The sequence below is a fragment of the Streptomyces sp. SYSU D01066-1 genome, from assembly GCF_054956795.1.
Window position 1 is genome coordinate 187,138 of record NZ_JBUDHV010000004.1, and the last position, 56,071, is coordinate 243,208.

53 protein-coding genes, 2 tRNA genes and 1 pseudogene (2 of these 56 running past the window's edge) are annotated in these 56,071 nt (G+C 72.3%); 25 read left to right on the forward strand and 31 right to left on the reverse strand.

All coding sequences use genetic code 11. From position 1 onward, the window contains the following. Positions 1–48, forward strand: partial view of a MerR family transcriptional regulator gene (locus ACY1JF_RS06210; protein WP_462703960.1) — the 3' end only. Its footprint begins 606 nt before the window's first position; the window shows 48 of its 654 coding nt (coding positions 607–654); its start codon lies beyond the left edge, outside the window; it ends in the stop codon at positions 46–48. Here ACY1JF_RS06210 and ACY1JF_RS06215 read toward each other — a convergent pair. Then, complete coding sequence (locus ACY1JF_RS06215; RefSeq protein ID WP_462703961.1) at positions 45–848, reverse strand: exodeoxyribonuclease III; 804 nt, start codon at positions 846–848, stop codon at positions 45–47. The genes ACY1JF_RS06210 and ACY1JF_RS06215 overlap by 4 nt on opposite strands. Positions 849–894: 46 nt before the next feature. Further along, positions 895–1,152 carry a GntR family transcriptional regulator gene (locus ACY1JF_RS06220; RefSeq protein ID WP_462703962.1) on the reverse strand — a complete coding sequence of 86 codons (258 nt, stop codon included), beginning with the start codon at positions 1,150–1,152 and terminating at the stop codon, positions 895–897. Positions 1,153–1,328: 176 nt separating this feature from the next. On the opposite strand from ACY1JF_RS06220, the gene ACY1JF_RS06225 reads away from it, so the two are divergent. The 3 genes from ACY1JF_RS06225 to ACY1JF_RS06235 are packed head-to-tail and all read left to right on the forward strand — an operon-like array spanning position 1,329 to position 2,244. After that, positions 1,329–1,511, forward strand: coding sequence for a hypothetical protein (locus tag ACY1JF_RS06225; RefSeq protein WP_462703963.1), 183 nt, complete (start codon positions 1,329–1,331; stop codon positions 1,509–1,511). Then, a complete protein-coding gene (locus tag ACY1JF_RS06230) occupies positions 1,508–1,714 on the forward strand; it encodes a hypothetical protein (RefSeq protein ID WP_462703964.1) in 207 nt (68 codons plus the stop codon). The genes ACY1JF_RS06225 and ACY1JF_RS06230 overlap by 4 nt, the downstream gene beginning before the upstream one ends. Positions 1,715–1,767: 53 nt before the next feature. Further along, the gene (locus ACY1JF_RS06235; RefSeq protein ID WP_462703965.1) at positions 1,768–2,244 is read left to right on the forward strand and encodes a GNAT family N-acetyltransferase; all 477 of its coding nucleotides are present in this window, start codon (positions 1,768–1,770) and stop codon (positions 2,242–2,244) included. Positions 2,245–2,303: 59 nt separating this feature from the next. On the opposite strand, the pseudogene ACY1JF_RS06240 reads toward ACY1JF_RS06235, so the two are convergent. The 3 genes and pseudogenes from ACY1JF_RS06240 to ACY1JF_RS06250 form a co-directional block, all read right to left on the reverse strand. Then, positions 2,304–2,567 (reverse strand): annotated as a pseudogene (locus ACY1JF_RS06240) (response regulator transcription factor); the annotation flags it as partial. 41 nt (positions 2,568–2,608) lie between these two features. Continuing rightward, complete coding sequence (locus tag ACY1JF_RS06245; RefSeq protein ID WP_462703966.1) at positions 2,609–2,851, reverse strand: DUF5133 domain-containing protein; 243 nt, start codon at positions 2,849–2,851, stop codon at positions 2,609–2,611. A 136-nt stretch (positions 2,852–2,987) separates the two neighbouring features. Then, positions 2,988–3,371: an STAS domain-containing protein gene (locus ACY1JF_RS06250; protein ID WP_462703967.1), complete on the reverse strand. Its 384-nt coding sequence runs from the start codon at positions 3,369–3,371 to the stop codon at positions 2,988–2,990. 110 nt (positions 3,372–3,481) lie between these two features. Here ACY1JF_RS06250 and ACY1JF_RS06255 point away from each other — a divergent pair, with 110 nt between their 5' ends. After that, a complete protein-coding gene (locus ACY1JF_RS06255) occupies positions 3,482–3,844 on the forward strand; it encodes a helix-turn-helix transcriptional regulator (protein WP_462703968.1) in 363 nt (120 codons plus the stop codon). A 298-nt stretch (positions 3,845–4,142) separates the two neighbouring features. On the opposite strand, the gene ACY1JF_RS06260 is transcribed toward ACY1JF_RS06255, so the two are convergent. The 10 genes from ACY1JF_RS06260 to galU all read right to left on the reverse strand — a co-directional run bounded on the left by ACY1JF_RS06260 (position 4,143) and on the right by galU (position 12,387). After that, the gene (locus tag ACY1JF_RS06260) at positions 4,143–4,511 is read right to left on the reverse strand and encodes an STAS domain-containing protein (RefSeq protein ID WP_462703969.1); all 369 of its coding nucleotides are present in this window, start codon (positions 4,509–4,511) and stop codon (positions 4,143–4,145) included. Between the two features lie 8 nt (positions 4,512–4,519). Then, entirely contained in the window at positions 4,520–5,800 is a 1,281-nt protein-coding gene (locus tag ACY1JF_RS06265; RefSeq protein WP_462703970.1) for a PP2C family protein-serine/threonine phosphatase, read from the reverse strand. After that, positions 5,800–6,603: an alpha/beta fold hydrolase gene (locus ACY1JF_RS06270; RefSeq protein WP_462703971.1), complete on the reverse strand. Its 804-nt coding sequence runs from the start codon at positions 6,601–6,603 to the stop codon at positions 5,800–5,802. Before ACY1JF_RS06270 ends, ACY1JF_RS06265 begins: the two co-directional genes overlap by 1 nt. A 255-nt stretch (positions 6,604–6,858) precedes the next feature. Beyond that, positions 6,859–6,932 (reverse strand) — tRNA-Ala (locus ACY1JF_RS06275). Positions 6,933–7,009: 77 nt separating this feature from the next. Next, positions 7,010–8,212 carry a divisome protein SepX/GlpR gene (gene sepX, locus ACY1JF_RS06280; RefSeq protein ID WP_462703972.1) on the reverse strand — a complete coding sequence of 401 codons (1,203 nt, stop codon included), beginning with the start codon at positions 8,210–8,212 and terminating at the stop codon, positions 7,010–7,012. Between the two features lie 134 nt (positions 8,213–8,346). Beyond that, positions 8,347–8,952, reverse strand: coding sequence for a GNAT family N-acetyltransferase (locus tag ACY1JF_RS06285; RefSeq protein WP_462703973.1), 606 nt, complete (start codon positions 8,950–8,952; stop codon positions 8,347–8,349). A gap of 26 nt (positions 8,953–8,978) precedes the next feature. Next, entirely contained in the window at positions 8,979–9,503 is a 525-nt protein-coding gene (locus ACY1JF_RS06290) for a MogA/MoaB family molybdenum cofactor biosynthesis protein (protein WP_462703974.1), read from the reverse strand. Beyond that, a complete protein-coding gene (gene moaC / locus ACY1JF_RS06295; protein ID WP_462703975.1) occupies positions 9,500–9,979 on the reverse strand; it encodes a cyclic pyranopterin monophosphate synthase MoaC in 480 nt (159 codons plus the stop codon). Before moaC ends, ACY1JF_RS06290 begins: the two co-directional genes overlap by 4 nt. Before the next feature lie 117 nt (positions 9,980–10,096). Continuing rightward, positions 10,097–11,371, reverse strand: a complete 1,275-nt coding sequence (gene glp, locus ACY1JF_RS06300; RefSeq protein WP_462704055.1) for a molybdotransferase-like divisome protein Glp — start codon at positions 11,369–11,371, stop codon at positions 10,097–10,099. Positions 11,372–11,484: 113 nt separating this feature from the next. Continuing rightward, positions 11,485–12,387 carry a UTP--glucose-1-phosphate uridylyltransferase GalU gene (gene galU / locus ACY1JF_RS06305; RefSeq protein WP_462703976.1) on the reverse strand — a complete coding sequence of 301 codons (903 nt, stop codon included), beginning with the start codon at positions 12,385–12,387 and terminating at the stop codon, positions 11,485–11,487. A gap of 91 nt (positions 12,388–12,478) precedes the next feature. Between galU and ACY1JF_RS06310 the strand changes: the two genes are divergently transcribed. Then, the gene (locus ACY1JF_RS06310) at positions 12,479–13,120 is read left to right on the forward strand and encodes a 5-formyltetrahydrofolate cyclo-ligase (RefSeq protein WP_462703977.1); all 642 of its coding nucleotides are present in this window, start codon (positions 12,479–12,481) and stop codon (positions 13,118–13,120) included. Between the two features lie 195 nt (positions 13,121–13,315). Here the strand turns inward: ACY1JF_RS06310 and ACY1JF_RS06315 are convergent, their stop codons facing one another. Beyond that, the gene (locus tag ACY1JF_RS06315; protein WP_462703978.1) at positions 13,316–16,141 is read right to left on the reverse strand and encodes a penicillin acylase family protein; all 2,826 of its coding nucleotides are present in this window, start codon (positions 16,139–16,141) and stop codon (positions 13,316–13,318) included. 557 nt (positions 16,142–16,698) lie between these two features. Between ACY1JF_RS06315 and ACY1JF_RS06320 the strand changes: the two genes are divergently transcribed. The 6 genes from ACY1JF_RS06320 (at position 16,699) to mscL (ending at position 22,851) form a co-directional block, all read left to right on the forward strand. Next, positions 16,699–18,237 (forward strand): potassium/proton antiporter, encoded by a 1,539-nt coding sequence (locus ACY1JF_RS06320; RefSeq protein ID WP_462704056.1) that lies wholly within the window; start codon positions 16,699–16,701, stop codon positions 18,235–18,237. Between the two features lie 436 nt (positions 18,238–18,673). Beyond that, on the forward strand, positions 18,674–20,035 hold the full coding sequence (locus tag ACY1JF_RS06325) for an MFS transporter (RefSeq protein WP_462703979.1): 1,362 nt from the start codon (positions 18,674–18,676) through the stop codon (positions 20,033–20,035). Positions 20,036–20,102: 67 nt separating this feature from the next. Next, entirely contained in the window at positions 20,103–20,408 is a 306-nt protein-coding gene (locus tag ACY1JF_RS06330; RefSeq protein ID WP_462703980.1) for an FmdB family zinc ribbon protein, read from the forward strand. A gap of 81 nt (positions 20,409–20,489) precedes the next feature. Further along, on the forward strand, positions 20,490–21,332 hold the full coding sequence (locus tag ACY1JF_RS06335; RefSeq protein WP_462703981.1) for an S-methyl-5'-thioadenosine phosphorylase: 843 nt from the start codon (positions 20,490–20,492) through the stop codon (positions 21,330–21,332). 295 nt (positions 21,333–21,627) lie between these two features. Further along, on the forward strand, positions 21,628–22,251 hold the full coding sequence (locus ACY1JF_RS06340) for an RcpC/CpaB family pilus assembly protein (protein ID WP_462703982.1): 624 nt from the start codon (positions 21,628–21,630) through the stop codon (positions 22,249–22,251). A gap of 126 nt (positions 22,252–22,377) precedes the next feature. Beyond that, positions 22,378–22,851, forward strand: a complete 474-nt coding sequence (gene mscL / locus ACY1JF_RS06345; RefSeq protein ID WP_462703983.1) for a large conductance mechanosensitive channel protein MscL — start codon at positions 22,378–22,380, stop codon at positions 22,849–22,851. A 137-nt stretch (positions 22,852–22,988) separates the two neighbouring features. Here the strand turns inward: mscL and ACY1JF_RS06350 are convergent, their stop codons facing one another. Beyond that, complete coding sequence (locus tag ACY1JF_RS06350; RefSeq protein ID WP_462703984.1) at positions 22,989–23,192, reverse strand: hypothetical protein; 204 nt, start codon at positions 23,190–23,192, stop codon at positions 22,989–22,991. Positions 23,193–23,233: 41 nt separating this feature from the next. On the opposite strand from ACY1JF_RS06350, the gene ACY1JF_RS06355 reads away from it, so the two are divergent. The 3 genes from ACY1JF_RS06355 (at position 23,234) to ACY1JF_RS06365 (ending at position 26,807) form a co-directional block, all read left to right on the forward strand. Further along, a complete protein-coding gene (locus tag ACY1JF_RS06355; RefSeq protein ID WP_462703985.1) occupies positions 23,234–24,262 on the forward strand; it encodes a P1 family peptidase in 1,029 nt (342 codons plus the stop codon). Positions 24,263–24,691: 429 nt separating this feature from the next. Beyond that, positions 24,692–25,897, forward strand: coding sequence for a L,D-transpeptidase (locus ACY1JF_RS06360; protein WP_462703986.1), 1,206 nt, complete (start codon positions 24,692–24,694; stop codon positions 25,895–25,897). A 157-nt stretch (positions 25,898–26,054) separates the two neighbouring features. Next, positions 26,055–26,807, forward strand: coding sequence for a DUF6227 family protein (locus tag ACY1JF_RS06365; RefSeq protein ID WP_462703987.1), 753 nt, complete (start codon positions 26,055–26,057; stop codon positions 26,805–26,807). A gap of 211 nt (positions 26,808–27,018) precedes the next feature. Here the strand turns inward: ACY1JF_RS06365 and ACY1JF_RS06370 are convergent, their stop codons facing one another. From ACY1JF_RS06370 to ACY1JF_RS06390, 5 genes are all read right to left on the reverse strand, one after another. Then, entirely contained in the window at positions 27,019–29,154 is a 2,136-nt protein-coding gene (locus ACY1JF_RS06370) for a PTS fructose transporter subunit IIABC (protein WP_462704057.1), read from the reverse strand. Positions 29,155–29,174: 20 nt separating this feature from the next. Beyond that, positions 29,175–30,122, reverse strand: a complete 948-nt coding sequence (gene pfkB, locus ACY1JF_RS06375; protein ID WP_462703988.1) for a 1-phosphofructokinase — start codon at positions 30,120–30,122, stop codon at positions 29,175–29,177. Then, the gene (locus ACY1JF_RS06380; protein ID WP_462703989.1) at positions 30,119–30,880 is read right to left on the reverse strand and encodes a DeoR/GlpR family DNA-binding transcription regulator; all 762 of its coding nucleotides are present in this window, start codon (positions 30,878–30,880) and stop codon (positions 30,119–30,121) included. Before ACY1JF_RS06380 ends, pfkB begins: the two co-directional genes overlap by 4 nt. Before the next feature lie 335 nt (positions 30,881–31,215). Further along, positions 31,216–31,830, reverse strand: a complete 615-nt coding sequence (locus tag ACY1JF_RS06385; RefSeq protein ID WP_462704058.1) for a TetR/AcrR family transcriptional regulator — start codon at positions 31,828–31,830, stop codon at positions 31,216–31,218. 605 nt (positions 31,831–32,435) lie between these two features. Then, a complete protein-coding gene (locus ACY1JF_RS06390) occupies positions 32,436–33,434 on the reverse strand; it encodes a sigma-70 family RNA polymerase sigma factor (RefSeq protein ID WP_462703990.1) in 999 nt (332 codons plus the stop codon). A gap of 204 nt (positions 33,435–33,638) precedes the next feature. Between ACY1JF_RS06390 and ACY1JF_RS06395 the strand changes: the two genes are divergently transcribed. Further along, entirely contained in the window at positions 33,639–34,157 is a 519-nt protein-coding gene (locus ACY1JF_RS06395) for an N-acetyltransferase family protein (RefSeq protein WP_462703991.1), read from the forward strand. Positions 34,158–34,291: 134 nt separating this feature from the next. Here the strand turns inward: ACY1JF_RS06395 and ACY1JF_RS06400 are convergent, their stop codons facing one another. After that, positions 34,292–35,077, reverse strand: a complete 786-nt coding sequence (locus ACY1JF_RS06400) for a dioxygenase family protein (protein ID WP_462703992.1) — start codon at positions 35,075–35,077, stop codon at positions 34,292–34,294. A gap of 103 nt (positions 35,078–35,180) precedes the next feature. On the opposite strand from ACY1JF_RS06400, the gene ACY1JF_RS06405 reads away from it, so the two are divergent. After that, a complete protein-coding gene (locus ACY1JF_RS06405; RefSeq protein ID WP_462703993.1) occupies positions 35,181–35,696 on the forward strand; it encodes a MarR family winged helix-turn-helix transcriptional regulator in 516 nt (171 codons plus the stop codon). 105 nt (positions 35,697–35,801) lie between these two features. On the opposite strand, the gene ACY1JF_RS06410 is transcribed toward ACY1JF_RS06405, so the two are convergent. Together ACY1JF_RS06410 and ACY1JF_RS06415 are read right to left on the reverse strand one after the other, a co-directional pair. Next, positions 35,802–37,331: an MFS transporter gene (locus tag ACY1JF_RS06410; protein ID WP_462703994.1), complete on the reverse strand. Its 1,530-nt coding sequence runs from the start codon at positions 37,329–37,331 to the stop codon at positions 35,802–35,804. A gap of 438 nt (positions 37,332–37,769) precedes the next feature. Then, a complete protein-coding gene (locus ACY1JF_RS06415) occupies positions 37,770–38,420 on the reverse strand; it encodes a TetR/AcrR family transcriptional regulator (RefSeq protein ID WP_462703995.1) in 651 nt (216 codons plus the stop codon). Between the two features lie 356 nt (positions 38,421–38,776). Here ACY1JF_RS06415 and ACY1JF_RS06420 point away from each other — a divergent pair, with 356 nt between their 5' ends. From ACY1JF_RS06420 to ACY1JF_RS06430, 3 genes are all read left to right on the forward strand, one after another. Further along, the gene (locus ACY1JF_RS06420) at positions 38,777–40,057 is read left to right on the forward strand and encodes a M6 family metalloprotease domain-containing protein (protein WP_462703996.1); all 1,281 of its coding nucleotides are present in this window, start codon (positions 38,777–38,779) and stop codon (positions 40,055–40,057) included. Between the two features lie 73 nt (positions 40,058–40,130). Beyond that, a complete protein-coding gene (locus ACY1JF_RS06425) occupies positions 40,131–41,717 on the forward strand; it encodes an IclR family transcriptional regulator domain-containing protein (protein WP_462703997.1) in 1,587 nt (528 codons plus the stop codon). Between the two features lie 118 nt (positions 41,718–41,835). Then, positions 41,836–41,908: transfer RNA gene (locus tag ACY1JF_RS06430), tRNA-Arg, on the forward strand. 47 nt (positions 41,909–41,955) lie between these two features. Here the strand turns inward: ACY1JF_RS06430 and ACY1JF_RS06435 are convergent. Both ACY1JF_RS06435 and ACY1JF_RS06440 read right to left on the reverse strand, forming a co-directional pair. Then, positions 41,956–43,629 carry a site-specific integrase gene (locus ACY1JF_RS06435; protein ID WP_462703998.1) on the reverse strand — a complete coding sequence of 558 codons (1,674 nt, stop codon included), beginning with the start codon at positions 43,627–43,629 and terminating at the stop codon, positions 41,956–41,958. Then, on the reverse strand, positions 43,626–44,306 hold the full coding sequence (locus tag ACY1JF_RS06440; RefSeq protein WP_462703999.1) for a helix-turn-helix domain-containing protein: 681 nt from the start codon (positions 44,304–44,306) through the stop codon (positions 43,626–43,628). The genes ACY1JF_RS06435 and ACY1JF_RS06440 overlap by 4 nt, the downstream gene beginning before the upstream one ends. Before the next feature lie 96 nt (positions 44,307–44,402). On the opposite strand from ACY1JF_RS06440, the gene ACY1JF_RS06445 reads away from it, so the two are divergent. From ACY1JF_RS06445 to ACY1JF_RS06465, 5 genes are all read left to right on the forward strand, one after another. Then, positions 44,403–44,642 (forward strand): hypothetical protein, encoded by a 240-nt coding sequence (locus ACY1JF_RS06445; protein ID WP_462704000.1) that lies wholly within the window; start codon positions 44,403–44,405, stop codon positions 44,640–44,642. 236 nt (positions 44,643–44,878) lie between these two features. Further along, entirely contained in the window at positions 44,879–46,141 is a 1,263-nt protein-coding gene (locus ACY1JF_RS06450; RefSeq protein WP_462704001.1) for a DUF3631 domain-containing protein, read from the forward strand. A gap of 414 nt (positions 46,142–46,555) precedes the next feature. After that, positions 46,556–47,404 (forward strand): DUF2637 domain-containing protein, encoded by an 849-nt coding sequence (locus tag ACY1JF_RS06455; RefSeq protein WP_462704002.1) that lies wholly within the window; start codon positions 46,556–46,558, stop codon positions 47,402–47,404. A gap of 135 nt (positions 47,405–47,539) precedes the next feature. Next, a complete protein-coding gene (locus ACY1JF_RS06460; protein ID WP_462704003.1) occupies positions 47,540–48,196 on the forward strand; it encodes a MobC family plasmid mobilization relaxosome protein in 657 nt (218 codons plus the stop codon). Further along, the gene (locus tag ACY1JF_RS06465; protein ID WP_462704004.1) at positions 48,193–49,902 is read left to right on the forward strand and encodes a relaxase/mobilization nuclease domain-containing protein; all 1,710 of its coding nucleotides are present in this window, start codon (positions 48,193–48,195) and stop codon (positions 49,900–49,902) included. The genes ACY1JF_RS06460 and ACY1JF_RS06465 overlap by 4 nt, the downstream gene beginning before the upstream one ends. Before the next feature lie 135 nt (positions 49,903–50,037). Here ACY1JF_RS06465 and ACY1JF_RS06470 read toward each other — a convergent pair whose 3' ends face one another. From ACY1JF_RS06470 to ACY1JF_RS06485, 4 genes are all read right to left on the reverse strand, one after another. Continuing rightward, positions 50,038–51,147: a hypothetical protein gene (locus ACY1JF_RS06470; RefSeq protein WP_462704005.1), complete on the reverse strand. Its 1,110-nt coding sequence runs from the start codon at positions 51,145–51,147 to the stop codon at positions 50,038–50,040. Between the two features lie 89 nt (positions 51,148–51,236). Continuing rightward, entirely contained in the window at positions 51,237–53,318 is a 2,082-nt protein-coding gene (gene fxlM / locus ACY1JF_RS06475) for a methyltransferase, FxLD system (protein ID WP_462704006.1), read from the reverse strand. Positions 53,319–53,341: 23 nt separating this feature from the next. Further along, a complete protein-coding gene (locus tag ACY1JF_RS06480) occupies positions 53,342–54,610 on the reverse strand; it encodes a lanthionine synthetase C family protein (protein WP_462704007.1) in 1,269 nt (422 codons plus the stop codon). Next, positions 54,607–56,071: the 3' portion of a lantibiotic dehydratase gene (locus ACY1JF_RS06485; protein ID WP_462704059.1), read on the reverse strand. It continues 1,496 nt past the right edge of the window; 1,465 of the gene's 2,961 nt are visible here — the last part of the coding sequence; its start codon lies beyond the right edge, outside the window; it ends in the stop codon at positions 54,607–54,609. The genes ACY1JF_RS06480 and ACY1JF_RS06485 overlap by 4 nt, the downstream gene beginning before the upstream one ends.

Genomic DNA, 56,071 nt, shown 5'->3' on the forward strand with positions numbered 1-56,071 from the left:
TCGCTGGCGCTGGACCGGCGGCTGCGCAAGGGCGCGGGCCGGGACTAACGGTCGTAGACCACCGTCACCGGCGCGTGGTCCGACCACCGCTCCTCGTGGGCGGCGGCCCGCTCGACGAAGCCCTTGACGGCGCGGGCGGCCAGCCCGGGGGTGGACACGTGGTAGTCGATGCGCCAGCCCGCGTCGTTGTCGAAGGCCCGCCCCCGGTACGACCACCACGAGTACGGCCCCTCGACGCCCGGATGCAGCGCCCGCACGACGTCGACGTACCCGCCCTCGGCCGGGTCGAGCACCCGCCCCAGCCACTCCCGCTCCTCCGGCAGGAACCCGGAGTTCTTCCGGTTGGCCCGCCAGTTCTTGAGGTCGGCCTCCTGGTGGGCGATGTTCCAGTCGCCGCAGACGACGACCTCCCGCCCGTCGGCGGCGGCCCGCTCGCGCAGCTCCTTGAGGTAGGCGAGGAACTCGCCCATGAACCGGACCTTCTCCTCCTGCCGCTCGGTGCCGACCTCGCCGGACGGGAGGTAGAGGGAGGCGACCGTCACACCGGGCAGGTCGGCCTCGACGTACCGCCCGCTGCCGTCGAACTCCGAGGACCCGAACCCGACCCGCACCCGCTCGGGCTCACGGCGCGTGTAGAGGGAGACGCCGGCCCGCCCCTTGGCGGCGGCGGGCGCGTGCGTGACGTACCAGCCCTCGGGCTCGCGGACGCCCTCGGGCAGCTGCCGCGGCTCGGCCCGCACCTCCTGGAGGCACAGCACATCGGCGCGGGTGGCGGCGAGCCACTCGACGAAGCCCTTCTTGGCGGCGGCGCGGAGACCGTTGACGTTGACGGTGGTGACGGTGAGCATCAGGGCAGGGTACCGGGCGGGGCGCTCATGGACGGTTCCGTCGGGATCACCGCCCGGGCCGGTCGACGGGCGGCGTGTCGACCACGAACGACCCCTTGCCCCGCACCGTCACGATCAGCCCCCGCTGACCGAGAAGTTGCATCGCCGCACGCGCCGTCGGGCGCGACACGTTGAACTCCTCACAGATGGCCGCCTCCGAGGGCACCCTGCGTCGGGGCGCATAGGTCCCGTCCGAGATCCGGGCGGTGAGTATCGCGGCGATCTGCTCGTAGAGGGGCTCGGGCCCTTCGAGGTCCACGGTCATATAACGACCCTATTTGGCCTGTAACGATGCCTATTGTCACACACGAACAGGTGACGTGCTGTGACGTCACATGACATCACCTGACAAGTTCCCTTACTCTCCTCCTACGCGAAGACCCCGGCGAGGTTGTGGGACCTCCCGGGGCGCGGCCACCAGCCACAGAGGAGCTGACGACAGTGCGTATTATCCACGCGCCCCTGCGAGGGGTGCTGAACCTCCTGCTGCCCGGCACCGGGCGAAGGCGGGCCGGGGCGGCGGCGCCCCTCCCCCGTCCCCGCACCGCCACCTGCGCGCTCGCCCGGGAGCGCGCGCACCGGCGCCACCACCGGGGCGCCCTGCCCGCCGGAGGCCGGGCGTGAACGCCGGCACGCCGCCCGAACCCGGCGCGTCCCGCATGACGATCAGCACCTACCGCGTCACCCGTGAGGGACACCGCAGCGGCGGGACGGAGGAACGGACCTACGACGGCGGCGACGGCCCCGGACGGCTCCCCGACTCCCTGACCTGGCCGCCCTGCCGCTGCCCGCGCTGCCGGACGCCGCAGAACCCGGCGACGCCGTGAGGCACACTGGACGGCGCCCCGTCCCACCCTTGCACATACATACGGTAGGAAAAATGGAGATACGCCCCGTCCCCTTCGACCACCCCGACGCCGTGAAGCTCAACGACGAGGTCCAGGCCGAGTACGCCGCCCGCTACGGCGACGGCGGCGACGCCACCTACCTGGAGCCCTCGCACTTCGCGCCGCCGAACGGCCTCTACCTCATCGCGTACGACGAGGGCGACGTCCCGGTGGCGACGGGCGGCTGGCGCTCCCAGGAGGCCAACGAGGAGAACTACCGGGACGGGGACGCCGAGCTGAAGCGGATGTTCGTGATCGAGCAGATGCGCGGGCGGGGGCTGGCCCGCCGCATCCTGGCCGCGCTGGAGGCGGACGCCCGCGCGGCGGGCCGGACGCGGATGGTGCTGGAGACCGGGACCAAGCAGCCGGAGGCCGTGGCGCTGTACCTCTCCAGCGGGTACGAGCGGTGCGAGAGCTTCGGCTACTACCGCTTCCACGAGAACAGCCTCTGCTACGCCAAGAAGCTCTAGGACCCGTCTTCGATCCCCCGTCTGCCCTACGGGCGACGACGGGGGATCGAAGACAGGCCCTATGCCCGCAGGAACGCCAGCACCGCCAGCACCCGCCGGTGGGTGTCGTCGGCCGGCGGCAGGTCCAGCTTGGCCAGGATGGAGCCGATGTGCTTGCCGACGGCCGCCTCGGACACCACCAGCGCCCGGGCGATCGCACCGTTGGACCTGCCCTCCGCGACCTGCGCCAGCACCTCCCGTTCGCGCGGGGTGAGCCGGGCCAGCGGATCCCGGCGGCGGCGCAGCAGCTGCCGCACCACCTCGGGATCGACGACCGCGCCGCCGCGGGGCGCCCCGGATCGCGCCGGCGGCCCCGGCGCCCGGCCTACGCCGCCAGCGTCTCGTCCTCGCGGGAGACGCTCGTACGGCCGGTGTACTGCTCAAGCAGCGTGTCCGCCGTGCGCAGCGCCTGCTCGGCGGTGCGGGCCCCGGTCATCACGCACAACGTGTAGGTGACGTCCTCAAGGGCCTTGCTCGTGCGGCCGGTGGGGTGTACGTCGTGGTCGATGCGCGCCTGGGCGAACCGGGCCAGCACCGCGCGCAGCTCCTTCTCCGCCGGAATGATCATGATGTTCCCTCTCCCTCACCGGGCCCCGTCCGAGGGGCACCGCAAACCCTTGAGCAGTACGTCGGATGCCCCTCATCGGCGGTTTCACGCTTCCCGCGAAAGCCTCGGTCGCCGTGGGCCTCGACGGGTGGGACGGCTAGCAGGCGGCGGCTTCCTCCACCGTCTCCCGCATCGTGAGGACGCTGTCGACCCCGGTCAGCCGCAGGAGCCGCAGCACCTGCGGCGTCGGCGCGGCCACACGGAAGTCCGCCGCCTGGTGGGTGAGGATCAGCAGATTCAGCAGCGTGGAGTCCGCGAAGGTGATGCCCGAGGCGTCCAGGACCACCCTCGGCCCCTTCTCGACCGCGGCGCCCAGCGCTTCCGCCAGGGGCCCGATCGTGGACGCGTCGTAGGCGCCTCGCGCTCCGACGACCCAGGCGCCGCGCCATTCGTACGGCGCCACCGCGGTCCCGTCCGCCGTCCGCGGGCGGCTTCCTTCGCCCTGGTCCACGTACTCTGCTGTCGCTTCGTTCAATGACACCCTCGGGTCCCTCCAGCGTTCCCCCGAGACAAGATGAACATGCCCCTCGTTGCGCGAAAAGTATGTCATGCATTTAGCGTCCGGCAAAGAGCGTCCCTAAAATGCTGCGCATGGTTCCAGTGCCTGAATCTCACTCCGGGTGGACGTTCGTCACCAACCACGCCCGTGTACTGGCGGTCATCGCCGACAACCCCAACGTCCGGATCCGCGACATCGCCGCTCACTGCCGGCTCACCGAGCGCGCCGTCCAGCGGATCATCTCCGACCTCGAGCAGGACGGTTACCTCTCCCACACCCGCGACGGCCGCACCAACACCTACCGCGTCCAGCCGGACAAGGTGCTGCGCCATCCGGCGGAAGCGGGCCTGACCGTGGCGTCCCTGCTGTCCCTGCTGGTGCGGGACGAGACCGACCGCGCGCCCCGGCCCAGCGACCAGCTGCCCCGCCTGGCCGGCAGCAACGGCGCGCTGTAACGGCGTGCCGCAACGGCGGAGCGGACGCCGGCCGCGACACCGGCCTCCGGCCTCCGCGACCGGCCGCGGCAGCGGAGCGGGAGCGAAGGACCGCCGCGCCCCTTCCGGATCCCACGGCCGCACCGGCCCGCGCGCGGCCGCCCGGCCGCACCGGCCTCACTCCTCGTCCGCCGGCACGGGCGGACCGGCTTCCCCTCCCGGCGCCGACCGCTTCCCCCGGCCCCGCACGGGCCGCACCCCGCCCCGGTCCGCGGCACGACGGGACGACGCCGTCGGCGCTCGTCCCGGACCGACCGTTTCAGGCCGCCCCGGCGGAACGGCCGGACGCATCAGGACCTCCGGCGGCGCCGTCGTCGGGACGCAGGTCGAAGATCTGGTCCAGTCCCACCATGCGCAGCACCCGCAGCGTGTGTTCCGGCACCCCGACCAGCGCGACGCCGGCCTGGGCCGCCTGCGCGCGGTTGTGGGCGACGATCAGGGCGGTGATGCCGCTGGAGTCGCAGAACTCCATCCCGGCCAGGTCCAGCACGAGGCGCTGTCCCGGCCGGAGGGTGAGGGCGACGAGCCGCTCGCGCAGCTGGCCGGCGGTGACGTAGTCGAGGTCGCCGACGATTCCCAGAACGGGACCGTCGGGGACATTTCGGGTGGTGATGTTCAACGGGCTCATGCGGTGACTCAGGTTCGGGGGGCGGGGGCGGGAGCGGGGATGCCGAGAGCGAGCAGGGCGGTGTCGTCGTCGAGGCCGTCACCGAAGGTTTCCAGCAGGTCGGTCAGGGCTTGGATCACGGCCTTCGGGGACCGGCCGGCGTGGCCTCGGGCGAAGTCGAGCAGGGCCTCGTCGCCGTAGAGCTGGGCGCGGTCCTCACCGGTACGGGCTTCGGTGAGGCCGTCGGTGTACAGCACCAGGGTGTCGCCGGGGCCGAGGAGGGCCGTGGCGGTGGTGAAGGTGGCGTCGGGCAGGGCGCCGACGAGCAGACCGCCCGGGGTCGGCAGGAAGTCGGCGGTGCCGTCGGCACGCAGGACCAGGGCCGGGGGGTGCCCGCCGGAGGCGATACGGACGGTGACCTGGCCGGAGCGGGGGTCGGGGTCGAGAACGCCGAAGATGACGGTGCAGTAGCGCGGGTCGCCGCGGGTGTAGCGCTCGTGGAGCACCTGGTTGAGCGTCGTCAGGGTCGAGACGGGCTCCGGGTCGTGCACGGCGGCGGCGCGCAGGGTGTAGCGGGTCAGCGAGGTGACCGCGGCGGCCTGGGGGCCCTTGCCGCACACATCGCCGAGGAAGAAGGCGAAGCGTGTGCCGTCGATGGGGAAGAGGTCGTAGAAGTCACCGCCGAGCCGGTCCGGGGAGGCGGTGCGGTAGTGCACGGCCGCCTCCACCCCCGGCACCGACGGCAGGGTGGCCGGCAGCAGCGACTGCTGGAGCACGGCCAGGGCGTCCTGCAACCGGAGACGGTCGGCCTCCGCCTCGGCGCGTGCCTCCTCCGCCGCCTTGCGCGCCCGCAGGAGTTCCTCCTCGTAGGCGCGGCGGTCCCGGGCGTCGAAGACGGTGCTGCGGACCAGCAGGGGGTCACCGGTGCTGCCGTACTTGACCACGGAGGAGACCAGTACCGGTATCCGGCCGCCGTCGGCCCGCTTGATCTCCAGGGCTATCCCGCTGATCTCCCCCTGCATGCGCAGCAGCGGCGCGAAGTGCGTCTCGTGGTACAGCTTGCCGCCCACGGTCAGCAGGTCGGTGAACCGCATCCGGCCCACCACGGCCTCCCGGTCCAGGCCCAGCCAGCCCAGCAGCGTCGCGTTGACCTTGGCGATGGTGCCGTCCATCAGCGTCGACAGATAGCCGCACGGCGCGCTCTCGTACAGCTCCTCGATGCTGTCCTCCAGAAGCGAGGCGAACGTCGCGTCCGCTGCCCGCCCGTCGTCGGCGTCACAAGGGTCCGGCTGCTGCCCGGTGCGGCACATCACCGCAGGCGCGCCAGGAAGTCGGTGATCGCTTCGTTGGTCGCCTCCGGCGCGGACAGGTGGGGGCAGTGCCCCGTGGCGTCGAGCGTGACCAGCTCCGCCCCGGGGATCATCCGGTGGACGAAGGCGCCGACCTCCCGGGGGGCGATGACGTCCTGGAGGCACTCGAGCACCAGCGTCGGCACGTCCACACTCTTCAGGTCGTCCCGCGAGTCCGACAGGAACGTGGTCCGGGCGAAGACGCTCGCCATGGCCGGGTCCGTGGCGCAGAAGCTGTTCTTCAGTTCCTCGCCCAGCTCGGGCCGGTCCGCGTTGCCCATGATCAGGGGTGCCATCGCCGCCGACCAGCCCAGATAGTTCGCGTCCAGGGAGGCCAGCAGTTCGTCGATGTCCTCGGCGCTGAACCCGCCCCGGTAGCCCTCGTCGTCGATGTAGCGCGGCGACGGCGCCACCATCACCAGCGCCCCGATCCGCTCCGGTGCCAGCCCGGCGGCCAGCACCCCGATCATCGCGCTCACCGAGTGCCCCACGAACACGGCGTCGCGCAGGTCGAGCGCCTCGCACACCTCGACCGCGTCACGGGCGTAGCCGTCCAGCGCCGCGTAGCGCTCCGGGGAGAACGCGGACGGATCCGAGCGGCCGCACCCCACGTAGTCGAACAGCACGACCCGGTGGTCCTCCACCAGGGCGGGCACCGTCAGCCGCCACATGTTCTGGTCGCAGCCGAACCCGTGCGCGAGCACCACCGTCCGCCCCTGCGGGTTCCCGGTGACTGTCACATTGTTCCTGCGTTCGACATCCATACCCCCACTCTCTCAGGCCGTCGCCGGATCCGGACGTCGCCCTCCTCCTCGGTGGCGCTCCCGCGGGCGCCCTCCGGTGGACTCCGCCCGCCGCGCGGCACCGCCGCCGGTCCGCTGTCCGGCTCCGCCGGTCCGCGGCCGGCCGCCCTCCCCGTTCCCCGCGAGACAGTCCGGAAACGACGAAGATCCCGCCGATCGTCGTGATCGGCGGGATCTCGTCAACCACCCTTGAACACTCAAGGACAGTCATTGCGGTGGACCTGAGGGGATTTGAACCCCTGGCCCCCTCGATGCGAACGAGGTGCGCTACCGGACTGCGCCACAGGCCCTTGCAACGAGTGAAACTTTAGCATCCCTCCGGGCCTGCTCAAAAATCCGTTCCGGAGCGGTGCCGCAGCCCACCGGGCTACTCGTTGGCGGCCTTGGGGCGGTCGCCGTCCTCGTACTGGTCGAACAGGGGGGTGCGGCCCCGCTCCCGGGAGCGGCGGGCGGACGCGGCGCGGCGTCCGCCGCGGCGGGCCGGGCCCTGCTGCCCCTCCTCGGCGGGCGGCTCGGCGGGCGGCTCGGGGCGGGCGGACGCGGCGTCCGGCTCGGCGTCGGGGACCGCGTCGTCGCCGGTCTCCTCCCGCCGCTCCGGGGCGGCGGCGCTGGAACGGGCGGAGCTCCACGCGTCGGGCGCGGTGAGGTCCACGCCGGCCGTGGCCCGGGGGGCGACCGGCGCGGTCACATACGTCGGCAGCGGCACCGGTACCGGGTCCCAGCTCTCGCCCCGCCCGGGGCGCCGCTGCCGCTCGCGCTGCTGCTGGTCGACCCACTCGGCGTGGTCGGTCTGCTCGACCAGCGCCCGCCGGTCCGCGGCCAGCGCCGACAGGCCGGGGTCGGCCTCCGCGCCGGGGGCCTCGTGCGGCTCCTCGGTGCCGGGCTCGGCGCCGGCCTCGGCCGGGGCCCGCCTGCGGGGCCGGTTGCCGCGCTCCCGCAGCCGCTGCGCGGCGGCCTCGGCCCGGCGGCGGTCCATCTGGAAGGCGAAGCGGCGCCGCTCCTGGGCCCGGAGGTAGGCGATGTACGCGCTGAGCAGCACGGCGGGCACGGCGGGCGCCCACAGGAACGCGAGCCCGCCCACCGCGGCGACCATCGCGCCGAGCGTGAAGGCGAGGAAGAGCACCACGGTGGTCCGCCGCCGGCGGGCCAGCACCTTGGTGCGCCGGGCGCGGGCCGCCGCGGCCTGGGCCGCCGCCCGGTCACCGGCGTCGCGCCGGACGGGACGCTCGTCGGCGTCCGGCTCCGGGGACGGCGAGGCCGGGGCCGGAGGGGCCGGCGGACGCACCTCCGTCCTGGTCCGGGACACGGCGAAGGCCCGGACGTCCACCGAGTCGGTGACGGCGTCCGGGTCGCCGGCGTCGGGCTCCCCCTCGTCGGCGGAGCGCGCCCGCAGGTCCTTGGCGTACCGGCGCTCCATGCCCGCCCGTCCGGACAGGAGCCGGATGGCGGTGCTGAAGCGTTCCGTCGGACGGGCCTCGTTCAGCTCGTCCTGCCTACGGAGCCACATCGGCACCAAGTAGGCGGCCCAGGCCCCGACGATGACTGCGTAGATGAGGCCGCTGCTGCTCACGCCTCACACGGTAGAGGGATGTGCGCGAGCGCATCCGCCAATTGGGCCGGTGTGTCGCACGATCTGGCTGATATTTCAAAAATTTTTTCGGACGGATGACAATTCACGAGTCCGGGTGAGTTGAATTCGAACGTTTATTCAATTCCGGATGAGTCCCGGGCGGCCCGGCCGCGGTGCCAGCGGCGCAGGAGGCCCTCCGGCACCTCCTCCGCGGTCAGCGCGAAGACGAGGTGGTCGCGCCAGGCCCCGTCGATGTGGAGATAGCGCGGCCGCAGGCCCTCCTCGCGGAATCCGAGTTTCTCCACGACCCGGCGGCTGGGGCCGTTCTCGGGGCGAATGCAGACCTCGACGCGGTGCAGGCCGACGGTGCGGAAACAGTGGTCCACGACGAGTGCCACGGCCGTCGGCATCACCCCGCGGCCGGCCACCGCCTCGTCCACCCAGTAGCCGACGTGCCCCGAGCACATCGACCCCCAGGTGATCCCGGCGACGGTCAGCTGCCCCACCAGCCGGCCCTGGTACTCGATGACGAACGGCAGCATCCGGCCCGCGTTCGCCTCGGCGCGCAGGTGGCGCACCATCTGGCGGTAGGTCGGCCGGTGCGCGGGCGGCCCGCCCGGGCCGGGCGGCGGGATGGTGGCCTCCCAGGGCCGCAGCCAGTCCCGGTTGCGCTGGTTGACCTCGCGCCAGGCCCGCTGGTCGCGCAGCTTTATGGGCCGCAGGACGATCTCGCCGTCCACCAGCCGTGCGGGCCAGGAGGGGCTGTTCAGCTCGCACCCCCGCCGTTCGGACCGCCGTTCGGTCTGGGGTGGTCGCCGCCGCGGATCTGGTCGACGGCGTGGCGCAGCAGGGGTTCCAGTACGGCCAGTCCGTCCTTCACCCCGCCGGTGGACCCGGGCAGGTTGACGACGAGGGTGCCCCGCGCCACTCCGGCCAGGCCGCGCGAGAGCGCCGCGGTGGGCACCGCGTCCCGGCCCCGCGCCCGGATCGCCTCCGCGATGCCCGGCACCTCGTGGTCGAGCACCGCGCGGGTCGCCTCGGGGGTGCGGTCGGTGGGCGACAGGCCCGTCCCGCCGGTGGTGACGATCACGTCGTACCCGGCGGTGACGCCCGCGCGCAGGGCGGCCTCGACCGGGTCGCCGTCGGGGACGACCCGGGGGCCGTCGACGTCGAAGCCGAGGCGGGCGAGGCCCTCGGCGATCAGGGGGCCGCCCTTGTCCTCGTAGATCCCGGCGGCGGCCCGGTTGGACGCGGTGACGACCAGGGCGCGGTATCCGGTACCGGATGTCATGCCCGGCTCCAGTCGCCCGACTTGCCGCCCGTCTTCTCCTCCACCCGTACGTCCGTGATGACCGCTCCCTTGTCGACCGCCTTCACCATGTCGATCACGGTGAGCGCGGCGACGGAGACGGCGGTGAGCGCCTCCATCTCGACGCCCGTGCGGTCCGTGGTCCGCACGGTGGCCACGATCTCCACGGCGTCGTCCGCGACCGACAGGTCCAGTGTCACACCCGACACCGACAGCGGGTGGCACAGCGGGATCAGGTCGGGGGTGCGCTTGGCGCCCATGATGCCCGCGATCCGCGCGGTGGCCAGGGCGTCGCCCTTGGGGACGCCCTGGCCGCGCAGCAGCTCGACGACCTCGGGGGCGACCAGGACGCGTCCGCTGGCGCGGGCGGTGCGGGCGGTGACGGCCTTCTGGGAGACGTCGACCATACGGGCGGCGCCCGCCTCGTCGAGGTGGGTGAGTCGGTCCTGCGTGCTCATGCTGTGTGGCGCTCCCGGTCCGGGCCCGGCGCGGTGCGCCGCGCGGGGCCAGTTGTGCGCGACACGGTACTCCTCCGCCGGTCGGCGCACCCGGGCAGGACCGCCCGCCGGACCCGCTCAGCCGAGCAGGACGACCTCGACCTCGGTGCCGGGCTCGACGCTCTCCACGTCCTCGGGTACGACGATCAGCGCGTCGGCGTGGGCGAGCGCGGCCACCAGGTGCGATCCGGCGCCGCCGACCGGGGTGACCGAGCCGTCGGCGCACCTGCCGCGCAGGAACTGGCGGCGGCCCTTCGGCGAGGTGAGGGCCTTGTCGGCGGTGAGGGCCGCCGTGGTGCGGGGGCGGTGGACGTCCGGGAGGCCCATGAGGGCGCGGATCGCGGGGCGGACGAACAGCTCGAAGGAGACGTACGACGACACCGGGTTGCCCGGCAGGGCGAGCAGCGGGGTGTGGTCGGGGCCGACGGAGCCGAAGCCCTGGGGCTTGCCGGGCTGCATGGCGAGCTTGCGGAACTCCACGCCGCTGCCCGGCTCGTCCTCGTCGGCGACGTGGGCGAGGGCCTCCTTGACGACGTCGTAGGCGCCGACGCTGACGCCGCCGGTGGTGACCATCAGGTCGGCGCGGACGAGCTGGTCCTCGATGGTGGAGCGCAGGGTCTCGGCGTCGTCGGCGACGGCGCCGACGCGGTAGGCGATGGCTCCGGCGTCGCGGGCGGCGGCGGTGAGGGCGAAGCTGTTGGAGTCGTAGATCTGGCCGTGGGTCAGCTGCTCGTCGGGCTGGACGAGTTCGCTGCCGGTGGACAGGACGACCACGCGGGGGCGGGGGCGGACGCGGACCCGGCCCCGGCCGATCGCGGCGAGCAGGCCGAGCTGGGGCGGGCCGAGGACGGTGCCGGCCCTCAGGGCGCGGTCGCCGGCCCTGACGTCGCTGCCGGCCGCGCGGACGTGCGCGCGGGCCTCGGCCGGGCGGTACACGTACACCTGGCCCGCGGCGCCCTCGGGGGCCGCGCTGCGGGCGCGCATCCCGGTGACCGGGCCCTGGCCGAGTCCGCCGTCGGTCCACTCGACGGGGACGACGGTCTCGGCGCCGGGCGGCAGCGGGGCGCCGGTCATGATGCGGGCGGCCTGGCCGGGGCCGACGGTGAGCTGCCCGGCGGCGCCCGCGGCGACGTCCCCGACCACCTCCAGGCAGGCCGGGAACTCCTCGCCGGCGCCCGCGACGTCCGCGACCCGCACCGCGTACCCGTCCATGGAGCTGTTGTCGAACGGTGGCAGGGAGACCGGCACCGTGACGTCCTCGACCAGGACGCAGCCCTGGGCGTCGAGGAGGTTCAGCTCGATGGGGTCCAGGGGCCGGACCGTGGCGAGGATGTCCTCCAGGTGCTCCTCCACCGACCACAGACGGTCCTCGGCGGGACCGTCGTGCCCGTCGTGACCGTCCTGGCGGTCCTGGCCGTCGTGACGGTCCTGGCCGGCGGCGCGGGGCGCGGGGCTGCTCAACGTCGTTACATCTCCTCGGCTACGTAACTGCGAAGCCAGGTCCGGAAGTCCGGGCCCAGGTCCTCACGTTCGCATGCGAGTCTGACAATGGCACGCAGGTAGTCGCCGCGGTCGCCGGTGTCATAGCGGCGGCCCTTGAAGACGACGCCGTGCACGGGGCCGCCGACCTTCTCGTCGGAGGCGAGCTGCTGGAGGGCGTCGGTGAGCTGGATCTCGCCGCCGCGGCCCGGCTCGGTGCGGCGCAGTACGCCGAAGACGTGCGGGTCGAGGACGTAGCGGCCGATGACGGCGTAGCGGGAGGGGGCGTCGGCCGGCTCGGGCTTCTCGACCAGGCCGCTGACCTTGACGACGTCGCTGTCCTCGGTGGTCTCGACGGCGGCGCAGCCGTAGAGGTGGATCTGCTCGGGGGCGACCTCCATGAGGGCGATGACGCTGCCGCCGTACTGCCCCTGGACCTCGATCATGCGCTGGAGCAGGGGGTCGCGCGGGTCGATCAGGTCGTCGCCGAGGAGGACCGCGAAGGGCTCGTCGCCGACGTGCGGCGCGGCGGCGAGGACGGCGTGGCCGAGGCCCTTGGGGTCTCCCTGGCGGACGTAGTGGATCATCGCGAGGTCGCTGGACTCCTGCACCTTGGCCAGCCGGTCCGCATCGCCCTTCTTCTGCAGGGCCGACTCCAGCTCGTAGTTGCGGTCGAAGTGGTCCTCCAGGGGGCGCTTGTTGCGGCCCGTCACCATGAGGACGTCGTCGAGACCGGCGGAGACGGCCTCCTCGACCACGTACTGGATCGCCGGCTTGTCCACGACCGGCAGCATCTCCTTGGGAGTGGCCTTGGTGGCCGGCAGGAACCGGGTGCCCAGACCCGCTGCTGGAATGACAGCCTTGCGGATCCTGGAGTGCGACTGAGTCATGCCGCCACCATATCCGCTGCCTTCGCAGGGAATCAGCACCTGCGGAGAGATCGTGCTCATATGAGCACATTGGAACAGTACGGGAGCGATCTTGACCGGGACCGGACGCGCCGACGAGCCTGACAAGCGTGTGTTGCGGCGCGAAGTCCTCGCGGTGAGGAACAGGTTGACCGCTGATGAGCTGCGGGTTACGGCGGAGGCGTTGGCCGGGCGGGCGCTCGGGCTGCCGGAGCTGGCACGGGCCCGCACGGTGGCGGCGTACGTCTCGGTGGGCACCGAACCGGGCACCCGCCCGCTGCTCGACGCGCTGTGCGGGCGCGGGGTGCGGGTACTGCTGCCGGTGCTGCTGCCCGACGGCGACCTGGACTGGGGCGCGTACACCGGGGCGGGGGCCGGGGAGGGGGCGCTCGCGCGCGTGCGGCACGGCGGGCGGATGGAGCTGCTGGAGCCCGCCGGGCGGCGGCTGGGCCCGGAGGCGGTGACGGAGGCCGACGTGGTGCTGCTGCCGGGTCTGGCGGTCGACGGGGACGGCATGCGGCTGGGGCGCGGCGGCGGCTCCTACGACCGGGTGCTGGCGCGGCTGGAGCGGGCGGAGCGGGCGGGGGCGGGGGCGCGTCCGGTGCTGGTGGTGCTGCTGTACGGCGGCGAGGTCGTCGCGCGGGTCCCGCGGGAGCCGCACGACCGGCCGGTGGACGCGGTGGTCACGCCGGAGGGGGCACGGCGGTTCCGCTGAGCGCTTTGGGCTCCCCGGGCTCCCCGGGTTTCCTTAGCGTCCTGAGCGGCTTGAGCGCCTTGAGCGCCTTGAGCGCCTTGAGCGCCTTTTGGAGAGCGCCTTTTGGAGAGCGCCTTTTGGAACAAGGGAAGAACGGCCTGGAACACGGGAACGGCCTCCACGCGCGCGTGGAGGCCGTTCCCGTCGTGGTCGCCGCTACGGCTTGAGCACCAGGGTGTCGCTCGTGCTCTTGTCGACCGCCTTCTCGGTGAACGACCAGGGCAGCAGCTCGCCCTCGGCCCACTTCTCGGTCTGGTCGGTGTAGTGGGCGCTGAAGGCGTGCCCGGAGGCTCCGGAGAGGTTGATCCACCGCGACTTGTCGAGGTCGTCGAGGTTGACCACCATCCGCATGGACGGCACCCAGAGCACTCCGTAGCCGCCGGCCGCGTTCCAGCCGGTGGCGTTGACGGCGGCCTGGCCGCCGCTCAGCTCCCAGGGGCCGCGGTTGAGGGCGTACTTCAGGAAGCCGGGACCGTCGGTGCCCAGGGTCTGGTTCTTCAGGAACAGGCGGTGCAGCCTGCCCCAGCTCCAGGTGTCGATGTCCTTGCCGAGCTTGGCGGTCAGCTCCCAGCGGGCGTCGACCATGGCGCGCTTGAACAGGTCGTCGCGGTTGTGGTCGGCGCCCTTGCGGGTGCCGTTCGCGGGCGTCGTCCACCAGTCGCTGTCGGTTTCGTCCATCAGCGTGCGGACCACCTCGAACCAGCGGTCGCCGCCGTCCGGCTGGGCCTGGTCGGCCTCGCGCTGGCCGCACTCGCGGACCTTCTGCGTCTCGTCGGCGGGGCCGGTGGTGCTGACCGGGTCGACCCACAGGCACTGGCCCTTGACCCGCAGCTCCTTGGGCAGCTTGTTGCCGAAGGCCAGCTTGACGATGCTGCGCCAGGTGGCGTTGAAGTAGGCGGCGGCGGCCGAGTCGGCGTCCTGGGTGTAGTCCCAGCCCTCCAGCAGCTTCTGCGCCTCGCGGACGTCCTCGTCGTCGACGTCGATCTTCAGCAGCGTGGGCACCAGCAGCTTGGCGATCTCGCTGCTGTTGTCCAGCTGCATCTGGCGCATGTCGTCGGTGGAGACCTTGCCGCCGTCCTTGATCTTCGCCTCGATCAGGGAGGCGATCCGCTGGCTGCGGGTGCCGTAGCCCCAGTCCGTGGTGAGGGTGTACGGGTAGGCGTCCTCGTCGACGACGGCCTGGTTGGCGGTGACGATGTAGCCGCGGTCGGGGTCGTACTCGTAGGGCAGCTCGTCGTCCTCGACGTACGTGCCGGTCCAGCGGTAGTCCGGGTCCCAGCCGGGCGCCGGGAGCGAGCCGTCGTGGCCGTCGGCGCGGACCGGGATCCGGCCGGGCAGGGTGTAGCCGATGTGGCCTTCGGTGTCGGCGTAGACCAGGTTCTGCGAGGGCACGTCGAACTTGGCCGCCGCGGCGCGGAACTCGCTCCAGTCCCCCGCGCGGTCGATCTCGAAGACGGCGTCCATGGTGGTGCCGGCCTCCAGCGCGGTCCAGCGCAGGGCGACGCCGTAGCCGTCGCCGCGGTCGGGCGCGGCGGCGTCGACGGTGGCCTTCTTGCCGACCTTGACCAGTTCGTCGTCGCGGTCGGAGAGCAGGGGCCCGTTGTTGGTCTCGCGGACCACGATCTTCTTCGACGTGCCGCCGGCGACCTTGATGGTCTCCTCGCGCGTCTTGAAGGGGACCACCTTGCCGTCGTACTGGTACCCGTCGCCGGTGATCTTCTCCAGGTAGAGGTCGGTGGCGTCGACGCCGGAGTTGGTCAGGCCCCAGGCGATCTCCTGGTTGTGTCCGATTATCACGCCGGGCATGCCCGCGAAGGTGTAGCCGGTGACGTCGTACTGGCACTTGGCCGAGACGCTGCGGCAGTGCAGGCCCATCTGGTACCAGACCGAGGGCAGCGACGGGGACAGGTGCGGGTCGTTGGCCAGCAGCGGCTTGCCGGTGATGGTGTGCTCGCCGGAGACGACCCAGGAGTTGGAGCCGATGCCGTCGCCGTTCACGCCGACGGCGGTGGGCAGGTCGTCCAGGACGTCCTGGAGGCCGGAGAGCTGGCTCTGCAGCACCGAGGTGCCGGAAGTGCCGGAGGTGCCGGAAGTGCCGGAGGTGCCGGAAGTGCCGGAGGCGGTGCCCGCCGCGTCGGAGACGGCCGTGCCCGCCGTGCCCGCCGTGCCCGAACTGTCGCCCGTGCCGCTGTCGCCGCCCGCGAAGGTGCCCGTCAGCTCGTCGTACTGGCCTTCCTGGACGATCGCCTTGTTGCGGTCGTACGGGTAGTCCGGGTACAGGTCGGCGATCTGCTCGGGGCCCAGGCGGCTGGTCATCAGGGCGCGGTCGATCTCGTCCTGCATGTTGCCGCGCAGGTCCCAGGCCATCGCCTTGAGCCACGCGACGGAGTCGACCGGGGTCCACTCCTCGGGCCGGTAGTCGTTGGTGAAGCCCAGGGCGGCGTACTCCAGGGAGATGTCCGCGCCGTCCTTGCCCTTCAGGTAGGCGTTGACCCCCTTGGCGTACGCCTGGAGGTACTTCTTCGTGGAGTCCGAGAGCGTCTCCTCGTACTCCTTCTCCGCCACCCGGTCCCAGCCCAGCGTGCGCAGGAACTCGTCGTTCTCGACCTGGCCCTTGCCGAACATCTCCGACAGGCGCCCCGAGGTCATGTGCCGGCGCACGTCCATCTCGTAGAACCGGTCCTGCGCCTGGACGTACCCCTGCGCCATGAACAGGTCCGCGTCGGAGGAGGCGTAGATCTGCGGGATGCCGTAGGAGTCGCGCTTGACGTCGACGGGTCCCGACAGGCCGTCCAGCGTGATCGATCCCTTGGTCTGCGGGAAGGAGGCCCGGACGGTGCTGATCGACCAGTACGCCCCGTAGGCGAGGCCACCGATGACGGCCAGCACCAGCACGAGGACCATCAGTTTGGCTCTGCGCCCCTTCTTCCTCGCGGACTTGGCGGACCGGTGGCCCGAAGAGGCGGTGTTGGTGGGGGGCATCGCTGTCCTTGCTGTCCTAACACGAGCGGCAGGGGCTGGCTGTGCTTTCTACTGCGCTGTCTACTGCGCTTCCTGGTGACTGAACGCTGGAGCAACCATAGGCGCAGGGCTCGCCCGGCCTTGACGCGGAGTCGGGAACGGGCGTGGACGGGCGTTCGATCATGCCAAGGCGTGCGTCAAGAAAGCGTCAAGAGTTAGGTAAGGTAACGAAGTAGTTGGCTTCGATGGACCCGTCCACAGGCACCGTCCCGTCCGCCGCGTCACCGCGTGCGCGGCGTCGGCCGCCTTTGCGGCGTCGGTCACATCGGCAACACACCGGCCACACCCGCAGTATCCGCCGCACCCGCCACACCGGCCGCACACGCAGCATCCGCCACACCCGCGCGACACCGGTCGCACACGCACCATCGCCGCGTCCGCGACATCGGTCGCAAGTGCAACATCCGTCATAAGTGCAATATCCGTCACCACCGCGACATCCGCCGTAAGCGCAATACCCGTCATCCTGTGACATCCGTCGTAAGTACAACATCCGTCACTACTGCGACACCGGTCACATCCGCATCACCTGCCGGAAGGAACGGCCCCTGACTGTCCATCACCTCAACCAGCTCCTGCTCGTCTGCTCGCTCGTCCTGCTCATCGCCGTCGCGGCGGTCCGGATCTCCTCGCGCAGCGGGCTGCCCAGCCTGCTCGTCTACCTGGCGATCGGCATGGCCATGGGCCAGGACGGCATCGGTGACGTCAAGTTCGACAACGCCGAGCTGACCCAGGTCATCGGATACGCCGCCCTGGTCGTGATCCTGGCCGAGGGCGGCCTCGGCACGAAGTGGAAGGAGGTGGGACCCGCCCTGCCGGCCGCCTCCGCGCTGGCCCTGGCCGGCGTCGCCGTGAGCGTCGGCGTCACCGCGGCGGGCGCCCATTACCTGACGGGGCTGGAGTGGCGGCAGGCATTGATCATCGGGGCGGTGGTGTCCTCGACGGACGCCGCGGCCGTCTTCTCCGTGCTGCGCCGCATCCCCCTGCCCGCCCGCATAACGGGCACCCTGGAGGCCGAGTCCGGGTTCAACGACGCCCCGGTGGTCATCCTGGTGGTCGCCTTCTCCACGGCCGGTCCGATCGAGCACTGGTACGTCCTGGTCGGCGAGATCGCCATGGAACTGGCCATCGGCGCGGCCATCGGACTGGCGGTGGGCTGGCTGGGCTCCTGGGGGCTGAGGCACGTCGCGCTGCCCGCCTCCGGTCTCTACCCGATCGCCGTGACGGCCATCGCCGTCGCGGCCTACGCGGCCGGTGCCCTGGCGCACGGCAGCGGCTTCCTCGCCGTGTACCTGGCCTCCATGGTGATGGGCAACGCCAAGCTGCCGCACTGGCCGGCCACCCGCGGGTTCGCCGACGGGCTCGGCTGGATCGCCCAGATCGGCATGTTCGTCCTGCTCGGCCTGCTGGTCACCCCGCACGAACTGGGCGACGACATCCTGCCCGCCCTCGTCATCGGCCTGGTGCTCACCATGGTGGCCAGACCGCTGAGCGTCGTGCTGTGCCTGCTGCCGTTCCGGGTGCCCTGGCAGGAGCAGACCCTGATGTCCTGGGCGGGGCTGCGCGGCGCGGTGCCCATCGTGCTGGCCACCATCCCCATGGTGCAGGGCGTCGACGGCAGCCGGCGGATCTTCAACATCGTCTTCGTCCTGGTCGTCGTCTACACGCTGGTCCAGGGGCCGACGCTGCCCTGGCTGGCCCGCAAGCTCAGCCTGGGCGGCGGTTCCGGGGCGGCCGACCTCGGCATCGAGTCGGCGCCGCTGGAGCGGCTGCGCGGGCACCTGCTCTCCGTGGCGATCCCCGAGGGGTCGAGGATGAGCGGCGTGGAGGTGGCCGAGCTGCGGCTGCCGGCCGGGGCCGCCGTCACCCTCGTCGTGCGCGACGGCACCTCCTTCGTGCCGTCGCCCTCGACGGTGCTGCGGCTCGGGGACGAGCTCCTGGTGGTCGCCACCGACCCGGTACGGGACGCCACCGAGAAGCGGCTGCGCGCGGTCGGCCGGGGCGGCAAGCTGGCCGGGTGGCTGGGGACGGGCGAGGCGGGGGACCGGTCCGGGTGACGGCGTCGGGAGCGCGCCGGAGGGCGCCCGGGGCGCCCGGGGCGCCCTCGCCGGTGGGTTCGTCCGGCGCCCTCGCCAGCGAGTTCGGTGAGTCCGTCCGGTGAGTCCGTCCGGTGGGTTCGTCCGGTGGGTTCGTCCGGTGGGTTCGTCCGGCGCCCTCGCCAGTGAGTTCGGTGAGTCCGTCCGGTGGGTCCGTCCGGTGGGTTCGTCCGGGAGGTTCCTGGCAGTGGCCCCTGTATACCCGCTGTATACAATGGGCCGGTCACCTGATCGAACCAACTCTGCCTGATGCAGAGCTGGCGCGACCGTATGGCGGCCGGGCTGCGCCTGTTCGACGGCTCCGGTATCTACCGCAGTCCGCGCAAGAGGACAGCTCTCGGCGCCCGTACCGCCCTTCCCCGGGGGAGCGCCACCAGGCGGCAGAAAGGCACGGGCCGTGGCACCCACGGTCACCGAGTCGAAGACGGCGCGAGAGTCGCGGCGGCGCCCGGGATACGGGCGGCTGCTGCGTACCCGCGGCGCCTGGACCTTCCTGGTCCCCGGCTTCGCCGCCCGCCAGCCCTTCGCGATGCTGACGATCTCCATCGTCCTCCTCGTCCAGCACACCACCGGCTCCTACGGGGCCGCGGGCGCCGCCGCGGCCGTCACCGGCGTCTCCATGGCGCTGTTCGCCCCCTACAGCGGGCGGCTCGCCGACCGTCACGGGCAGCGCGCCGTCCTCGTCCCCGGCGTTCTGGTCCATGTGCTGTCGGGCCTGGCCCTGACCGGGCTGGCGCTGGCGGACGCGCCCCTGTGGGCGCTGTTCGCGGCGGCGGTGCCCACCGGCGCCTCGGTGCCGCAGATCGGACCCATGGTCCGCGCCCGCTGGGCCGTGCGGCTCAAGGGGTCGCCCCTGATGTCCACCGCGGCGGCCTTCGAGTCCGTCACCGACGAGCTCACCTTCGTCGTCGGCCCGCTGCTGGCCACCGCCCTGTGCACGGCCCTGCACCCGGCCGCCGGACTGGTCACGGAGGCCGCGCTGACCCTGCTGGGCGGCCTGCTCTTCGCCGCGCAGAAGCGCACCCAGCCACCGGTCGGCGCGGACGGCACCGGCGGCACTGACGGCACCGGCCGCGCTGACGGCTCCGGCGGCACTGACGGCTCCGGGCAGAACGGCGGGCACGCGCGCGTGGAGCACGTTCCGGCGCTGCGCGTCCCCGGAGTGCGGGTGCTGGCCGTGGCCTTCCTGGGCATCGGTTCCGTCTTCGGCGGCATGCAGGTCGCGCTCGCCGCGTTCACCGAGTCGATCGGCGAGCCCGGCCTGAACGGCGTCCTGTACGGCGTCTTCGCCGCGGGCAACATGCTCTCCGGCGTCGTCTGCGGCGCCGTCGCCTGGAAGGCGGCCCCGCGGCGACGCCTCCTCGTCGGCTACACCGCCCTGGCCCTGACCGCCTCCGGCCTGTGGGCCGCGCAGTCCGTGCCGCTCCTCGCGGGCCTCGGCCTGCTCGTCGGCGCGTGCATCGCGCCCACCCTGATCACCGGTTACACCCTCGTCGAGTCCCTGGTCCCGGCCGGGGCGCGCACCGAGGCGTTCACCTGGCTGACCGGCGCCGTCGCCCTCGGCCAGGCGACCGCCGTCACGGTCGCCGGGCAACTGGAGGACCGGGTCCGGGAAGGCGCCGGGTTCCTGGTGCCGATGGGGGGCACGGTGCTCGCCCTGGCGACCCTCGTGGCGCTGCGGTCCCGGCTGACGGCACGGCCGCCCGGGCGGACCGCGGCACGTGGCGTCGGTCACCGCGAGCCCGCCGCAGTGGACTGATCCCGAGGAATACGTCACTATGGACCGTCGTTAGCACTCATCGAGTGAGAGTGCCAGGAGGAAGACAGTGCCGACGTACCAGTACCAGTGCACCGAGTGCGGCGAGGGCCTCGAGGCGGTGCAGAAGTTCACCGACGACGCCCTCACCGAGTGCCCCGCCTGCGCCGGGCGCCTGAAGAAGGTCTTCTCGGCCGTCGGCATCGTCTTCAAGGGCTCCGGTTTCTACCGCAACGACAGCCGCGGCTCGTCGTCCAGCAGTTCCCCGGCGTCGTCCGCCAAGTCGGCGTCCTCCGAGACGAAGTCGTCCTCGTCGTCCTCCGACAGCAAGTCGTCGGGCACGAGCGCCTCCTCCAGCAGCAGCTCCGCCGCCTGAGGAACCCTCTGCGCGCAGCACCCCGCCGTCGGCCCGACGGCGGGGTCCTCGGCGTCGGCGGGGGCGGCTAGGGTGCGCTTCATGGCGAACAAGGCGAACGCCGAGATCGGCGTGATCGGCGGCTCCGGTTTCTACTCGTTCCTCGACGACGTGACCGAGGTCCGGGTGGACACGCCGTACGGGGCGCCCAGCGACTCCCTCTTCGTCGGCGAGGTGGCCGGCCGGCGGGTCGCCTTCCTGCCCCGGCACGGCCGCGGCCACCATCTGCCGCCGCACCGGATCAACTACCGCGCCAACCTGTGGGCCCTGCGCTCCGTCGGTGTGCGCCAGATCCTCGGCCCCTGCGCGGTCGGCGGGCTGCGCCCCGAGTACGGGCCCGGGACGCTGCTCGTGCCCGACCAGTTCGTCGACCGGACCAAGTCGCGGATCTCCACCTACTTCGACGGACTGCCGCTGCCCGACGGCACCCTGCCCAACGTGGTGCACGTGTCGCTGGCCGACCCGTACTGCCCCGCCGGGCGGTCCGCCGCGCTGGGGGCGGCGCGGGGACGGGGCTGGGAGCCGGTGGACGGCGGCACCCTCGTCGTGGTCGAAGGGCCGCGTTTCGGGACCCGCGCCGAGTCGCTGTGGCACCGGGCGCAGGGCTGGTCGGTGGTGGGCATGACCGGCCATCCGGAGGCCGCGCTCGCCCGCGAGCTGGAACTCTGCTACACGACGCTGACCCTCGTCACCGACCTCGACGCGGGTGCCGAGACCGGCGAGGGCGTCTCCCACGACGAGGTGCTGCGGGTGTTCGCCGCCAACGTGGACCGGTTGCGCGGTGTCCTGTTCGACACGGTGGCCGCGCTGCCGGCCGACGGGGCGCGGGACTGCGCGTGCGGGCGGGCCCTGGGCGGGACGGATCCGGGGATCGTACTGCCGTGACACCGGGCGGCGAGCCCGCCGCGCGGTGACGGAACGCCCCCTTCGGGTGAGCGAGTTTTCCACAACCCGCCGGTAGTCCACGGGCTGCGGCGGGCTCCGACGTGAGGCCTCATCGTGGTGTCCGCAAGCCGGTCCCTCGTCGCAGGTGGTGGTCACCGTGTCCTACACGCGCTTCTCCCCTTCCTTCCCTTCTTCGCCGTCTCCTTCCTCCTCTTCCTTCCCTTCGGCGTCTTCTTCGTCCTCCTCACCTTGGCCCGTTTCGTCACCTTCTCCCGCTTCATCGCCTTCGTGGGCTTTGCGGGCTCCTGCCTCCTCGCCTGCTCCGCCTTCGTCGTCCGCTTCTCCCCCTCCGGTTCTCTCCTCCCCCGCTCCCCGTCCGCCGGGGACGGACGCCCCGCCCACGTGCGAGGTGCCGCACTTCGCGCCGGTACGGGTGCGTGGCGGACGCCACCAGTTGCACCGGTTGCTACGGCACCGGCGGCGTGCCGTGGCCGCCGGGCTGGCCGTCACCGCCGCCGCCCTGCTGGCCGCGGGCCCGCACACGGCCGCCGACACCGGCGACGGCCGGCGTGCCCGGGGGCATCCGGTGACCGGTCAGCCGCCGCAGCGTCCCGCCCCGCGGATGGTGTCGGCGCCGGTGCGGATCGCCGACGGGGAGACGGTGCGGCTGCTCCGGCCCGGCGACCGCGTCGACGTCGTGGCGTCCGGGGCCGGTGACGCGGGCGGTGCTGCCTCGGTGATCGCCCGGGGCGCGCGGGTGACCGAGGTGCCGGAAACACTGGATCCGGGTGATAGCGGCGGTGCCGGCGGGGTGAGCGGGGCCGGTGGGGCACTGGTCGTGCTCTCGGTGCCGCGGGACACGGCGGCCCGGCTGGTCGGCGCGGGGGCCGAGTCCCGGCTGGCGGTGACCCTGTGCTGAGTCCGGCGTGGCTGACCTCGTCACGCCTCTCGCGCGGATGGCCCGATTGGACAGGGCGGCCCAACGCTGACGTAGGTTGCGGAGCGTTTTGTTCCACGAGCTGTTCATGCGAGGAGTGCGCCCGAGGTGAGCGAGAAGAAGCCGAGTGTCTGGCAGGGCTTCAAGACCTTCCTGATGCGCGGGAACGTCATCGACCTGGCCGTTGCGGTGGTCATCGGCGCCGCCTTCACCAACATCGTGAACTCGGTGGTGAAGGGGGTCATCAACCCGCTCGTCGGGGCGTTCGGCACCAAGAGCCTGGAGCACTACAGCTCGTGCCTGAAGGCCCCCTGCGAAGTGGCGGACGACGGCACGGTCACCAGCGGTATCCCGATCATGTGGGGCTCCGTCCTCGGCGCCACGCTCACCTTCCTGATCACCGCGACCGTCGTCTACTTCCTGATGGTCCTGCCCATGTCGAAGTACCTGGCCCGGCAGGAGGCCCGCCGCAAGGCCAAGGAGGGCACGCAGGAGGTCATCGAGGTGACCGAGCTGGAGGTGCTGAAGGAGATCCGGGACGCGCTGATCGCACAGCGCGGGTCGGGGCACGACCAGCGGTAGGCCGGCCGTCGGCACGGCGGTCACCGGTGCGCCGGTCACCGGTGCGCCGGTCACCTCGGGCCGGTCCGGGTACCGGTCACCTCGGGCCGGTCCGGGTACCGGTCACCTCGGGCCGGTCCGGATGCCGGTAGGGGTGCTCAGAGGTGGTGCGGTGGCTTCTCGTCGAGGAAGCGCTTCAGATCGCCCGCCGCGTCACCCTCGGCCAGCCGCTCACCCCACCCGCGGTCGGTGTCGTCCGAGGACTGCTGGTCCAGCGGATCGTCGAAGATCAGCGCGGGCTTCGGCGCTCGGGGCTCGGAGGCGGGGTCGGGGGCGGGGGTGGGGGTGGGGGCGGTGCTCATGCGTCCAGGGTACGGCGCCCGCGCTGGACGACACTGGCGTCATGACAGTTGACGCATTGACGGACGTCACCGGTGTGCGGGTGGGCCATGCGACGCGGATCGGCGACGGGTGGCTCACGGGTACGACGGTCGTGCTCGCGCCGGAGGGCGGTGCGGTCACCGCGGTGGACGTGCGCGGCGGCGGACCCGGCACCAAGGAGACCGACGCGCTCGATCCGCGCAACGTGGTGCAGAAGGTGGAGGCCATCGTCCTGACCGGCGGCAGCGCCTACGGCCTGGACGCGGCGTCGGGTGTGATGGCCTGGCTGGAGGAGCGGGGACGGGGCGTGCGCGTCGGGCCGCACCCCTCGCACGTGGTGCCGGTCGTGCCGGCCGCCTGTGTCTTCGACCTGGGGCGCGGCGGTGACTTCCGGGCCCGGCCGGACGCGGCGACCGGTCGGGCGGCGGTGGAGGCGGCTGCCGCGAGCGCGCCGGGGGCCGTCGTGGCCGAAGGGTGCGTCGGTGCCGGTACGGGGGCCGCGCTGGGTCTGCTGAAGGGCGGGGTCGGCACCGCGAGCACCGTCGTGGACTCGGGGTTCACGGTGGCGGCGCTGGTGGTGGCCAACGCGGCGGGGTCGGCGCTGGATCCGGAGAGGGGGGTGCTGTACGGGGAACTGCTGGACGGACGTGCGGAGTATCCGGCGGCGGAGGTGCGGGAGGCCGCGCGGCGGCGCCTGGCCGAGGCGGCGGAGAGGAACACGCTGCCGCCGCTGAACACGACGCTCGCCGTCGTCGCCACGGACGCCGGCCTGTCCAAGGCGCAGGCCCAGAAGCTGGCCGGCACCGCGCACGACGGCATCGCACGGGCCGTACGTCCGGTGCACCTGCTCAACGACGGGGACACGGTGTTCGCCATGGCGACCGGGGAGTGCCCACTGGACGCCGGGCGGCCTCTCGCCCTGAACGAACTGCTGGCGGCCGGCGCGGACACGGTGACGCGCGCGATCGTACGGGCGGTACGCGCGGCCGACCCGGTGGACGGGACGGGCGGGACGTGGCCGTCGTACCGGGAGCTGTACGGGGGGGGGTGATGCAGGGGTGATGTGAGGGGGGTTGGGGGCGCGGGGAGGGCCTGGGGGGGTGGGGGCGGGGGCGGGGCCCCCACCCCCACCCCATGCGTTCGGTCGCGGTCGGGGAGCAGTGGGTGGCGCGGTGGGCCGGGGCCCGTAGGGCAGGGCCTGGGTGTGGTGCTCGTCTGGCAGACAGGCAGACAGACAGGCAGGCAGGTGGGCAGGTGGGCGAGCGGCTGTGTCCGGGTTCCCGGGGAAGGTCCCTGAGGTGGAGCCGTCGGCGTGGGCCGGGCGGTCTTCGCGTCGGCGGGCGTCGGGTCCGCCACATTGTCGCCGTTGTGTCACGCGGTGACCTCCGTCAGGAACGGCGGGAACCCCATCGGCGCGGGACCGCTCTTCTCCCACGTACTGGATACGGACCGCGTACTTCGCACGAACCTGGAGCAGCCCGTGACAACGCCGGACACAGCTAAGCGGCGGCGCGCACTGGGGGCCAGTGCCGTCCTGTTGGTCGGCGCCCTCGCCCTCACCGCCTGCGGTGGTGACGCCAGCGCCGACCCCGGCACCGACCCCAAGGGGAGCAGCGCCGAGATCTCCATCTCGGCGAAGGACGGCTCGACCGGCGCGTCGATCAACAGCACCGGCGTCGAGGTCAGCGACGGCACGCTGACCGACGTGCGCATGACGGCGGTGGAATCGGGCGCGGAGGTGCCGGGGGCCGTGGCCGGGGACGGGGCGAGCTGGAAGCCGAAGGAGCGGCTGGAGCGCGGGACGGAGTACCGGATCACGGCGGTGGCGAAGGCGGACGACGGCAAGAGGCTCACCGCCGACTCGACCTTCACCACCGTCTCCGAGGAGAACAGCTTCATCGGCACGTACACGCCGGACGGCGGGACGACGGTGGGTGTCGGCATGCCGGTGTCGTTCACGTTCGACAAGGCGATCACCGACAAGAAGGCCGTGCAGTCGGGCATCGAGGTCACCTCCAGCAGCGGACAGAAGGTGGTCGGGCACTGGTTCGGCTCCCAGCGGCTCGACTTCCGGCCCGAGGAGTACTGGAAGGCCGGCTCGAAGGTGACGACGAGGATCGACCTGGACGGTGTCGAGGGCGCCGCCGGCATCCACGGAGTGCAGCGGAAGACCTTCACCTTCACCGTCGGCCGCTCCCAGGTCTCCACGGTCGACGCCGCCACCCAGACCATGACGGTCGTGCGCGACGGCAGCACCGTCAGGACGGTCCCGATCTCGGCGGGCAGCCCGGAGCACACCACCTACAACGGGCAGATGGTGATCTCCGAGAAGTTCGTGGAGACGCAGATGGACAGCCAGACGGTCGGGCTGGGCAACGAGTACAACATCCCGGACGTGCCGCACGCGATGCGGCTGACGACCTCCGGGACCTTCGTCCACGGCAACTACTGGTACAGCAGGGGCAATCCGCCCTTCGGCAGCCAGGGCACCAGTCACGGCTGCGTCGGCCTGGCCGACGTACAGGGCGCGCAGGGGGACACCGAGGCCGCGTGGTTCTACGACAACTCGCTCATCGGGGACGTCGTGATCGTCAAGAACTCGGCGGACAAGACGGTCGCACCGGACAACGGACTCAACGGCTGGAACATGGCATGGAGCGAGTGGATCGCCGGAAGCGCCGTCTGAGCAGCGGATTTTGAGCGTACGCGGCCCCGCGCGGGAACTTTTCGCGCGGGGCGCGTGTTTTTCATGCGTACGTTTTCCTGGTTCCCGGACATGATGTCCGATCGAGGGGCTACGGTATGCACCCACAAGGTGACATGCAGCAACGCCGGGAGAGACCTTGAGCGTTCCGTACGAGACCGCAGCGTACGAACCACCCGAGTCGCCCGAGTCTCCTCAGGAGCACCTCGCGCGACTGCTCGGCCGCGCCCTGAACTCGTTCGAACTGCCCGACGACACGCTCGACAGACTGGACTGCGCGTTGGCGCACGACGCCTCGTTGCACTCCGCGCACCACAGCGCGGGGCTGCACCGTGAGACGTACCGGCACACCTGGCTGCTCGCCGACGGCTCGGCGCTCACCCTGTGGGAGCTGGTCCACAACACGGCCCGGGGCGGCGAGGCGCGGCACGAGGTCTACGTCGACGAGGAGGAGCTGCGCACCGCCACCGCCCGGCTCGCGCTGCCCGCGGACGCGCCGGCCTTCGAGCTGCCGGTGGTGGTGCAGGTCGAGTTGTCCCCGGTGCCCGTTCCGCGTCTCGGGTATCTGTCCGAGGGCTCGGCGGACCACGCGCGCCGGCTGCTGCGCCGCGCGGAGAACGCGGACCGGCCCGGCGCGGACACCGCCGAGCGGCTGTCGACGGCGTGCGCGCACCGGATCACGCAGGCGTTCGGCCGCCCCAGCCGGGCGGGCCGCGCGGGGCTGCCCTTCTCGCTCTACGAGCACGCGTTCCTGCTGCGGGGCGGCGAGGAGGTCTCCCTCTGGGAGGTCGAGCACACGGCGACGCCCGACGGGCGGCACATGTGCGAGGTGTACGTCAGCGAGGACGCCGCCCGGCGTGCGATGGAACGGCGGGCGGCGCGGCTGTCCTGACGCCGGGCGGCAGACGGACGGACCGCGGGCGGTGGGCGGGCGGACCGTGGGCAACGGGCGGGCGGCAGACGGACGGACCGCAGGTGGCGGGCAGGCGGACCGTGGGCGGCGGGGCTGCTCCGGCGCCGCCCGGCCGGCAGAGGAACAGCGGGCGGCGTCGCCGGTGCGACGCCGCCCGTCCGGACCGGCCGTGTGCTGTGAGCGGAGGTCCCTACGCCCGCGCCGCCGCCTCCGTGGCCGCCTTAGCCTCCGTCGCCGCCTTCGTCTCCGTCGCCGCCTTAGCCTCCGTGGCCGCCGGTGCGGACGGCGCGGTGCCGTCGGTTTCCCCGGCGGTCCGCGTGCCCGGTGTCCGGGTGCGCAGGCTCTTCAGCAGGACCACCAGGGCCGTGGTGGCGCAGACGCCCGCCGCGACCGCGACCAGGTACAGCAGCGGGCTGCCGATCAACGGGACCACGAAGACACCGCCGTGCGGGGCGCGCAGGGTCGCGTCGAAGGTCATCGACAGCGCGCCGGTGAGCGCGCCGCCCACCATGGAGGACGGGATGACCCGCAGCGGGTCGGCCGCGGCGAACGGGATGGCGCCCTCGGAGATGAAGGACGCGCCCAGCACCCAGGCGGCCTTGCCGTTCTCCCGCTCGGTGGTGTCGAACAGCTTGCCGCGCACGGTCGTCGCCAGGGCCATCGCCAGCGGCGGGACCATGCCGGCCGCCATCACCGCCGCCATGATCTTCATCGCGGAGTCACTGGGGTCGGCGACCGCGATGCCGGCGGTGGCGAAGGCGTAGGCGACCTTGTTGACGGGGCCGCCGAGGTCGAAGCACATCATCAGGCCGAGCAGCGCGCCGAGCAGTACGGCGTTGGTGCCGGACAGTCCGCCGAGCCAGTCGGTCATCGCCTTCTGCGCGGAGGCGATGGGCTTGCCGATCACCACGAACATCAGGAACCCGATCACCGCGGACGAGATCAGCGGGATGACCACGACCGGCATGATGCCGCGCAGCGGGACCGGGATGCGTACCCGCTGGATCGCCAGGACGACGGCGCCGGAGAGCAGTCCGGCCGCCAGTCCGCCGAGGAAGCCCGCCTCGATCGTCAGCGCGATGGATCCGCCGACGAAGCCGGGGACGAGACCGGGCCGGTCGGCCATGCCGTAGGCGATGTATCCGGCGAGTACGGGGACGAGGAAGCCGAAGGCCACGTTGCCGATCTGGAACAGCAGCGCCGCCCAGCTGTCGGCCTGGGTCCACAGGAAGTGGTCCATGACCGAGGGCGCCTTGTTGATCTCGTAGCCGCCGATCGCGAAGCCGAGGGCGATGAGGAGGCCGCCGGCGGCGACGAACGGGACCATGTAGCTGACGCCGGACATCAGCCACTTGCGCAGCCTGCTGCCGTAGCCCTCGTGGGAGTCGCCGGTGCGCTCGACGGGTGTGGCGCCCGACGTGACCTCGCCGCGGGCCGCCTTGGCGCGGACCTCGGCGATCAGTTCGGCGGGCCGGCTGACGGCCGCCTTGACGCCGGTGTCGACGGTGGCCTTCCCGGCGAACCGGGCCTTGTCCCGTACGGCCACATCGTGGGCGAGGATGACGCCGTCGGCGGCCTCGATCAGGGCGGGGTCGAGCCGGGTGAAACCGGCCGATCCCTGGGTCTCGACGACGAGTTCGACACCCGCGTCGCGGGCCGCGTTCTCCAGTGCCTCGGCCGCCATGTAGGTGTGGGCGATGCCGGTGGGGCAGGAGGTGACGGCGACGATACGGAACGGCGCCTCACCCGTCGGTGTTCCGGAGGGCGCTTCCGACGAGGAGGTCTCCGGCGAGGAGGCTTCCGGTGTCCCTTCCCCTGCCGCGCTCCGGGACGGCTCCGGCGTCTCCTCCCCCGGCACCGCCCGGGACGGCTCCGGCGTCTCCTCCCCCCGGATCAGCGCCACCGCCGCGCCCGCGTCCTGTGCCGCCCGCAGGGCGTCCGTGAACTCGGTGTTCATCAGCTGCCGGGCGAGCGAGGACAGGATCGTCAGGTGGGCGTCGTCGGCGCCGGCCGGCGCGGCGATCAGGAAGACCAGGTCGGCCGGTCCGTCCGGCGCCCCGAAGTCGATGCCCCGGGCGCTGCGCCCGAAGGCGAGCGTCGGCTCGGTGACGTGTGCGCTGCGGCAGTGCGGGATGCCGATGCCGCCGTCGAGGCCGGTCGGCATCTGCGCCTCCCGGGCGGCCACGTCGGCGAGGAAGCCGTCCAGGTCGGTCACCCGGCCCAGTGCCGCCATCCGCTCGGCGAGCGAGCGGGCCGCCGCCTCCTTGCTGTCGGCGGACCGGTCGAGGTCGAGGTCGACCAGGTCGGCGTTGATCAGGTCGCTCATCGCGGGCTCCTTCACGGGTGTCATGACACCGGTTCCTTCAGGGGTCGGTCCGCCGGCACGTCGGCCGAGACCGTGACGGCCGCCGGGTCCAGGTCGGCGGGGGCCGGCATCACGCTGCCGGGCAGGCCGACGGCCGCCGCGCCGTGCGCGACCGCCGAGGCCAGTGCCTCGGGTCCGGTACCGCCCGCGGTCAGGAAGCCGGCGAGCGAGGCGTCACCGGCCCCCACGTTGCTGCGGACGGCGGCCACCTGGGCGGTGCCGAACCAGGTGCCCTCCTCGGACACGAGCAGCTGGCCGTCGGCGCCGAGGCTGGCCAGCACCGCCCGCGCGCCGAGAGCGCGCAGTTCCTCGGCGGCCTTGACCGCGTCCCCGACGGTGGCCAGCGGCCGGCCGACGGCCTGGGACAGTTCCCCGGCGTTGGGCTTGACCACGTCGGGACGCTCGGGCAGGGCGCGCAGCAGCGCCGGTCCGGAGGTGTCCAGCGCGATCCGGACCCCGGCGGTGTGGGCGCGGGCGACCAGTTCGGCGTACCAGGAGGGGGAGAGGCCGCGCGGCAGGCTGCCGCAGCAGGCGATCCAGTCGGCGTTGCCGGACAGGCGCCGTACGGTCTCCAGGAGGAGTTCGCGTTCGGCCGCCGACAGTTCGGGGCCGGGTGCGTTGATCTTGGTGAGGACGCCGTCCGCCTCGGCGAGGGCGATGTTGGAGCGGGTGGCCCCGGCGACCGGTACGGCCGCGACCTCGATGCCCTGTGCGTGGAGCAGGTCGGCGACGAGGGCGCCCGGTGCCCCGCCGAGCGGCAGGACGGCGACCGTGCGGCGGCCGGCGGCGGTGACCGCGCGGGAGACGTTGACGCCCTTGCCGCCGGGGTCGACGCGTTCGCCGGTGGCGCGGACGACCTCGCCCCGGTCGAGGGCGGGGACCTCGTAGGTGCGGTCCAGGGACGGGTTGGGGGTGACGGTGAGAATCATGCGCGTACCACTTCCGTGCCGCCGCGCTCGATGGCGGCGGCGTCGTCCGGGCTCAGCCCGCTGTCGGTGATCAGCAGGTCCACGTCCGGCAGACCGCCGAAGCGGGCGAAGTGCTCCTGCCCGTACTTGGTGGAGTCGGCGAGCAGCACCACGCGGCGGGCGGCGGCGACGGCGGCCCGCTTGACGGCGGCCTCGGCGAGGTCGGGGGTGGTCAGGCCGTGTGCGGCGGAGAAGCCGTTGGCGGCGACCAGGGCCACGTCGGCGCGGATCTCGCCGTACGCGCGCAGCGCCCAGGCGTCGACGGCGGCGCGGGTGCGGTGCCGGACGCGTCCGCCGACCAGGTGGAGCTGGATGCCGGGGTGGTCGGCGAGGCGGGCGGCGACGGGCAGACTGTGCGTGACGACGGTGAGCGACGCCTCGGGCGGTACGGCGGCGGCCAGCCGGGCCACCGTGGACCCGGCGTCCAGGATGACGGTGCCGTCGGCCGGCAGTTCCGCGAGGGCGGCCCCCGCGATGCGGTCCTTCTCGTCGGCGGCGGTGGTCTCGCGCTCGGCGAGGTCCGGTTCGAAGTCGAGGCGCCCGGCGGGGATCGCGCCGCCGTGCACCCGGCGGAGCAGCCCGGCCCGGTCCAGGGCCTTCAGGTCCCGGCGGATGGTCTCCGCCGTCACCTGGAACTCCTCCGCCAGCGACACCACGTCCACCCGGCCGCCGTCCCGGGCGAGCCGGAGAATCTCCTGCTGCCGCTCCGGTGCGTACATGCCCGTCTGCCTCCGATCATGCCCGAACGTGTGGTTTCGGGGGCAAGGTTATGTCCGAAAGTCCGGAAAGTAAACAGGGTCGGGCATGTTCGGGCACGTACGGGCATGTCCGGGCGTGCGTGGGCATGCCGCGCCCGGGTCACGCCTCGGCCAGGGGGAGGAGGGCGCGCGGGGCGCCGGGGAAGCGCGGGTGAGCGGGACGACCAGGGCGGCTGAGGGGGCTGGGATGACCAGGGCGGCCGAGGAGACCGGAGCGGTCAGAGCGGCCAGAGCAACCTGAGACGGTAGAGCGGCCAGAGACGACAGAGGTCCCCTCGGCCCCGCCCCTCCCCCGCTCAGTCAGGCGTCTCCACAAGCGCCCCCCACGGGAAGCAGCGCAGCGTCTCCAGATGGCGCAGGGCCGCGTCGAGGGGGCTCCGGCCGGCGCTCCCCGGCTGTTCGTCGGCGGCCCACTGCTCCACGGCCACCCGTACGGCCGCCACCGCCACGGCGGCGGGGAAACTCAGCCGGTGTGAGGTCATCAGGCGGGCGGCAACGTTGTCGTCACCGTGAGCCACACGCAGGGCCAGCACCTGGGCGAGGGGGCTCTCCGAGGTGTGGCAGACCTCCGCCCACACCTTCCGCAGGGCCGGGCTGGTCCCGGCGAGCCGGATCAGCGCGCGCGTCCGTTCCCAGGAGGCGGCCGACACCTCGGTGCCGGGCGTCAGCACGTGCCGTGTCGCGTGGTCGAGGGCCTCCGGCGGGGACAGTTCCGCGGGGGCGTCCCGTACCGCCTCCGCCCAGAGCCGGGCGCCCGCCGCGTAGAGCGGGGTCACCGCCTCCTCCTTGGTCGCGAAGTAGCGGTAGAAGGTGCGCGGGGCGACCCCGGCGGCCTGGGCGATGTCCTCGGCGCGGGTGGCCCGCGGCCCCTGCCGTACGAAGAGCCGGGCGGCGGCCCGCGCGATCTCCATCCGCGTCTCGGCCTTGCGCCGTTCGGTCAGCGACAGGGCGGCCGGGGCGGGAGCGGGACGGGAAGAGCCGGGGGCGGGAGCGGGGACCGGCGGCACGGGGGCGGGCACCGACGGCGCGGAAGCAGGCGCCGGCGGCACGGAAGCGGAGACCGGCGGCACGGAAGTGGACGCCGGCGGCGCGGAAGCGGCGGGACGGCGGGGCTCGGAGGTGGTGCTGCTCACCTTCGTCAATTTATGCCTCTGTGGCAGAATCTGCCATCCGGCGGGCCACCCCGGGGTTCAGGTCCGGGGTGCCCCGTCCCTCAGGCGTGTCCGGGCGGGCCGGGACAGGAAGGAGCCGGGCTCGGGCGCCCGGGGGGAGAGCGCCGAGCCCGGCTGGGGAGGTCCCGGCGCCGGGGGGAGTGCGACGGGACGTGGTCTCTGGGGCCGGGGGCCGACGAGTACGCGCGAGGTGACCACAAGATGACGCGGTGACCGTCAGGCACTCGGGAGCCCGCGTTGACGGGCCCTGAATGCTTGTTCCCAGGTCTCGCCGTTTGAAGCGGCGTCACACGGCCATCTTCGTCGCCTCCACGCGGCCTCGCACCACCCGGCGTACGGCCGGGTTACGCCGCAGCCTCGAATCCGGTGTCACGGGCCAGCTTCTTCAGCTCCAGCAGCGCGTGCTTCTCGATCTGCCGGATGCGCTCACGGGTCAGTCCGTGCTCCTTGCCGACCTCGGTCAGCGTACGCTCCCGGCCGTCCTCGATGCCGTAGCGCATCTTGATGATGGAGGCCGTGCGCGGGTCGAGGCGGCCGATCAGGTCGTCCAGTTCCTCGCTGCGCAGCAGCGTCATCACGGACTGTTCGGGCGACACGGCGGAGGAGTCCTCCAGCAGGTCGCCGAACTGGGTCTCGCCCTCGTCGTCCACCGGCATGTTCAGCGAGACCGGGTCGCGGGCCCAGTCGAGCACGTCGGTGACGCGCTCCGGCGTGGAACCCAGCTCGGCGGCGATCTCGGCGTGCTCCGGCTCGCGGCCGTGCTCGCGGGCGAACTCGCGCTGCACGCGGCGGATGCGGCCCAGCTCCTCCACCAGGTGGACGGGGAGCCGGATGGTGCGGGACTGGTCGGCGATCGACCGGGTGATGGCCTGCCGGATCCACCACGTGGCGTACGTGGAGAACTTGAAACCCTTGCGGTAGTCGAACTTCTCGACCGCGCGGACCAGGCCGGCGTTGCCCTCCTGGATCAGGTCGAGGAGCGGCAGGCCGCTGCGGGGGTAGCGGCGGGCGACGGCGACGACCAGGCGGAGGTTGGAGCGGATGAAGACGTCCTTCGCCCGCTCGCCCTCGTCGACCAGTGCCTGGAGCTCCTCACGACTGGCGTCCGCCTCGGTCTCCTCGTAGCCTTCAAGAACCTGTCGTGCGAACACACCCGCTTCGATGGTCTGGGACAGCTCGACCTCCTTGGCGGCGTCGAGCAGCGGTGTACGCGCGATCTCGTCGAGGTACATGCCGACCAGATCGCGGTCGGCGAGCTCGCCGCCGTTGGCGCGGACGCTGGTTGCCGCGTCGCTCGTCTCGCCGGCGGCGGACTTACGACGGGCGACGGCACGGGTTGCCATGCGTGCTCCCTTGCGATGGTGGGGGTCAGCGGGTGGTTCCGTGGACTCCGGGTGCCCTCCCGGCTGGTTCGGTGGTGGTTCCGGACTCTGGTCGGGTGCCCTGCATCCGATGGAAACAACGACTGGAATCCGGACAGAATTCCCAACCCGTCACCCAATTTTTCTGATCATGCAGTACCCTGTGCCGCCACACGAGGAGGCGTGATGCCGCCAGAGGGTACGGAGGTCCAGGTCAGGCCGGGGGTCGAGGGGGATCTCGGGGCCCTCACCGACCTCTACAACCACTATGTGAGTGAGACGCCCGTCACCTTCGACACCAGGGTCTTCACCCCGCGGGAGCGCCGCCCGTGGCTGCTCTCCCACCCTGTAGACGGACCGCATCGCCTGATGGTTGCCGCGGACGCGGACTCACCGGGGATCCTCGGGTACGCCACGTCGAGTCCCCTGCGGCCCAAGCCCGCGTACGCCACCTCCGTGGAGACCACGGTCTACGTGGCGCCCGGGGCCGGGCGCCGGGGCATCGGCACCCTGCTCTACCGGTCCCTCTTCGAGGCCCTGGCCGGCGAGGACGTGCACCGCGCCTACGCGGGCATCGCCCAGCCCAACGAGGCGTCGGTCCGGCTGCACGAGCGGTTCGGCTTCCGGCACGTCGGCACGTACCGGGAGGTGGGCCGCAAGTTCGGACGGTACTGGGACGTGGCCTGGTACGAGAAGGAGCTGTAGCCGGCTCCGGTCCCGGTCCCGGCCACAGCCCCGGCCCCGGCCTCTGTCCCGGCCCCGGCCTCTGTCCCGGCCCCCGTCACAGCCCCGGTCCCGACCCCGGCCCGGGCCCCGTCACACCCCCACCCCCGCCCCGGTCACCCGAACTGCACGGACCGCTTGGCCAGCCCCATCCAGAACCCGTCGATCACCGACCGCTGGGTGCCCAGCTCGCCGGCCGCGTCCGCCGCGCCCAGCGTCACGAACAGCGGGGCGAAGTGCTCGGTGCGCGGGTGGGCGAGCCGGCCCGCCGGGGACTTGTGCCCGAAGTCGAGCAGGGCGTCCACGTCACCGGCGTCCAGCGCGCGCCGCCCCCAGTCGTCGAACTCGGTGGACCACGCCGGGGTCCCGGCCTGCCGCAGGGCGGCCAGGTTGTGGGTGAAGAAGCCGGAGCCGAGGATCAGGACGCCCTCGTCGCGCAGGGGTGCCAACCGCCGCCCGATCCCCATCAGCCGGACCGGGTCGAGGGTCGGCAGGGAGACCTGGAGGACGGGCAGGTCGGCGTCGGGGTACATCTCGACGAGCGGGACGTACGCGCCGTGGTCCAGGCCGCGGTCCGGGACGTCCTGCACGGGCGTGCCGGGGGCGCGCAGCAGCTTGCGGACGGACTCGGCGAGCGCGGGGGCGCCCGGAGCCTCGTAGCGCACCCGGTAGTAGTGCTCGGGGAAGCCCCAGAAGTCGTAGACGAGCGGAACGGTCTCGACCGCGCCGAGGGCGAGCGGGGCCTCCTCCCAGTGGGCGGAGACGACCAGGATCGCCTTCGGGCGCGGCAGCGCGGCGGACCAGGCGGCAAGCTGGCCGGGCCAGACGGGGTCGTCGGCGAGGGGCGGGGCGCCGTGGCTGAGGTAGAGGGCGGGCATGCGCTCCCGGGTGGCGGCGGTCATGACGGCGGCTCCCTCGCACTTGCTTGAAGTATCAAGCTCATCCGGGGAAGAGGCTACACCCCATTTGTTTAATCTTCAAGAAATGGTTTCGTACAGTGGACGCATGAACACGGCACCCACCCCCGCATCCGCCGGCGGGCCGCGCTGGCTCACCCCCGGTGAGCAGCTCGTCTGGCGTTCGTACATCGAGGCGGCGACCCTGCTGGAGGACCATCTCGACCGCCAGCTCCAGCGGGACGCGGGGATGCCGCACGTCTACTACGGGCTGCTGGTCAAGCTCGGCGAGTCGCCCCGGCGACGGCTGCGGATGACGGAGCTGGCCCGGTCCGCGAAGATCACCCGGTCCCGGCTCTCGCACGCGGTGGCGCGGCTGGAGAAGAACGGCTGGGTGCGCCGCGAGGACTGCCCCTCCGACAAGCGGGGCCAGTTCGCGGTGCTCACCGACGAGGGGTACGCGGTGCTGGAGCGGACCGCGCCGGGACATGTGGCCGCCGTCCGCCAGGCCGTGTTCGACCGGCTCACCCCCGAACAGCAGGAGTCCCTCGGCGAGATCATGCGGATCGTCGCCGAGGGACTCCAGCCCGCCGAAGCGGGCGCGGACCTGCCCTGGCTGCGCTGAGCGCGCGACCGGGACAGGTCCGCCGAGGCCGTACGTACGAGGCGTCCCCTCCTCGTACGTACGAGCGGTGCCGGGTGGCGCCCGAAGGGGTACGGCGTCCCGGTGTCAGTGGGCGACGACCGGGACCGGCAGCTCGTCCTCGGCGCCCGCGCCGGAGGAGGCGACCGCGCCGCCGCCCGGACGGGGGGCGTTGACGAGGGTCAGGGCGATCACGCCTGCCGCGACCAGGATGCCGACGGCGAACCAGATCGCGCTGGTGTAGCCCTGCACCTGTCCCTGGAGCTGGACCAGCTGCTGCTGGGCCCGGCCGGTGGCGCCGCCGATGTGGTCGGCGATGTAGGACGTGGTGGCCGAGGCGGCGATCGTGTTCAGCAGCGCCGTACCGATCGCGCCGCCCACCTGCTGGGAGGTGTTGACCATCGCGGAGGCGACACCGGCGTCCTGCGGCCGCACGCCCTGCGTGGCCATGGACATGGCCGGCATGAACGCCGTACCCATGCCGAGGCCGAGCAGCAGCATGCCGGGCAGCAGCACCGCGGCGTAGGACGTGTCGATCTCCAGCTGGGTCAGCAGCAGCATGCCGACCGAGGCGACCAGGAAGCCGGGGCCCATCAGGAACCGCGGCCGGACGCGGGTCAGCAGGCGGGCGCCGATCTGGGTGGAGCCCGTGACCATGCCCGCGACCATCGGCAGGAAGGCGAAACCGGTCTTGACCGGCGAGTAGCCCTTGACGACCTGGAGGTAGTAGGTGAGGAACAGGAACAGGCCGAACATGCCGATGATGGCCAGGCCGAGGGAGAGGTAGATGCCGCCGCGGTTGCGGTCGGCGACCACGCGCAGCGGCAGCAGCGGGGCCTTCACCCGGGACTCGACGAACACGAAGGCGATCAGCAGCACGGCGGCGGCGACGAACATGCCGACCGTCGTGGCCTCGCTCCAGCCCTCGGACTCGGCGCGGGTGAAGCCGTAGACCAGCGCGACCAGGCCCAGGGTGGACAGGACGACGCCGGGGACGTCGAGCGCCGAGCGGTTGCGGCTGCCCGTCGGCTCGTTGACGACGAACCAGGCACCGGCCGCGGCGACGACGGCGAACGGGATGTTGACGAAGAACGTCCAGCGCCAGTCCAGGTACTCGGTGAGGAAACCGCCGAGGATCAGACCGACGGCGGCACCGCCGCCGGCGATGGCGCCGTAGATGCCGAACGCCTTGGCCCGCTCCTTGGCGTCCGTGAAGGTCACGGCGAGCAGGGAGAGCGCGGCGGGCGCGAGCAGCGCGCCGAAGGCACCCTGGAGGGCGCGGGCGCCGAACATCATCGCCTCGTTGGTGGCGGCGCCGCCCAGCGCGGAGGCCAGCGCGAAGCCGATCAGCCCGACGACGAAGGTGCGCTTGCGGCCCCACAGGTCGGCTATCCGGCCGCCGAACAGCAGCAGTCCGCCGAAGGCGAGCGCGTAGGCCGTGACGACCCACTGGCGGTTGCCGTCGGAGATGCCGAGGTCCTGCTGGGCGGAGGGCAGGGCGATGTTCACGATGGTCGAGTCGAGGACGACCATCAGCTGGGCGAGCGCGATGAAGACGAGCGCTTTCCAGCGGCCGGGGTCGGGGACGCCGGGAGCCTTGACGGCTGCTTCGGACATGGAGGTACCCACTTCGGGACGTTGTGACGGAAGAACGGGACGAAGACGGAAAGGCGAAATGCTGAGTCGATGCAGGTGAAGACGTGGATAAGGATGAGGACATTGGTGAAGACGTGGATGCCGACGCCGACGTTGATGTTGATGTCAAAGTCGGCGTCGATGTCGGTGTCGGTGCCGGTGTCGTAACCGACGTCGGTGTCGGCATGGACGCGGGTGCGAGGTGCGGGTGCGAAGTAGGAGTGCGAGGTGCGGAGCGCCCGGCGGGAGCGGGCACGACCGGATCACGGCCACGGCCCGTCCACACTCACGACCTGAGAGCCTGGCGGCCTGACGGCCTGAGGGCTTTCGGGGCCGGCACCCGGACCAGGTTCGGAACCGGGACGCCGGACCGGCGAGCGGTGCGGACGCATTCGGACGGATGAGGCGACGCGTACGGGACTATTCGCGGGGCCGGCGCAGATCCTCCACGGTGATGGCCGCACCCGGCAGGGCGGAGCGGGCGGGAGCCCGCAACCCGTCCAGGAACAGCTGGAGATGACGGTGGGTGAAGCGGTCGCCGCCCAGGCACCGCGTACCGGCCGGCGGCCGGCTGAGCTGGACCACGGCCATCAGCAGGTCGCCGACGCCCACGTCGCCCCGTAGCTGGCCGGCCGTCCTGGCCCGGTCCATCATCTGGCCGACGAGCCCCTCGACCCGTTTGCGGGCCGCTTCCAGGTCGGGGTGGTACCGGTCGAACGTGCTGGAGACCATCGGGCACAGGGCGCCGATCCGCTGGTCGGCGGCGACGTGCACGAAGCGCTCCAGCGCCTCGAAGGCGTCCCCGCCGCGGGCGAGCGCGACCTCGGCCGCCCCCGCCACGCGGTCCATGACCGAGCAGACGACCTCGCGGACGAGGGCGTCACGGTCGGCGAAGTTGCGGTACACCGTGGCGTTGCCGACACCGGCCCGGCGGGCGACCTCGTCGAGCGGCACGTCGGGGCCGTGCTCGACGAACATCTCCTGGGCGGCGGTGAGGATCCGCTCCCGGTTGCGCAGGGCGTCGGCGCGCGGCCGGGTCACCTTGCGCTGCGCGGGGGTCGCGGTCTGCACGGCGTACTCCTTCGTGTGTGCGGCCGGCACTCGTGGCCGGTGCCGAGCGGTGGTGCTCGGCCGGAGGCGAACCGGGGAGCTGGTCCCCGTTTCGCTCGGACACAGATCCAAACGGGGAAACGATCCCCGGTTATTTCCCCGTTCGCGGAAATATCCAGTGACCTGCGTCACACACGACCCGGGCCGTGCTCGCCCGCGGAACCACCCCCTGCTGCCCTCCCACCCCCGCCTCCGATCCCCTACCGGCGGGAAACCCACGATCGGTCTTCCCAGCGCGCGCCCCCGCCTCCCCCGGCACAGGGTGAGGCCAAGGGTGCAGCCGGGGACCGGCGGCTGCCGTGCCCCGGGAGGACTGGATGCAGCCACAGCGCCGTCGGATACGCCCCCGCCGCGTGGCCGCCTTCCTCTCCGTCACCGCCTTGACCCTGTCCGTCAGCACCTCCGCCGGCACCGGCCCCCTCCCGCCGGGCACCACCGCGGCCGGCGCCGCCCCGGCCACCCTCTCCCGTTCCTCCGCGCACGGACCCTGCATGATCACCGGCGGGCCCGAGGTGCAGATGTCGGAGGGCGTGCCGACCGCGGCCGGCTACTCCCGCTCCACCGGCACCGTCCGCGCCCTCAACCTGATGGTCGACTTCTCCGACGCCCCCGGCCAGGGCCGGGCCCTCGACCGCTACGGGGAGTTCTTCCCGCAGACCCGCCAGTGGTTCCGCACCAGCTCCTACGGCCGCCTCGACTACCGCCCCGAGGCCCCGGTCCGCGACTGGCTGCGCATGCCGAAGCCGTTCGCCGAGTACGGCATAGAGCGCGGCGCCCCCTTCGACCCGGCCTACCGCGACCTGGTCGAGGACATCGTGGCCACGGCCGACCCGGAGGTCGACTTCCGCGCCTACGACCTCCTCAACATCCTGGTCACCCCCAACGCGGGCCCCTCCGCCCTGGACACCGTCCTGTCCGTCACCTTCGCCGGCAACCACGAGGCCCCGGTCGCCGACGGCGTCCCGGTCGCCAACGCCTCCTTCGTCTACTCCCGCCAGGACGACGGCTCCGGCAGCTACGACAGGACCGGTTACCGCGTACTCCCCCACGAGAACGGCCACGTCTTCGGCCTGCCCGACCTCTACACCCAGGAGGGCGGCGGCGCGGTCGGCCACTGGGACATCATGAGCGAGGACTGGGGCGCCAACAACGACCTGGTCGGCTGGCACAAGTGGAAGCTGGGCTGGCTGGACGCCGCCCAGGTGCACTGCGCGTCGGCGCCGGGCACACGGGAGTACACGCTCACCCCGCTGGCCCGCGCGGGCGGCGCCAAGCTGGTCTTCGTCCCGCTGGACGCCCGCTCGGGCTACGCCGTCGAACTGCGCACCCGCGAGGGCAACGACGAGTCGGTGTGCCGGCCGGGCGTCCTGGTCTACAAGGTCGACGCCGACGTGGACACCGGCATGGGTCCGGTCAAGGTGTACGACTCCCGCCGGGACAGCGGCGGCTGCACCCGCAGCCCCAACGTCCACGCCGAACTCTCGGACGCGACGTTCACGCCCGGCGAGACGTTCGAGGACCCGCGCCACGGGGTGACGGTCACGGTGGCGGGCGCCGACCTCGAGGGCGATCACCGGGTGCGGGTGACGCGACGCTGAGAGCGGACGCCGGGCAGCGCCGTACGGCAGGCGGCATACGGTAGGCCTGCCCAGACCGCCGTACGGAGACCCGATGCCCGCCAGGACCACGAACGCCACCCACGGCACCCCCGCCGCCGGACCGGCCGAGGCGGTCGCCCCGCTGCTGCGCGGGATCGCGGTCCTGCGCCGGCTCACCGAGGCGGACGGCACGCTCAGCCCCAGCGCCCTGGAACGCGCCACCGGCCTCGCCCGTTCCACCGTCGACCGCGTCACCGCCACCCTGGCCCGCATGGACTACGTCCGCCTGGACGGCCGCGAGGTGACCCTGGCCCCGCGCCTGGCCGAACTGGGCAACGCCTACCTGGCCGCCCTGCGCCTGCCGGCCCTCCTCTCCCGGCGGGCCGACGCCCTCGCCGACGAACTGGACGAGTCGGTCTCCCTGGCCGTCGCCGACCGTGACGGCGTCCGCTTCATCCACCAGGCCACCCGCCGCCGGGCGATGTCCCTCAGCTTCCGCATCGGCGACCTGCTCCCGGCCGAACGCACCGCACCGGGCCCGCTGTTCGCGACGGAATGGACACCCGCCGACTGGCACCACTGGCGCACCCGCCGCGCGAGCGACCCGCACGACACCGCCTTCCCGGCGGTCCCGCCCCTCCCCCGCCCCGCCCCCGACGAGGACTTCACCCGCCGTACGGCCCGGGCGGCGGCCGACGGCTGGGCACTGGACGACCAGTTGATCGAACCGGGCCTGGTCGCGGTCTCGGCGCCGGTACGGGACCCCCGTACCGGGCGGATGGCCTGTGTGGCGAGCGTGGTCAGCCACACCAGCAGGCACACCGCCGCGGGCCTGCGCGACGGCCTGCTGCCGGCCCTGCTGTCGGCGGTGTCGTCGATGGAGGACACCCTGCGCACCGCCCCGCCGCCGCAGCCGGGCCCGGTCCCGGCCGGCCTGGCGGTGTGGACCGGCGCGTCCAAACAGGAACTGGGCCGCGGCTTCGTGGAGTCCCTGGCCCGCGGCCTGACCGTGCTGACCGCCTTCGGCGAGGGCCGCTCCGCGCTGACCCTCACGGACGTGGCGAAGGCGACGGGCCTGTCCCGGGCGACGGCCCGCCGCGCCCTGATCACACACGAGTACGCGGGCCTGATCACCCCCGCCTCCCCGACGGACCGCACCTTCACCCTCACCCCCCGGACCCTCTCCCTCGGCTTCCCTCCCCTGTCCCGCCTCTCCCTCCCGCAGATCGCCCAGCCCCACCTGGAGGCGCTCGCCGCCCGCGTCCACGAGTCGACATCGATGGCCGTCCTGTCCGACTCCGGCGAGGAGATCCAGTACACGGCCCGCGCCGCCACCAGCCGCGTCCTCAGCGCCCACATCACCGTCGGCACCCGCCTCCCGGCCCCCGCCACCGCCCTCGGCCGCGTCCTGCTCGCCGACGCCCCCCGGGGCTACGCCCTGACCGACGGCGAGCTGGAAGCGGGCCTGCGCTCCCTCGCGGTACCGGTGCGCGACCGCGCCGGCCACACGGTCGCCGCGATCGACATCGCCCTCCACGCGTCCCGCCGCACCCCCGAGTCCTGCGTCGGGGAACTCCTGCCCGCCCTGCGTGAGACGGCCACCGCGATCGAGACCGACCTGCGCACGGCCGGCCGCTTCCGCACCGTATCCCCGACCTGACCCCACCCGGCCACCACCGGAGAGCCCCTCCCCTCGCCGGAACAACCCCGCCCACCGCCCCGCACACTCCCGCCCTCATCCGATACCCTGTCCTGGGCCGCCCACAGCAGCGGCCCAGGCCTTCGTAGCTCAGGGGATAGAGCACCGCTCTCCTAAAGCGGGTGTCGCAGGTTCGAATCCTGCCGGGGGCACAACGCATCACCGCTCTGACCTGGGGTTTCTCCCCCAGGGAGGAGTTCTACTCGGCCTCGGACTCCTCGTCCGGGGCCGTTTGCGTGAGCGGTGCGTGAGCGGACGGAGAGTTGATCTCCAAAATTCCTCCCAACGGATCAGCATCATCCGGCACGGACTCCGGGCCGGGATGCTCCGCGTCGTCGGGCTCGGGCTCCGCTTCGGGGGCGGTGTTCTCGGAGGTGGCACGGGCGCGCGGGACGAGCCGAGCGGCGGCCTCGGCGATCGCCAGGTCCGCTTCGGGGAGCAGGCTCGTGTACGTGTCGGCCGTGATAGTGATCGAGGAGTGGCCGAGCATCTCCTGGATGTCCTTCAGGTCGGCCCCGGCCGCATGGGCGAGGGTCGCGGCGCCATGGCGGAGGTCGTGGAGCCGGATCGGCGGGAGGCCGATCTCCTCGTACAGCTCGATGAACCGCCGCGTGACGTTGGCGGGATGGAGCAGCTCGCCATTCTCCTTGGTGAAGACCCGCCCCGTCTCCACCCAGGCGCTCCCCCACTCCTCGCGGTCCTTGTCCTGCTGGGCGCGGTGCCGCTTGAGAGCCTGGACTGTGTCGGAGTCCAGTGCGATGGTCCGCGCGCCGGCGTCGGTCTTGGGGTCGTCCTCGTACACCTCCCAGCCGTCGACCACGAGTTGCTTGGCGACGGTGATGAGCCCGGCGTCCAAGTGCGTGTCCGTCCACTTCTGGCCGCATGCCTCACCGCGTCGCAGCCCGCGGAAGGCGATCAGGTGGAACAGCGCGTACAGGCGGTCCTCCGCGACATGGTCGAGGAAGAGGCCAGTGTGCTCCGGCGTCCAGACCATCACCGGCGACGGCTTCTCGCCGGTGCGCTTCCAGTGGAGGATGCGCTCCTCGGTCCACACGAGGGCCTTGGGCCGCTTGCCCGCCTCCAACTCGACGTGGGCCGCCGGGTTGAAGGTGATGAGCTGCTGGGCGATCGCAGCGTTCAGCGCGGCCCGCAGGGTGGAGCGGACACGCTGCCGCGTGGCTGGGCCCACGATGCGACGGTAGGGCTCCATCTCGGCGATGGCTGCTTTCATCACCTTGCGGCGGGCGCGGTGCTCGCGCCCCTTCCACGGGATCTGGGCGAGGTCCTCGAACGCCTTGCGGCGGGCTGCGTTGCCCTCCGCGATCTCGACGTTGGCCTCGGCGATGGCCTCGAACATCTCCGAAAGGTGGGTGACCCGTAGGCGGTCGAGCCGCAGGTGCCCGATCCGCGGTTTGAGGTGCACCCGGATGTTGCTCTCGTCGCGGCTGATGGCGCTCTGCCGTCCCTTCTTGCCCGCCAGCCACATGTCCAGCCACTCGCCGACCGTGAGTCGGCTCGTCAGGTCCAGGCCGTGACTGAGGCGCCTGCGGGTCGCCTCAATGTCGGGCAGTGGCGCCTTTTCGTCGGCCACCTTCTCCAGCAAGTCAGCGATCTGGGACAGGCCCTCCACATCGTCGGCATCGGCGAGTCCGATGAGTGCGCGGACGTGGTCGAGGTCGGCCTGGGCGGCCTTCAGGGACTCGTAGCCGGCGCGGCTGAAGGAGCGGCGGGTGCCGTCCTCGCGTGGCGGGAGTTCCTGGCGTATGGAGTACGAGCCGTGCTTACGGTTGGAGAGCTTCGGGCACTTCTTGCCGAGCGGCTTTCCGGTGTGAGGGTCGCGGCAGTAGCAGCGGCGGTGGGTGGAGCCCTTCAAATGCGTTCCTCCGGCGTGGTGTTGGGTTCTTCTTCGGGCCGGTCGATGTCGCCCAGTGCGGGCGGCAGATCCGGTGGGGTGGCGCCCTCCTCGCGGAGCTCGCGGCGGAGGTGGCGGAGGCTGTACTTGGCGGAGATGGCCTGGTCGGCGTACATGGCCCGCTTGCGCTCGGCTTCTTCCTGCTGGGCGCGGCTGGTGGCGGTCTTGGCCGCAAACCGTGCCTGTTCTTCCTCTTCGAGCGCGGCGAGGGCGGTTTGCACGAGGCTGGCGTGGTGCTCGAAGTCGGGGACCAGGCCGGGGTCGTGGCCGGGCACCTCCTCCTCGCCGGTGAAGCGTCGCAGGGCGGTCCAGGTGGGGATGAGGTCCTGGAACGGAAGCTCCTGGGTCTCGTCGACGTAGCCGACCGGGAAGATCAGGCAGACCGGGTACGTCTCCAGGGCCGCCGCCAGGACCATGACGTCCACCAGCGGCAGGTTGGCCCGGCGTCCGGACTCCATGTTGGCGATCACGTTGCGCGGGATGGGATGCCCGAGCTGCTCGCACCGGTCCGCGAGGTCCTGCGCGCTCCATCCCATCTCCTTCCTTCTGCGCCGGACTTCGCCGGCCACGTTGGCCTTGATCCGATCCGCCCACTCCGGGAAGTCGTCCTCATCAGCATCCACACCGCGTTGTGTCATGAAGACACAGTAGCTTGACCATGATGGTTGGTACACGCCTGGAGCCGGACGTGATGACCGCGTTCGCCGAGGGCTGTACCGAAAGGGGCGCACTGCATGCGCGACGACGCGACGACCGGACAGCCGAAGGGCTCGAAGGGGATGAGCCGGGAGGAGCTCCTTGCCCTCCCGGTGGCGATTGACCTGGACACGAGCAACCGCGCTCTGGGTCTCGGGCGGAGCAAGGGCTATGAGCTGGCCAAGCGGGGCGCCTACCCGTGCAAGGTGCTGCGGCTCGGCAACGCCTACCGGGTGGTGACCGCGGATCTGCTGGATCTGCTGGGGCTGGCGGCGTGAAAGCGGGGCAGCGTAGCAAATCGTTCTGCGCTGAGCTGACACAGAAACGCTGGACTGTTGCCGGGGGTGGACGTACTGTCCGTGTTCCCCGCCCGTGGCCGACAGCCCACGTGAAACGGGTGAGCCCCCGGCGCGTCACCGCCGGAGGCCCAACACACTCCACCGCCCGCATCCCCGCGAACGACCCGCGCCCGCCGGGCCTGCATGCCCGGCGCCGCAGGAAGAGGAGCCGCCCAGTGCAACCCGAACACCCCACGCCCTATTCCGCACCCGGTACTGCCGCCTGGCCGCCGGTCGCGGTGCCGGGCAGTCCCGACCAGCGCGAACCCGAGGACACCGCGCCGGCCGGAGCCGCCGAGCCTTCGGACGTGCCCCCGGATCCGGAGCCGACGCCTGGCTCGGTGCTGCTGGGCGAACTGCGAGCGCAGATAGCCAAGTTCGTGATCCTGCCCTCGCCGGAGGCGCTGGACGCGGTCACGCTGTGGGTGGCGGCGACGCATCTGCAGCCCGCGTGGCAGCACGCACCGCGCCTGGCGGTGGTGGGGCCGGCGAAGCGGTGCGGCAAGTCACGGCTGCTGGACGTGCTGACCGAGACGGTCCACGAGCCGATGCTCACCATCAACACCACCCCGGCGGCGGTCTTCCGCTCCATCACCGACGAGCCGCCCACCCTGCTGGTCGACGAGGCGGACACCATCTTCGGCACGCCGAAGCAGGCGGAGAAGAACGAGGAGATGCGCGGCCTGCTCAACGCCGGCCACCAGCGCAATCGCTACGTCACGCGGGTGGTCGGCAATGACCACACTCCCCACCGGTTTGCCACCTTCGCCATGGCGGCCCTCGCCGGGATCGGCGACCTGCCCGACACGATCATGGACCGGTCGGTGGTCATCCGTATGCGCCGCCGGGCGGAGGGCGAGCGCGTCAAGCCCTTCCGCTCCCGCCGCGACACTCCGGCCCTGCACGACGTACGCGACCGGATCGCTGCCTGGGCCCGCCCGCTGCTGGACGAGGCGGCGGACCTGGAGCCGGAGATGCCGGTGGAGGACCGGGCTGCCGACACCTGGGAGCCCTTGATCATCGTCGCCGACCTCGCCGCCGGGCCCTGGCCGCGTCGTGCCCGCGAGGCGTGCGCGCGGATGGTCACCTCCGAGGTCGAGGTGGAGGAGGAGCAGCCCGGCGGGGCACGGATCCTCGCCGACATCCGACGGATCTTCTTCGCCCAACGGGAGGTCGACAGCCTCTCCACGGAGGAGCTCCTGCACCATCTGCTGCAGAACACCGAGAGCCCGTGGGCGGAATGGGGACGTCACGGGCTGACCTCCCGCAACCTGTCGGACATGCTGCGGCCGTTCGACATCAGGCCAGGCAACGTCCGCCTCGCCGACGGAACCCAGCGCAAGGGCTACATGCGCAACAAGTTCCTCGATGCCTGGAGGCGCTACTGCCCCACTGTCCACCCAGTGGACACCGAGCCTGCCGCCCCCGCCGCAGACTGAGCCCCGTACCCCCGGTTCGCGTCCCTGCCGTCCCTGCCGTGATGTCGCAGGTCAAACGGCATGCGGCCGGGACGGAAACCGAGTCAAGACGGCAACGCGATCAAGAAAACCGCGCTGCCACCCCCAGGACGCCGCCCGGATCCGTCTTGTGCCGTCCCGCGCGTCCCCGCCGTATCAGCGCAGGTCAAGACCTTGTTGGCCGGGACGGCACGACACCGCTGTGCCGTCCCGGCCCGTACAGCCCGTCAACGCCTCCGATACGGCACATCGAGACCCTGCCGTACCGGCCCTGACCTGCGCTTGCAACGGCCAAGACGGACAAGACGGATCGCACCGCAAACCCCAGGAGCATCCCGCTTGACCCCCCTCTCCATACCCACCCACCAGGACCACCTCCCTGACGAAGGAGGACCGATGATGACCAAGCAGGCTGCCGAGCGGTACGCGCTCATCGCGGCCGGAGTCGTCATCGTGGCTCTCACCGCAGGCGGGTTCTGGCTCTCGTACGCGCACCTGGCTCAGGTCGCCGGACAGCACGGGCTCAGTAGCTCCCCGGTCCGCCAGTGGGCCTGGCCGGCGACCCTGGACGCGTTCATCGTCGCGGGCGAACTGCTGATGCTCCGCGCGGGTCTGCGCCGGGTGACCGACGGCTGGGCCATCGCCCTCACCGCCACCGGATCGGTCGGCTCCATCGCGCTCAACGTGGCCGGGGTCAGCGGCACGGGCAACACCAGCACCGTGCCCATCCTCGACTACGTGGTCGCCGCGGTTCCCCCGACTGCGGCCCTGCTGGCCTTCGGCGTCCTGATGCGGCAGATCCACCAGCTCGTGGCTGACCCCACCCCCGAAGGCCACCCCTGTACCGATCACGGCCACAGCGGCACTGCCGGTGCCCAGCCCTCCACTCCTGCGCAGGACGACTCCGGTCTGCCGGAGCCAGCCGGTCTCGACGCGGCAGCCGGTCAAGGCGACGTGGCGCGGGTTGCCGCCGATGTGCCGGAGTCCTCGCACCCTTCCGCCAAGGCAGAAGATCAGCAGGCCCGCACTGCGTCCGACGAACTCCTAGCCATCGCACGAACCGCGCCACCAGGACGCGGAGGACGCGCCTCACGCCGCCACATCGAAGCAGCAATCCGTGGCAAGGGCCTCTCGATCAGCAAGGCCGACGCGGAAACGCTCAAGAACATCCTGCAGACCGAGCTCGACGAGGCCGCCTCGTCGCAGTCGGCCGAACCCGACACGGCCCGCGCTGGCTCCCTCTAAGCCCCGCAGCCGATCCCCCCACTCGACCACCCATCACTCGTCCCCGCGCAGGTCAGCGTGGGGACGGGTGGCCGACCCGCAGCTGGTCGATCCGAGACCACCCCGCCCCAGCAACGCCCAACGGAGAACCGCCTCATGCACGACGCGCGCCGTGAACTCCCCACTACGCAAGAGGGGATGACCAGCCCAGCCACCCACGCGCCAGCAAGGTATGCCGCTGGACCGTCCAAGGACGGCCTCAGCGGGGATGCCTCCGCCCCGGGGGTGGCGGAGGCGCTCGGGCGCCAGGGGGCGCCGGAGGGGGAACAGCCCGTCGCCCGCGCCGCTGCCGCTGCGCCGCTGCCGCGCGCCGCCGAAGCTGCTGCCCTGCACCGCGTCGCCCGTCGGCGCAAGCCCGACCCGAACGGCCAGCGCAAGGAGCGAGTCGACGCTCGCTACAGCGTCGAGGAGAAGACCAGCATCCTCCGCATGGCGCGGTCGCTGAACATCGCCGGCGCCCACTACGTCGGCGCCGTCGTCATGGCACACGTCCAGGGCGACCTCGCCCTGCCCGGCCAGCGAACCCCGCTCGACGACTACATCGACGAGCTGACCGCCCTCCGTGGCGAAGTCGCCAAGATCGGCCACAACATCAACCAGATCGCCAAGAAGCTCAACTCCGGCGGCCATCCACACCCTGTGGACACCGCCCTCCTGGCTCAAGCCGAAGCCACCCTGACCGCGGTCGGCGCCACCGTTCGCCACATCGCGGCAGGCGCGAACGAGGCTGTCTCCAGGAAGGTGGCGCGGTGATCGCAAAGATCAGCAGTGGCAAGGAGACTGCGGGCTTGATCCGGTACCTGTTCGACACGAAGAGGGCCACGGACCACACCGACCCGCACCTGGTCGCCTCCTGGGACGGCTTCGCCCCCGACCCCGGCCGCTTCGAGGACGCTGACGCCACCAGGAGGCTCCTCGTGGCGGACCTCGACCTGCACGTCAAGCAGGCCCGGCGGCTCGGCCGCGCTCCCGAGAAGCACGTGTGGCACTGCTCCATCCGCGCCGCCGAGACCGACCGCCACCTCAGCGACGAGGAGTGGGCCGACATCGCCCGCCGCGTCGTCGCCGCCACCGGCATCTCGCCCGATGATGACCCGGACGGCTGCCGCTGGGTGGCCGTCCGCCACGCCCCCGACCACATCCACATCGCCGCCACCAAGGTCCGGGCGGATCTGCGTACCGCCCGCCACTGGAACGACTACCTCACCGCCGACCGCGAACTCGCCGCGATCGAGAAGGAGTACGGCCTGTTCCAGGTGGTGCGCGGGGACCGCACGGCCGCCAAGCGCCCGACGCGCGCCGAGCAGGAGAAGGCCCGTCGCGCCGGTCAGGCCAAGACCGCCCGAGAGCGGCTGCGCGCCACCGTGCGCACGGCCGTGGCCGCCGCCTCCAGCCTGGAGGAGTTCGTCGACCTGCTCCACCATCTCGACGGCGTGCTCGTCGAGATCGTGTACTTCCCCTCCGGCGATGTACGCGGCTACAAGGTCGCCGTCGAAGACCATGCAGGCAGCCCGATCTGGTACTCGGGCTCCAAACTCGCTCCGGACCTGTCCTTTCCCAAGATCCAAGAGCGCCTGGCGAACATCGGCCCGCAGCCCGCCGACCAGTCTGGCCGGCGTAGGCCCGATCCCTGGCACCAGGCCACCGCCGCGACCGAGTGCATCCCTCACCGCCTCGACCAAGCCGATGACGAAGCCGGCCAGGCCCACCTCGCCGCCTTCGGTGAAGCCCTCGACGCCCTCCCCCTCCTCGCGCCCCAGACCCTGCGCCCCCAACTCCGAGAAGCAGCGACCGCGTTCGAACGCGCCACCCGCTCCCGCGTCCGGGCCGAACACCACCACGCCCGCGCCCTGCGGGGCGCCGTCCGCGCCATGCTCCGCGAGCCCGTCCCGAGGGACGGCGCCGCCCTGGCGATGTTCCTGGACGCTGCGATCCTCGTCGTCATCGCCGCCGCCCGCTGGCACCAGCTCCGCCAGCACAACCAGCAAGTGGCTGCCGCCCACCAGACCCTGCTCCACCTCCAGGCCGCCTACGACCAAGCCGCAGCCGCACCCCTGGCCGCCCTGGCGCAGCGCCGACCACCCCAGCAGACCGTGGACCGGCACATCCGCCAGATACGCCGGGCCGTGCCAGACCACGCGGAGCAGGTCATCGAGGACCCCGCCTTCGACGCCCTCACCGCCCTCCTCACCGAAGCCGAGGCAGCCGGACACGACCCGGAACAGCTCCTTATGCATGCAGCCGACCAGCGCGCCCTGGACGACGTCCGACGCCCCGCACGGGTCCTGACCTGGCGCATCCAACGCCTCAGCGCACGGTCGGCACCCAGCGCACAAGCCCGCGCAGCACAAGCCCAGAGCCCTGCTTGGGCCGACAGCGCAGCACAGCGCCCCAACACTCTGGTCCACCAGGCAGCCGCCGCTCCGGCCCCGCAACCGCCGCAAGCACGGCGCCGCTGATCACGCCTCCACGGGCAACGTGGGAGCGCGCCGCGTGGTGTCGCCGATCACCGGGCTCACGCGTCCAACAAGTCCCGCTGCGGCACGACCTCTCCCGAGCTCGTGCGCTCATGAGGATCTCTCCACAGGGGTACGTCAGGGATTGAATGGCCTTGCGAGACTCGTACGAATCACGCTGTCACTTGCGCGCAAGGCCGACGCCAGCTCTCCTTGCAGCTCGTCCGGCATGATCCCTGCTCCGAGGGCGCAGGCACCCACCAGAGCGCGGCAGTCCTGCGCTTGCCGGTCCGTAGCAATCGCGGTGAACAGAGGGTGCGCCAGGGTCTCGCGGGCCGCGTAGCCATCGTGGGCGTCCGTCGTCCTGCGGTGGAGGTCCTCGACGATGTGGCGCGCGGCCGGCGCCTCGGCCGTACCGATCGCGTCGAGGACGGCAAGTCCCAGCCGGATGTCGAAGACGGTCATCCCAGGTTCTGTCTCCCGTCCCGAGTAGGCCGTCACCAGGTCCGCCAGGTGGCGGTCGACCGGCTGCCCGGCGTCGCGGTGGCACAGGACGGTGAGGCAAACCGTGACGGCTTGCTCCCACGGATCGCCGGGCACCGTGTCGGCAAGGAGGACAGAGGCCCCTTCCGTGTCACCCGCAGCGAGAGCGGCGAGTACGGCAACTTGGCGCCCGTCGAGCATCCGTTTGCCTACGCCGCGGTGAGCTTCGATGTGTGCTTCGGCCTCGGCCCAACGTCCCATGGTGGTGAGGGTGCGTGTGCCGTCGGCGAGGAGCACACGCCACAGCCAAGCGCGGACCTCCTTGCGGTCCTCGTCGGTCGCGGTGAGGTCCGCCGGCACGGCGACGCCCTCGAACCGTGCGGCTGTGCCCGCCTCGACGGCCTCGTACAGGTCGAGTAGTCGCTGCCGTCCCTCGTCTGCGTGGCCGGCACGGACCTGGAGGCGTGCGAGGTTGACGACCGGTTCCAGGCCCCGGATTGCGCTCATGCCGGGCAGGGGGCAGGCGTGGAGGTAGGCGTCGGCGTGCTGGTGGCACATCTCGCGTGCGAGGTCGGGGAGGCCGAGATCGGAGGCGATGAGCGCGGCCTGGTTGTAGACGGCGGATGCGAGCCCTTGGTCGCTCTTCTTCACTGCTGTGTCGGCGAGTTCGACGAGGCTGCCCACGCGTTCCGGCAGGGGCAGACAGGGGGGCCGGAATCGGGCGACGAGCGGGAAGCGCTGGGCTATGGGTCCGTATGGGTCCATGAGTTCCCTCGGCATGAATGCGAACTACGGAGACGACGGTGCCCGCCAGCCGTGCCCCGGCGGGCACCGTCTCTACATCTGGTGTGACATCACTTCCAGTTGACGACGATGCGGTTCAGCGGGGTGTCGAGAGCGAAGAGGCCGGGGCGCTGCTCGATGGCGGGGGCGTCGAGGGGCTGGATTTCGAACGTGGCCTCACGGTCGCGGTACTCCCGGTCCCAGGTGCGGATGGCGTCGGCGACCTTCGCGGCCAGCTCGTCGCTGCCGGGGCCGTGGCCGATGACGCCGAACTCCCAGAGCTTGCCGCCCTCGGGGGTCTTCCGCTCCGACAAGCGTCGCGCCAGGTAGGTGACGGCGCCTTTCTCGACGGCCGCGGTCGAGGAGGGGTAGGGGTCTTCTGTGAGCAGGGTGCCCTTGGCGTTCTGCGGGAACAGCATCCGGATCAGGCCGGAGTGGAGGGAGCAGGTGACGAACAGTTCCATCCACTCGGGCGATTCCATGGCGCGGACCGTCATGCCGGTCCACTCTTCGGTGCGCGGCTGGTCCAGGACGCCGGCGAGGGCATCGACATCGATGTTCTGCCCGGCTGGGGCCTGCAGTCGGACGGTGCCGTCCGCGCTGAGCGGGACAACGCGGCGATCGTCGTCGGCGATGCCCCGACGGAGCGGCATGAAGGTGTTCATCTCACTGCTGACGGACACCCATCGGCCGTCGCGCTGCTCATAGGCGATGGAGCGGGACACTGTGCCCTTGAGGCGCTGAGGGACGAGGAGCCGGCCACCGGGGGCGAGCTGCTGCAACCAAGCGTGCGGTACGCCGTGCGCGCCGACGGTGGCGATGATCCGGTCGTACGGCGCTCCTTCGGCGTAGCCGAGGGCTCCGTCGCGGGTCACCGCCTTGACGTTGGTGATCCCGGCAGCGGTGAGGTGCGCGCGGGCGCCCACTACGAGGTCGTCGTCGACGTCGAGGGTGGTCACGTGTCCGCTCTCGCCGACCAGGTGGGCGAGCAGGCCGGCGTTGTAGCCGGTTCCGGCGCCGAGTTCGAGGATGCGCTCGCCGGGCTGGGCTTCGAGCTGGTCGAGCATAAGGGCGACGACGCCCGGCTGGGAGGCGCAGGAGATCGACGTGCCGTCGGTGTCGTACTTGATGTGCACCGGTTGGTTGGCGTAGGCGTCTTCGAGTGACGCGTCGGGCACGAACACGTGGCGGGGCACGGTCCGCAGCGCGTCCTCGACGGCGGGCGTGCGGGCGTGTCCGTCCGCAAGAAGCTGGTCGACCAGGGCGTTGCGCAGGCGCTCGGCGTCCGCCGTGGGGGTGGTGATCGTGTCGGTGTTCACCGCGCTGACGCTATCGGCGTCGGCCGTTGCCTCGGCGGGCGACGCGGTGTTGTCACTCGTTCCCATGACTACCTCTCGTGCGATGTTGGACATGGCGCTCTGGTCATCACTGAGGAGACCCGCGCGGTTGGAGTGGAAGATCACGTGGTGGGCCATGACGGCTCGCAGACCGCGAGTGAGGGCACCACGATGGGCGAGGGAAGCCAGCACGGCACCCGTCCGCTCGAAGGCGGCCACCCACCCGTCATGCCCGGTCAGCGGGCCGCTCGGGCGATACAGGCTGGAGGCTTCGACAGTCATCAGCGTCCGCATGGGCGGCAGCAGCCCGGCGGCCCGCTCGGAGGGCAGATGGCCGGTCGCCGGCCGGAGTGCGGCGACTTTCGCCCAGACGTCGCCCTGCTCGAACCAGTCCAGGCCGGCCGCCCGCATCATCGCGCTCGCCAGCAGTACGGCGGTTTCCCGGCGCCCGAGGTGCTCCGGGCCGGGCTGGTAGGTGAGGAGGTGGCGGCTGTCCTGGTGGAACAGGTCGTGGGCGACGTCCATTGCCTCGGTCCCACCGAAGGCGTGGGTCTCGGGCTCGTAGATGCAGGGCAGCCAGGACACAGCCACACCGTCCTTGACAAGCTCACTCAGCAGCGATTCAACGGCGGGTGAGGGCTCATCAGCGCGGTAGCGGAGCGGCCAAGGCTGCTTGTTCATGAACCACCAGCCGGTGAGCTGTTCGTCCTCTTCGGCCGCGAGGAGGACGGGGCCGATGCGTTCGGCGATGGCGCGCTGGGCGCTCTCGCGGTCGGCGAAGGTGATGTTGTGTTGCTGCCAGCGGTCCGGGGACATGCGGGGTCCTTCGGTCGGTGGGATCAGGCGATGAGCAGGCAGGCGTCCCAGGCGGATCGGGGCGGTGCGGCGGTGCTGGGGGCGAGGAGGGCCAGGGCGATACCGGCGGCGCCGTCGAGGAAGCCGGGGCCGCGCTCCTCGTCGTGTATGAGTTCCGAGGCGCCATGGGCAGCGTCCGTCCCTGGTGGGTGGACTGCGGCCGCAAGTGCCGGGATGGTGGCGCGGAGTTGTCCGACAGTCGAGGGGTGGGCGTCGTCCGCCGCGCGGGCGGCGACGTGGGCGAGGCCGGCGAAGCCGTGGCACAGGCCGTTGTCCCTCGTGGTCTTGAGCTGGGTGGGGTCGGTGAGGGAGGCGACGAGCGCGTTCTCGGCGTCGACCTGGCGGCGGGCGTCACCGAGGGCGAGCGCGGCGAGCTGTTGGGCGCGGGCGAGACCGGCGGTGCCGTAGCACCAGGACGGCCGCCGCGGTGCGGTCGGGGTGAGGCGGCCGGTGCGCAGCTCCTCCCGCGTGACCCAGTACGGCCACGCCGGGCCTCGGCCGGTGTCCTCTCGCCATCGGTCCAGCCACACCAGGATCCGCCCCAGCGCCTCATCGTGGCCGTCGACGAACGTGCCCTGCCTCGCGGCGAGCGCCAGCAGCGCAAGCACGCCGCCGACACCGTGCGCCATGCCGTTGTTGGCGTGCCCGCCAGGGAAACGGTCGTCCGGGCGACCCGAGGGCCCCGTGTCCGTCCACCATCCCGGCAAGGGCTCGCCGTCGTGAGTGATCGGCAGGGTGAGGCGAACGCAGTAGTCGAGGACGGCGCATAGAGCGGCGGCGTCTGGGTTGCGGCGCAGGAGGTAAGCGCCGTAGCCGGTCAGGCCCCGGATGGTGTCGAACTCGGCGAGCGCCGGGAGGAGGCCGACGTCGATGCGGCGGTGTGCAGCGTCTACGCGGCGGCTCACGTCGGCGGCCATCTTCTGGTCGAGGATGTCCAGGGCGCGCTGGTAGGCGCTGGGCAGGTGGTCGTTGGCACAGGCCAGAGCGTGGGCGAAGGCGGGCGCTCCGTAGAAGGGGTGGCTGTCGGGGCCGCTGGTGAACGGTTCGCGGGAGGCTGCGGCGAGCCAGTCGTGGGCGCGCTGCCACGGTCCGAGGCCGGCCGCGGCTCGCTCGATGTGCAGGAGCGCGATGCCGGGCAGGCCATGGGCGAGGTTCTGCCGATGTGAGACCGCTGGCCCAAGGTGCGCCGTGTGGGGGTCGGCGAGCTGCTCGGCGACGGCGGCGGCCAGGTCCAGTGCGGGGTGGGCGGTCACGGTGTCCTTCCGGTGGTGCGGGCGGTCCATGCCAGGGCGGCGGCGCGGGCGAGGTAGAGGCAGACCTCTTCTTCGGGGAAGTTCACCGCGATGTGCCGTACGAAGTGGACGTGCAGCAGTGAGGTCAGGACGTCGTCGATGGCGATGCCCTCGGTGTCCGCTCCCGGCAGGTGTGGCCGGTAGGCGGCGAGGGCTGCGTCGCGGTCGGACCACGCCGACACGAGGGCCGCTCCGCCGGGGGCGCCGCGTAATGCCGCCCAGTCGTCGCCAGGGTCGGCCAGACGTACGGCGTCGGCGAACTGCGGGCGCGGTACGGGCGAAGGGGCCGTGGGCGGAATGTGGTCGATCAGCCAGCGCATCCCGGCTTCGGTGCTGCCGAGGAACGCGGACGCGATGGCGACGGTGTGAGCGGCCACCAGCGTGCGATGGTGCGGGCGCCGTGGTTGGGAGAGCTGGGCCAGGATGGCGCGCGAGTCCGCCCGGAACACCTCCTCGGCCGCGTCCCATGCGGTTCCGGAGCCCCAGCGGCCCATCTCCTGGTAGGAGGTGGGATATCGAAGGTCCGCCAGCAGACCGGCACCGCGCAGTTCGTCGGCCCACTCGCTCACTGTGTGGGCCGTCTCGGCGAATGCCTCCGGGGTCGGGAGCGCGATGCGCAGGCGCACGTGCTGCTCGGGGTCCCGGAATCGGATGAACCACCACGGCGGGCCGCCGAGCCGTTGGAGGAGGTCGGGCAAGTGTCGGGAGAGCAGGGTGTCCTGGCGATGGGCGTCTCCATACAGGGTGGCCAGGAGCACCGACGAGGCGGCCGGGGTCTGCATCTGGGCCGGGGAGAGGGCACGGGCTGGGGTGGGGGCGGGCAGTGCCGGCCACGCCGGCGGCCGGGTCGCCTTGAGCGGCACTACTACCTCGTGAGCGCGACCGTCGCACCAGCCGAACGCCTCCGGTTCCGCGGCCTCGACGAGCACTGCCAGGCGCACCCGGTCGAGGTGGTGGCGAAGCAGCGTCCGGTGGCCTGCCTGGTCCAGGTCGAGGAACAGGCGTCGGTCGTCCTCGACCAGGTAGATCCGCCGCGGCAGGCGTCGCCGAGCCCGCCAGTCGGTGAGCGCGGCGTCCCACTCGGCCCGGGGGCGTACGCGGCCGGGCAGCTCGGCCGCCTCCAGCCGCCAGCGGGCCGGGGAGAGGATCGTGCGCCCGTACCGCAGTCGCGGCAGGTACGGCATCGCCGCTGCGGCGCCCCAGTCGAACACGGTGACCTGCGCACACTGGGCGCGGGACAGCTCGGTGAGGAATCGCACCAGCGGCGGCGTGTGCGTGTGCAGGTTCAACGCGTGCATCCCCACGGCCTCGATGCGCTGGCCCCGCTCGGGGGCGGCCAGGTACATACGGCGCCCGTCGCACCCCACCGCCAGGTCCGCAGGTGTGAGGACATCGTCAGCGGGCGTGCGGTGTTCCTGGAGG

What these genes read in the sequence shown, in the direction of transcription:
- ACY1JF_RS06215 (WP_462703961.1), bottom strand. Translation starts at nt 848, where the DNA reads ATGCTCACCGTCACCACCGTCAACGTCAACGGTCTCCGCGCCGCCGCC.
- ACY1JF_RS06220 (WP_462703962.1), bottom strand. Translation starts at nt 1,152, where the DNA reads ATGACCGTGGACCTCGAAGGGCCCGAGCCCCTCTACGAGCAGATCGCC.
- ACY1JF_RS06235 (WP_462703965.1), top strand. Translation starts at nt 1,768, where the DNA reads ATGGAGATACGCCCCGTCCCCTTCGACCACCCCGACGCCGTGAAGCTC.
- ACY1JF_RS06245 (WP_462703966.1), bottom strand. Translation starts at nt 2,851, where the DNA reads ATGATCATTCCGGCGGAGAAGGAGCTGCGCGCGGTGCTGGCCCGGTTC.
- ACY1JF_RS06255 (WP_462703968.1), top strand. Translation starts at nt 3,482, where the DNA reads ATGGTTCCAGTGCCTGAATCTCACTCCGGGTGGACGTTCGTCACCAAC.
- ACY1JF_RS06260 (WP_462703969.1), bottom strand. Translation starts at nt 4,511, where the DNA reads ATGAGCCCGTTGAACATCACCACCCGAAATGTCCCCGACGGTCCCGTT.
- ACY1JF_RS06265 (WP_462703970.1), bottom strand. Translation starts at nt 5,800, where the DNA reads ATGTGCCGCACCGGGCAGCAGCCGGACCCTTGTGACGCCGACGACGGG.
- ACY1JF_RS06270 (WP_462703971.1), bottom strand. Translation starts at nt 6,603, where the DNA reads ATGGATGTCGAACGCAGGAACAATGTGACAGTCACCGGGAACCCGCAG.
- ACY1JF_RS06290 (WP_462703974.1), bottom strand. Translation starts at nt 9,503, where the DNA reads ATGACATCCGGTACCGGATACCGCGCCCTGGTCGTCACCGCGTCCAAC.
- moaC (WP_462703975.1), bottom strand. Translation starts at nt 9,979, where the DNA reads ATGAGCACGCAGGACCGACTCACCCACCTCGACGAGGCGGGCGCCGCC.
- galU (WP_462703976.1), bottom strand. Translation starts at nt 12,387, where the DNA reads ATGACTCAGTCGCACTCCAGGATCCGCAAGGCTGTCATTCCAGCAGCG.
- ACY1JF_RS06315 (WP_462703978.1), bottom strand. Translation starts at nt 16,141, where the DNA reads ATGCCCCCCACCAACACCGCCTCTTCGGGCCACCGGTCCGCCAAGTCC.
- ACY1JF_RS06335 (WP_462703981.1), top strand. Translation starts at nt 20,490, where the DNA reads ATGGCGAACAAGGCGAACGCCGAGATCGGCGTGATCGGCGGCTCCGGT.
- ACY1JF_RS06350 (WP_462703984.1), bottom strand. Translation starts at nt 23,192, where the DNA reads ATGAGCACCGCCCCCACCCCCACCCCCGCCCCCGACCCCGCCTCCGAG.
- ACY1JF_RS06355 (WP_462703985.1), top strand. Translation starts at nt 23,234, where the DNA reads ATGACAGTTGACGCATTGACGGACGTCACCGGTGTGCGGGTGGGCCAT.
- ACY1JF_RS06370 (WP_462704057.1), bottom strand. Translation starts at nt 29,154, where the DNA reads ATGAGCGACCTGATCAACGCCGACCTGGTCGACCTCGACCTCGACCGG.
- pfkB (WP_462703988.1), bottom strand. Translation starts at nt 30,122, where the DNA reads ATGATTCTCACCGTCACCCCCAACCCGTCCCTGGACCGCACCTACGAG.
- ACY1JF_RS06380 (WP_462703989.1), bottom strand. Translation starts at nt 30,880, where the DNA reads ATGTACGCACCGGAGCGGCAGCAGGAGATTCTCCGGCTCGCCCGGGAC.
- ACY1JF_RS06385 (WP_462704058.1), bottom strand. Translation starts at nt 31,830, where the DNA reads ATGGAGATCGCGCGGGCCGCCGCCCGGCTCTTCGTACGGCAGGGGCCG.
- ACY1JF_RS06390 (WP_462703990.1), bottom strand. Translation starts at nt 33,434, where the DNA reads ATGGCAACCCGTGCCGTCGCCCGTCGTAAGTCCGCCGCCGGCGAGACG.
- ACY1JF_RS06395 (WP_462703991.1), top strand. Translation starts at nt 33,639, where the DNA reads ATGCCGCCAGAGGGTACGGAGGTCCAGGTCAGGCCGGGGGTCGAGGGG.
- ACY1JF_RS06400 (WP_462703992.1), bottom strand. Translation starts at nt 35,077, where the DNA reads ATGACCGCCGCCACCCGGGAGCGCATGCCCGCCCTCTACCTCAGCCAC.
- ACY1JF_RS06405 (WP_462703993.1), top strand. Translation starts at nt 35,181, where the DNA reads ATGAACACGGCACCCACCCCCGCATCCGCCGGCGGGCCGCGCTGGCTC.
- ACY1JF_RS06410 (WP_462703994.1), bottom strand. Translation starts at nt 37,331, where the DNA reads ATGTCCGAAGCAGCCGTCAAGGCTCCCGGCGTCCCCGACCCCGGCCGC.
- ACY1JF_RS06420 (WP_462703996.1), top strand. Translation starts at nt 38,777, where the DNA reads ATGCAGCCACAGCGCCGTCGGATACGCCCCCGCCGCGTGGCCGCCTTC.
- ACY1JF_RS06425 (WP_462703997.1), top strand. Translation starts at nt 40,131, where the DNA reads ATGCCCGCCAGGACCACGAACGCCACCCACGGCACCCCCGCCGCCGGA.
- ACY1JF_RS06440 (WP_462703999.1), bottom strand. Translation starts at nt 44,306, where the DNA reads ATGACACAACGCGGTGTGGATGCTGATGAGGACGACTTCCCGGAGTGG.
- ACY1JF_RS06445 (WP_462704000.1), top strand. Translation starts at nt 44,403, where the DNA reads ATGCGCGACGACGCGACGACCGGACAGCCGAAGGGCTCGAAGGGGATG.
- ACY1JF_RS06455 (WP_462704002.1), top strand. Translation starts at nt 46,556, where the DNA reads ATGATGACCAAGCAGGCTGCCGAGCGGTACGCGCTCATCGCGGCCGGA.
- ACY1JF_RS06460 (WP_462704003.1), top strand. Translation starts at nt 47,540, where the DNA reads ATGCACGACGCGCGCCGTGAACTCCCCACTACGCAAGAGGGGATGACC.
- ACY1JF_RS06470 (WP_462704005.1), bottom strand. Translation starts at nt 51,147, where the DNA reads ATGGACCCATACGGACCCATAGCCCAGCGCTTCCCGCTCGTCGCCCGA.
- fxlM (WP_462704006.1), bottom strand. Translation starts at nt 53,318, where the DNA reads ATGTCCCCGGACCGCTGGCAGCAACACAACATCACCTTCGCCGACCGC.